The sequence below is a fragment of the Shewanella submarina genome, assembly GCF_042646185.1.
GTDB lineage: Bacteria > Pseudomonadota > Gammaproteobacteria > Enterobacterales > Shewanellaceae > Shewanella > Shewanella corallii.
Genome location: NZ_JBHRTD010000022.1, coordinates 1 through 57671 on the forward strand (window position 1 = coordinate 1; position 57671 = coordinate 57671).

Annotated in this window: 49 protein-coding genes; 14 read left to right on the plus strand and 35 right to left on the minus strand. The window is 50.3% G+C overall.

The window, feature by feature from the left end; translation table 11 throughout:
- Nucleotides 1-308: 308 nt before the first annotated feature.
- The gene (gene ccoG, locus ACFOE0_RS22440; RefSeq protein ID WP_248937760.1) at nt 309-1736 is read right to left on the minus strand and encodes a cytochrome c oxidase accessory protein CcoG; all 1428 of its coding nucleotides are present in this window, start codon (nt 1734-1736) and stop codon (nt 309-311) included.
- Nucleotides 1737-1826: 90 nt separating this feature from the next.
- Between ccoG and ACFOE0_RS22445 the strand changes: the two genes are divergently transcribed.
- The 4 genes from ACFOE0_RS22445 to ACFOE0_RS22460 all read left to right on the plus strand — a co-directional run bounded on the left by ACFOE0_RS22445 (nt 1827) and on the right by ACFOE0_RS22460 (nt 4201).
- Nucleotides 1827-2189, plus strand: a complete 363-nt coding sequence (locus tag ACFOE0_RS22445) for a hypothetical protein (protein WP_248937759.1) — start codon at nt 1827-1829, stop codon at nt 2187-2189.
- 90 nt (nt 2190-2279) lie between these two features.
- The gene (locus tag ACFOE0_RS22450) at nt 2280-3194 is read left to right on the plus strand and encodes a 1,4-dihydroxy-2-naphthoyl-CoA synthase (RefSeq protein WP_248937758.1); all 915 of its coding nucleotides are present in this window, start codon (nt 2280-2282) and stop codon (nt 3192-3194) included.
- Nucleotides 3195-3356: 162 nt separating this feature from the next.
- Complete coding sequence (locus ACFOE0_RS22455; RefSeq protein WP_248937757.1) at nt 3357-3554, plus strand: DUF2061 domain-containing protein; 198 nt, start codon at nt 3357-3359, stop codon at nt 3552-3554.
- A gap of 125 nt (nt 3555-3679) precedes the next feature.
- The gene (locus ACFOE0_RS22460; protein WP_248937756.1) at nt 3680-4201 is read left to right on the plus strand and encodes a protein tyrosine phosphatase family protein; all 522 of its coding nucleotides are present in this window, start codon (nt 3680-3682) and stop codon (nt 4199-4201) included.
- A gap of 72 nt (nt 4202-4273) precedes the next feature.
- Here ACFOE0_RS22460 and glmS read toward each other — a convergent pair whose 3' ends face one another.
- The 18 genes from glmS to mioC form a co-directional block, all read right to left on the minus strand.
- The gene (glmS, locus tag ACFOE0_RS22465) at nt 4274-6103 is read right to left on the minus strand and encodes a glutamine--fructose-6-phosphate transaminase (isomerizing) (protein WP_248937755.1); all 1830 of its coding nucleotides are present in this window, start codon (nt 6101-6103) and stop codon (nt 4274-4276) included.
- Nucleotides 6104-6182: 79 nt separating this feature from the next.
- Nucleotides 6183-6953: a DeoR/GlpR family DNA-binding transcription regulator gene (locus ACFOE0_RS22470; protein ID WP_248937754.1), complete on the minus strand. Its 771-nt coding sequence runs from the start codon at nt 6951-6953 to the stop codon at nt 6183-6185.
- Between the two features lie 190 nt (nt 6954-7143).
- A complete protein-coding gene (locus ACFOE0_RS22475) occupies nt 7144-9258 on the minus strand; it encodes a TonB-dependent receptor (protein WP_248937753.1) in 2115 nt (704 codons plus the stop codon).
- A gap of 208 nt (nt 9259-9466) precedes the next feature.
- Nucleotides 9467-10837: a bifunctional UDP-N-acetylglucosamine diphosphorylase/glucosamine-1-phosphate N-acetyltransferase GlmU gene (gene glmU / locus ACFOE0_RS22480; protein ID WP_248937752.1), complete on the minus strand. Its 1371-nt coding sequence runs from the start codon at nt 10835-10837 to the stop codon at nt 9467-9469.
- Nucleotides 10838-10970: 133 nt separating this feature from the next.
- On the minus strand, nt 10971-11399 hold the full coding sequence (locus ACFOE0_RS22485; RefSeq protein ID WP_115138903.1) for a F0F1 ATP synthase subunit epsilon: 429 nt from the start codon (nt 11397-11399) through the stop codon (nt 10971-10973).
- Between the two features lie 34 nt (nt 11400-11433).
- Complete coding sequence (gene atpD / locus ACFOE0_RS22490; RefSeq protein WP_248937751.1) at nt 11434-12822, minus strand: F0F1 ATP synthase subunit beta; 1389 nt, start codon at nt 12820-12822, stop codon at nt 11434-11436.
- A gap of 35 nt (nt 12823-12857) precedes the next feature.
- A complete protein-coding gene (gene atpG / locus ACFOE0_RS22495; protein WP_115138905.1) occupies nt 12858-13718 on the minus strand; it encodes a F0F1 ATP synthase subunit gamma in 861 nt (286 codons plus the stop codon).
- A gap of 52 nt (nt 13719-13770) precedes the next feature.
- Nucleotides 13771-15312 carry a F0F1 ATP synthase subunit alpha gene (gene atpA, locus ACFOE0_RS22500; protein ID WP_248937750.1) on the minus strand — a complete coding sequence of 514 codons (1542 nt, stop codon included), beginning with the start codon at nt 15310-15312 and terminating at the stop codon, nt 13771-13773.
- A 14-nt stretch (nt 15313-15326) separates the two neighbouring features.
- Complete coding sequence (atpH, locus tag ACFOE0_RS22505) at nt 15327-15860, minus strand: F0F1 ATP synthase subunit delta (protein ID WP_248937749.1); 534 nt, start codon at nt 15858-15860, stop codon at nt 15327-15329.
- Nucleotides 15861-15875: 15 nt separating this feature from the next.
- Nucleotides 15876-16346: a F0F1 ATP synthase subunit B gene (atpF, locus tag ACFOE0_RS22510; protein WP_248937748.1), complete on the minus strand. Its 471-nt coding sequence runs from the start codon at nt 16344-16346 to the stop codon at nt 15876-15878.
- Between the two features lie 33 nt (nt 16347-16379).
- A complete protein-coding gene (gene atpE, locus ACFOE0_RS22515) occupies nt 16380-16637 on the minus strand; it encodes a F0F1 ATP synthase subunit C (protein WP_115138909.1) in 258 nt (85 codons plus the stop codon).
- 48 nt (nt 16638-16685) lie between these two features.
- On the minus strand, nt 16686-17459 hold the full coding sequence (gene atpB / locus ACFOE0_RS22520; protein ID WP_248937747.1) for a F0F1 ATP synthase subunit A: 774 nt from the start codon (nt 17457-17459) through the stop codon (nt 16686-16688).
- A gap of 3 nt (nt 17460-17462) precedes the next feature.
- Nucleotides 17463-17852, minus strand: a complete 390-nt coding sequence (locus tag ACFOE0_RS22525; RefSeq protein ID WP_115138911.1) for an ATP synthase subunit I — start codon at nt 17850-17852, stop codon at nt 17463-17465.
- A 231-nt stretch (nt 17853-18083) separates the two neighbouring features.
- Complete coding sequence (locus ACFOE0_RS22530; protein WP_115138912.1) at nt 18084-18977, minus strand: ParB/RepB/Spo0J family partition protein; 894 nt, start codon at nt 18975-18977, stop codon at nt 18084-18086.
- Between the two features lie 9 nt (nt 18978-18986).
- Complete coding sequence (locus tag ACFOE0_RS22535; RefSeq protein WP_115138913.1) at nt 18987-19775, minus strand: AAA family ATPase; 789 nt, start codon at nt 19773-19775, stop codon at nt 18987-18989.
- Nucleotides 19776-19881: 106 nt separating this feature from the next.
- Complete coding sequence (gene rsmG, locus ACFOE0_RS22540) at nt 19882-20502, minus strand: 16S rRNA (guanine(527)-N(7))-methyltransferase RsmG (RefSeq protein ID WP_248937746.1); 621 nt, start codon at nt 20500-20502, stop codon at nt 19882-19884.
- Nucleotides 20503-20603: 101 nt separating this feature from the next.
- Nucleotides 20604-22493: a tRNA uridine-5-carboxymethylaminomethyl(34) synthesis enzyme MnmG gene (gene mnmG / locus ACFOE0_RS22545; protein WP_248937745.1), complete on the minus strand. Its 1890-nt coding sequence runs from the start codon at nt 22491-22493 to the stop codon at nt 20604-20606.
- Nucleotides 22494-22937: 444 nt separating this feature from the next.
- Nucleotides 22938-23378: an FMN-binding protein MioC gene (mioC, locus tag ACFOE0_RS22550; protein WP_248937744.1), complete on the minus strand. Its 441-nt coding sequence runs from the start codon at nt 23376-23378 to the stop codon at nt 22938-22940.
- Between the two features lie 159 nt (nt 23379-23537).
- Between mioC and ACFOE0_RS22555 the strand changes: the two genes are divergently transcribed.
- Nucleotides 23538-25964: a helicase-related protein gene (locus tag ACFOE0_RS22555; protein ID WP_248937743.1), complete on the plus strand. Its 2427-nt coding sequence runs from the start codon at nt 23538-23540 to the stop codon at nt 25962-25964.
- Between the two features lie 38 nt (nt 25965-26002).
- On the opposite strand, the gene fghA is transcribed toward ACFOE0_RS22555, so the two are convergent.
- Together fghA and ACFOE0_RS22565 are read right to left on the minus strand one after the other, a co-directional pair.
- Complete coding sequence (fghA, locus tag ACFOE0_RS22560) at nt 26003-26848, minus strand: S-formylglutathione hydrolase (protein ID WP_248937742.1); 846 nt, start codon at nt 26846-26848, stop codon at nt 26003-26005.
- Between the two features lie 22 nt (nt 26849-26870).
- Nucleotides 26871-28001 carry an S-(hydroxymethyl)glutathione dehydrogenase/class III alcohol dehydrogenase gene (locus tag ACFOE0_RS22565; RefSeq protein WP_115138919.1) on the minus strand — a complete coding sequence of 377 codons (1131 nt, stop codon included), beginning with the start codon at nt 27999-28001 and terminating at the stop codon, nt 26871-26873.
- 133 nt (nt 28002-28134) lie between these two features.
- On the opposite strand from ACFOE0_RS22565, the gene ACFOE0_RS22570 reads away from it, so the two are divergent.
- On the plus strand, nt 28135-29016 hold the full coding sequence (locus tag ACFOE0_RS22570) for a LysR family transcriptional regulator (RefSeq protein ID WP_248937741.1): 882 nt from the start codon (nt 28135-28137) through the stop codon (nt 29014-29016).
- Between the two features lie 54 nt (nt 29017-29070).
- Here ACFOE0_RS22570 and ACFOE0_RS22575 read toward each other — a convergent pair whose 3' ends face one another.
- The 6 genes from ACFOE0_RS22575 to rpmH all read right to left on the minus strand — a co-directional run bounded on the left by ACFOE0_RS22575 (nt 29071) and on the right by rpmH (nt 34893).
- A complete protein-coding gene (locus ACFOE0_RS22575) occupies nt 29071-30675 on the minus strand; it encodes a methyl-accepting chemotaxis protein (protein ID WP_248937740.1) in 1605 nt (534 codons plus the stop codon).
- A gap of 167 nt (nt 30676-30842) precedes the next feature.
- A complete protein-coding gene (gene mnmE / locus ACFOE0_RS22580) occupies nt 30843-32204 on the minus strand; it encodes a tRNA uridine-5-carboxymethylaminomethyl(34) synthesis GTPase MnmE (RefSeq protein WP_248937739.1) in 1362 nt (453 codons plus the stop codon).
- Between the two features lie 344 nt (nt 32205-32548).
- Complete coding sequence (gene yidC, locus ACFOE0_RS22585; RefSeq protein ID WP_248937737.1) at nt 32549-34156, minus strand: membrane protein insertase YidC; 1608 nt, start codon at nt 34154-34156, stop codon at nt 32549-32551.
- 4 nt (nt 34157-34160) lie between these two features.
- Nucleotides 34161-34415, minus strand: a complete 255-nt coding sequence (yidD, locus tag ACFOE0_RS22590) for a membrane protein insertion efficiency factor YidD (RefSeq protein ID WP_115138924.1) — start codon at nt 34413-34415, stop codon at nt 34161-34163.
- Nucleotides 34382-34738, minus strand: coding sequence for a ribonuclease P protein component (rnpA, locus tag ACFOE0_RS22595; RefSeq protein ID WP_115138925.1), 357 nt, complete (start codon nt 34736-34738; stop codon nt 34382-34384). The genes yidD and rnpA overlap by 34 nt, the downstream gene beginning before the upstream one ends.
- Nucleotides 34739-34755: 17 nt before the next feature.
- Complete coding sequence (rpmH, locus tag ACFOE0_RS22600; protein WP_011758135.1) at nt 34756-34893, minus strand: 50S ribosomal protein L34; 138 nt, start codon at nt 34891-34893, stop codon at nt 34756-34758.
- Nucleotides 34894-35367: 474 nt separating this feature from the next.
- On the opposite strand from rpmH, the gene dnaA reads away from it, so the two are divergent.
- The 5 genes from dnaA (at nt 35368) to ACFOE0_RS22625 (ending at nt 42624) form a co-directional block, all read left to right on the plus strand.
- Nucleotides 35368-36744, plus strand: coding sequence for a chromosomal replication initiator protein DnaA (gene dnaA, locus ACFOE0_RS22605; protein ID WP_248937736.1), 1377 nt, complete (start codon nt 35368-35370; stop codon nt 36742-36744).
- A gap of 18 nt (nt 36745-36762) precedes the next feature.
- The gene (dnaN, locus tag ACFOE0_RS22610) at nt 36763-37863 is read left to right on the plus strand and encodes a DNA polymerase III subunit beta (protein ID WP_248937735.1); all 1101 of its coding nucleotides are present in this window, start codon (nt 36763-36765) and stop codon (nt 37861-37863) included.
- A gap of 45 nt (nt 37864-37908) precedes the next feature.
- Complete coding sequence (gene recF / locus ACFOE0_RS22615; RefSeq protein WP_248937734.1) at nt 37909-38991, plus strand: DNA replication/repair protein RecF; 1083 nt, start codon at nt 37909-37911, stop codon at nt 38989-38991.
- Between the two features lie 16 nt (nt 38992-39007).
- Complete coding sequence (gene gyrB / locus ACFOE0_RS22620) at nt 39008-41425, plus strand: DNA topoisomerase (ATP-hydrolyzing) subunit B (protein ID WP_248937733.1); 2418 nt, start codon at nt 39008-39010, stop codon at nt 41423-41425.
- Between the two features lie 125 nt (nt 41426-41550).
- Complete coding sequence (locus ACFOE0_RS22625; RefSeq protein WP_248937732.1) at nt 41551-42624, plus strand: HDOD domain-containing protein; 1074 nt, start codon at nt 41551-41553, stop codon at nt 42622-42624.
- A gap of 86 nt (nt 42625-42710) precedes the next feature.
- Here the strand turns inward: ACFOE0_RS22625 and glyS are convergent, their stop codons facing one another.
- Entirely contained in the window at nt 42711-44780 is a 2070-nt protein-coding gene (gene glyS / locus ACFOE0_RS22630) for a glycine--tRNA ligase subunit beta (RefSeq protein ID WP_248937731.1), read from the minus strand.
- An 11-nt stretch (nt 44781-44791) separates the two neighbouring features.
- A complete protein-coding gene (gene glyQ, locus ACFOE0_RS22635; RefSeq protein ID WP_115138931.1) occupies nt 44792-45697 on the minus strand; it encodes a glycine--tRNA ligase subunit alpha in 906 nt (301 codons plus the stop codon).
- A 185-nt stretch (nt 45698-45882) separates the two neighbouring features.
- Between glyQ and ACFOE0_RS22640 the strand changes: the two genes are divergently transcribed.
- Entirely contained in the window at nt 45883-46467 is a 585-nt protein-coding gene (locus ACFOE0_RS22640; RefSeq protein WP_248937730.1) for a DNA-3-methyladenine glycosylase I, read from the plus strand.
- Between the two features lie 105 nt (nt 46468-46572).
- Here ACFOE0_RS22640 and ACFOE0_RS22645 read toward each other — a convergent pair whose 3' ends face one another.
- From ACFOE0_RS22645 to fadB, 6 genes are all read right to left on the minus strand, one after another.
- Nucleotides 46573-49758, minus strand: a complete 3186-nt coding sequence (locus tag ACFOE0_RS22645) for an amidohydrolase family protein (protein ID WP_248937729.1) — start codon at nt 49756-49758, stop codon at nt 46573-46575.
- A gap of 237 nt (nt 49759-49995) precedes the next feature.
- The gene (locus tag ACFOE0_RS22650) at nt 49996-50433 is read right to left on the minus strand and encodes an MOSC domain-containing protein (RefSeq protein ID WP_248937728.1); all 438 of its coding nucleotides are present in this window, start codon (nt 50431-50433) and stop codon (nt 49996-49998) included.
- Between the two features lie 10 nt (nt 50434-50443).
- Nucleotides 50444-50692, minus strand: a complete 249-nt coding sequence (gene tusA / locus ACFOE0_RS22655; RefSeq protein WP_115138935.1) for a sulfurtransferase TusA — start codon at nt 50690-50692, stop codon at nt 50444-50446.
- A 147-nt stretch (nt 50693-50839) separates the two neighbouring features.
- Complete coding sequence (locus ACFOE0_RS22660) at nt 50840-51922, minus strand: GGDEF domain-containing protein (RefSeq protein ID WP_248937727.1); 1083 nt, start codon at nt 51920-51922, stop codon at nt 50840-50842.
- 169 nt (nt 51923-52091) lie between these two features.
- Nucleotides 52092-53255: an acetyl-CoA C-acyltransferase FadA gene (gene fadA / locus ACFOE0_RS22665; protein WP_248937726.1), complete on the minus strand. Its 1164-nt coding sequence runs from the start codon at nt 53253-53255 to the stop codon at nt 52092-52094.
- Between the two features lie 18 nt (nt 53256-53273).
- Nucleotides 53274-55427, minus strand: coding sequence for a fatty acid oxidation complex subunit alpha FadB (gene fadB / locus ACFOE0_RS22670; protein WP_248937725.1), 2154 nt, complete (start codon nt 55425-55427; stop codon nt 53274-53276).
- A gap of 268 nt (nt 55428-55695) precedes the next feature.
- Between fadB and pepQ the strand changes: the two genes are divergently transcribed.
- The gene (gene pepQ, locus ACFOE0_RS22675; protein ID WP_248937724.1) at nt 55696-57015 is read left to right on the plus strand and encodes a Xaa-Pro dipeptidase; all 1320 of its coding nucleotides are present in this window, start codon (nt 55696-55698) and stop codon (nt 57013-57015) included.
- Nucleotides 57008-57622, plus strand: a complete 615-nt coding sequence (locus tag ACFOE0_RS22680; RefSeq protein WP_248937723.1) for a YigZ family protein — start codon at nt 57008-57010, stop codon at nt 57620-57622. Before pepQ ends, ACFOE0_RS22680 begins: the two co-directional genes overlap by 8 nt.
- Nucleotides 57623-57671: the final 49 nt, after the last annotated feature.

Below are 57671 nucleotides of genomic sequence, written 5' to 3' on the forward strand. Positions count from 1 at the left end.
AGAGCAACCGATGATTTGTTTTCATCGGGTCAGGGCTGCGTATTCTACGCTTTGAAACCCTTTCGTCAAGCGCTTTTTCGAAGATTTTTTTCAAACTCTTCAGAACTTGTCGAACTGACCGGTTAACCGTCTCCAGAGAGCGCTGTGTGCCGTGTCAGTGAGGGCGCATTATAGGGAGCAGAATTATTTGCGCAAGGGGTTAAATAAAGAAAAGTGTATAAAACCGAGCGTTCGACGAAAAATTAAACCAAACGATGAAAAAAGGGGCATTTTACCCCTTTTTATTAGCATTGATGCGCCTTAAACCTTTATCGGCTGAAGAATCGTGTCTCCTGCGAAACTTCAATTGGCTCTTCACCTGAGTCAGATTTAACCAATATCTGGATATCAGTAATGGGGCGATCAAGATAATAAGGATCCACTGCAATACTGATTGGCAAGGTGTATACCTCACCACCTTTAATGGTCACTGATTCCGGACCTATCCATTTATGGTCTTTTAAACCAGTAGCTGACAGCTGATACTCATGGGCCTGCTCTGTCTTGTTCAGGATCTTCAGAGTAAAGGTGTTCTCAATAAAGCCATCCAGATTTTCCCGGTACAGTTGGTTACGGTCACGAATAACATCGATACGTAACGGTGATACAGCAGATACGGCATATATCAATCCCAGAATCATGGCCACCAGCACTACGCCATAACCCACCAGCTTTGGACGCATTACCTTTTCCTGCTTTCCATCCAGCTTGTTCTCTGTGGTGTAACGGATAAGCCCCTTGTCATAACCCATACGATCCATGGTCTGGTCACAGGCGTCGATACAGGCACCACAGTTGATGCACTCATACTGCAAGCCATTACGGATATCGATACCTGTCGGGCAGACCTGCACGCACAGGTCGCAATCGATACAGTCACCCAGCCCCATGGCTTTGGGGTCAGCTTTACGGGAACGTGGGCCACGGGTTTCACCACGCTTGGCGTCATAACCCACTATATAGGTGTTGCGGTCGAACATGGCTGACTGGAATCTGGCATAGGGGCACATGTGCACACACATAATTTCCCGCATCCAGCCAGCATTGCCGTATGTCGCTAAAGTAAAGAAGAATACCCAGAAGTACACGCCACCACCGGCATTCAGGGTAAAGAAGTCGGTATAGAGCTCTGTCGTGGGAACAAAGTAGGACACAAAGGTCATGGAGGTAACCCAGGCAATCAACAACCAAACCAAATGTTTGGCTGTTTTACGCCAGGTTTTATTGAAGTCCCATGGCATCTGGTCCAGCTTGATGCGCTTATTACGGGCCCCCTCCAGCTTTTCTTCTACCCAGATAAAGATAAAGGTCCATACCGTTTGAGGACAGGTATAGCCACACCAAACCCGGCCTAAATAGGTGGTCACAAAGAACAGGGCAAAAGCGGCAATCATAAATACCGCCGCCAGCAGGGTCAGATCCTGGGGCCAGATAGTCAGACCAAATATATGAAACTTCTGTTCACCCAGATTAAACCAGACCGCTTGTCTGTCGCCCCAGGGCAGCCAGGGCAACACCAGGAAAAACAGCATGGCGACCCAGCCCATACGACGACGAAGAGTGGTCCAGTGGCCTTCTACCGCCCTGACATAAATACTATTGCTGGGGTTGAATTTGTCTGCTTTCCCTGCGTCAGGTTGGTGGATCTTGATACGTTGAGAAGGAGACGGCGTTTTTTTATCTGGCTCTGCGCTCATGAATGACAGCCTTTACCACTTTAATATTGTTCGAAAACTGTCTTATTATAGCCGTCATTGTAAATAGAGTTCACCTGATTGGATCAAAATATGAAGGGATGGCTAATATTAGGATTGCTTATTGGTGCTGTTTATTATTTGTATAACAACACAGACGTTTTCGATGAGCAGAAAGCTGAAGCACAGACTCAGTACAGTCAATTACAAAATAAAGTTAAATCCATGACTGGTACTCAGGCTATCAAGAGCAATGATTGGACTGCCAGCATACGCAATCAATTCAGAGACAGAATGAGTAAGTCTGAATTGGAGGAGCTGGAGTTGATTATCAGTGGTCGCGAAACGGTTTCTGACTTTAAAGACAATTTCTGTGAAGACTCGATACCCACTCATCCGGTATTCAACAGGGAAAATACCCGGCTGCTTTGCGATACATTGCCTGATGAAGCCTGAGTTGATCAAAGCTTTTAACTGCGGCAATTGACCCTGCCATTAAATGAGCCTAGCCTTTGACGATTATCACAGTGCAAGGTTAGGCAAACTATGACTGAGCAATCTTCCCGCCAGGTTTCAGATATTTTTGACCCCTCCCTTTGGGAGCAGGTTCCAGGCTTCAATTTCGAAGACATCACCTACCACAGAGCCAAAGATCAGGGCACAGTTCGTATCGCTATCGACCGTCCTGACTGCTTGAATGCGTTCAGACCCAAGACTGTCGATGAGCTGTATATCGCGCTGGACCACGCCCGCCAATGGTCAGACGTTGGCTGCGTGCTGCTGACGGGTAACGGTCCATCAGCCAAAGGTCAGTGGTCTTTCTCTTCAGGTGGTGATCAGCGTATCCGCGGTAAAGACGGCTATAAGTACGAAGGCGCAGAAGCCGGTACTGCCGATATCGCCCGCATGGGTCGTCTGCATATCCTGGAAGTTCAGCGACTGATCCGCTTTATGCCAAAAGTGGTTATCGCCGTGGTTCCGGGCTGGGCAGTAGGTGGGGGACACAGCCTGCACGTTGTGTGTGACCTGACTCTGGCATCCAAAGAGCATGCTGTGTTTAAGCAAACCGACCCGGATGTCGCCAGCTTTGACTCTGGTTACGGCAGCGCCTATCTGGCCAAAATGATAGGTCAAAAACGTGCCCGCGAAATCTTCTTCTGTGGTTTTAACTACAGCGCCGACGAAGCTTTCGATATGGGTATGGTTAACAAGTCAGTACCACATGCAGAGCTGGAAACTGAAGCGCTGCGCTGGGCCAAAGAGATCAACTCCAAGTCGCCAACGGCGATGCGCATGCTCAAGTACGGCTTTAACCTGCCGGACGATGGCCTGGTTGGACAGCAGCTGTTCGCCGGTGAAGCGACTCGTCTGGCCTATGGAACAGATGAAGCACAGGAAGGTCGTGATGCTTTCCTGGAGAAACGCGACCAGGATTTCTCGAAATTCCCCTGGCATTACTGATACCAGCGACGGGTTGACCGCTAAGCCGCTTCAGTTTCATTACTGAGGCGGCTTTTTTATGCACTGCGACGAAATTCCCGATTATATCTATTGCAAAATTCTGTTGGCATGATTAAATGAGAATAATTATCATTTTCAAATCAAATTAACGAGGACGGCACTATGTTGAAGACTATTACTTTCGCGATTCTGCACTTTACCGTGGCATTCAGCGTCACCTATGCACTGACCGGCAGTATTGTTATCGGCAGTGCCATCGCACTGATTGAACCCGCCATTAATACAGTAGCCTTCTATTTCCACGAACTGGTGTGGAAGCGGGTAGAGCAACGTAAGAGCGACCAGATGCTGACTGCCTAAGTCAGCATTCCACCCTTTGATCAATTACCAACTGTGACCCAGCGCCAAATCCCAGCCTTTGGGTTGAACTTACTTAAGTGCAGTTACATCTTATTGAATAACATTCACCAGATAAGATCCCTGCAATGAAAAAACTCACCTGTGCCATGTTGATGCTGTGCTCCCCTTTGGTATTGGCGGATATCACTCCCTCGCCACAACTGCAGCAGATAAGGGCGTTTAAAACCAACTCGCCGCAACTGGTCACCTCAGGCCTGCCTGCCGCCTCTCAATTTAATGAGTTGAGCCAAGCCGGCGTAGATGTCGTGATAAACCTGATGCCTGACAGCAGCAATAGCGAATACCAAAATGAAGCTGAATTGGTCGAACAGGCCGGGATGCAATACGTCTATATTCCGGTAGATTGGAAAAACCCTACCCAGGCAGATCTGCAAGCCTTCTTCGAGGTGATGGATGCCAACAAAGATAAAGACATTCTGCTGCACTGCCTTGCCAACTACCGCGCTTCGGCATTCGCCTATCTGTATCAGCTTAAGCAAGGCAATGCAGTAGCTATGTCAGAAGTGATGACACCCTGGGGTGATGATCTGGCCAGGCATCCACAGTGGCAAAAACTGATTGAGGATTATCAAGCCACACTGAATTGATTCAGCGCCAGATAGAAAAAACCGCCATTACGATTAATGACGGCGGTTTTGTTTTAACTCTTTATCAGCGACTTACTCTACGGTCACTGACTTGGCCAGGTTACGTGGCTGATCCACGTCGGTACCCTTAATCAGAGCCACATGGTAAGACAGCAGCTGCAGCGGAATGGTGTAGATCAGTGGTGCCATAAACTCATCACAGTGAGGAACCGGAATCACCTTCATGGTGTCGTCTGACTCGAACTCCGCATCCTTATCAGCAAATACGTACATCAGGCCGCCACGGGCGCGCACTTCTTCCACGTTGGACTTCAGCTTCTCAAGCAGCTCGTTGTTTGGGGCCACCACAATAACCGGCATATCGGCATCGATAAGTGCCAGCGGGCCGTGCTTCAATTCACCTGATGCATAGGCTTCTGCGTGGATATAGGAGATCTCTTTCAGCTTCAGCGCACCTTCCATGGCAATCGGGTATTGATCGCCACGGCCAAGGAACAGGGCATGGTTCTTGTCGGCAAAGTCTTCCGCCAGGGCAGCAATAGCATCATCCAGTCCCAGCGCCTGCTCTACTTTGGCCGGCATAGATTGCAGCGACTGAGAAATGGCTTTCTGCATCTCGTCGCTCATGCTGTTGTAACGACCCAGCACAGCAGTCAGCATCAACAGACCCGCCAGCTGAACAGTAAAGGCCTTAGTCGACGCCACGCCAATTTCAGCGCCGGCTTTCATCATGTAAGCCATATCAGACTCACGCACCAGAGAGGAACCAGGGGCGTTACAGATAGTCAGAGTAGACTTATAGCCCATCTCTTTGGCCAGACGCAGCGCTGCCAGGGTGTCAGCGGTTTCACCGGACTGAGAAATGGTCACCAACAGGCTGTTGGGGAACATATGAGATTTGCGGTAGCGGAACTCTGAAGCGATTTCCACGTTACAGGATACGCCTGCCCACTCTTCCAGCCAGTAGCGAGCCGCCATGCCAGCGTGGTAACTGGTACCACAGGCAATAATCTGCACGTGCTTGATATCTTTCAGGAACTCGGCAGCATTATCGCCAAAGGCAGTGTCCAACACCTGTTGATTGGCGATACGACCTTCCAGAGTACGGGCCAGCGCCATTGGCTGCTCGTAGATCTCTTTCAGCATATAGTGGCGGTACTCGCCCTTGTCGCCGGCATCATGGGTGATCTCAGACTCTTTCTTTTCGCGGGCAACTGGATTGCCATCGATATCAAAGATACTCACTTCGCGACGGGTGACTTCGGCAACATCGCCCTCTTCCAGGTAGGCGAAGGTACGGGTAACCGGCAGCAGTGCCAACTGATCAGATGCCACAAAGTGCTCACCCAGACCATAACCGATCACCAGAGGACTGCCACTGCGGGCAACGACCAGACGCTCAGGGTCGCGACGGTCGATAACGACTGTGCCATAGGCGCCTTCCAGCTGCTTCACGGTTGCCTGAACTGCCGCCAGCAGAGTGTCGTGACTCTTCAGCTCGTGGTGAACCAAATGGCAGATCACTTCAGTATCTGTGTCCGAAGCGAACTCATAGCCCAGAGCCGTCAGCTGCTCACGCAGCTTGGCGTGGTTTTCAATAATCCCGTTGTGAACCACAGCGATATCGCCACAGGAGATATGTGGGTGGGCGTTGCGTTCGCTTGGCTCACCATGGGTTGCCCAGCGGGTGTGAGCAATACCGGTTCCACCTAGCAGCGGTGACTCTTCCAGCGCAGTAGCCAGTTCCTGTACCTTACCCAGTCGACGGGTACGCTTAAGCTCACCTTCGTGAATAATCGCCACGCCGGCTGAGTCGTAACCACGGTATTCCAGACGCTTCAGACCTTCCAGCAGGATCTCTGCCACATCACGTTGTGCTACCGCACCAACAATTCCACACATAGTCCATTTCCTGTTTAAATGTTTAATCTGTTTGATGGCCTTGCCATCGGGATCAGGCGTTCGCCCAATCCATTAATTGTTAATCCACATAGGGCGCGATAATCACTTCAACGCCCTGGGCCCTGATGGTCTCTGCCGCCTCAACCGGGATTTTGTCATCGGTCACCAGCACATTGACCTTGCTCCAGGGCAGTTCCAGATTGGGGATGATGCGCCCCAGCTTCTGTGACTCCAACATTACGACTACCTCCCGGGAGACCTCAGCCATCACCTGGCTCAAACCTGTCAGTTCATTAAAGGTGGTAGTGCCACGCTCCAGATCCAGGCCATCGGCCCCGATAAACAGCTGATCGAAGTTATAGGATCTCAGCACCTGTTCGGCGACCCGGCCCTGAAACGACTCTGAATGCGGGTCCCAGGTGCCACCAGTCATCAATAGTGTGGGTTCGTTCTCCAAATCCTGAATGGCATTGGCCAGGTTCAGCGAGTTGGTCATCACCAGCAAACCACGCTTGTCACTCAAATGTGGGATCAGGCCGATAGTAGTACTGCCGGAGTCGATAATGATGCGGTTGTGGTCAGCAATCAGTTTGGCCGCCGCCGCTGCAATACTCTGTTTATTGGGAGACTGTTTACGATATCCGCCCTGACTAATGTCCTGGGGAACCGGAATCGCGCCACCGTGACGGCGGAACAAAAGGCCGTTTTTCTCCAGCGCGGTTAAATCCTTACGAATAGTTACCGCAGAGGTTTCGAGTTTGGCAACCAGTTCATCGACACTGACTTCTCCCTGCTCATTCAACAGGTTAAGTATGGTATGTCGTCGTTGTTGAGTATTGCGTTTGGTCATCTAACTTTCGGCTAAGTTTCGTTTCGAAAGCAAATTATATAGAAATGAAACCAAATTGCCAGCGGGGGATAAAACAGACAAGGGCAACATAGTGACCTAATGCTCAGCAGCTGGAGGATTTCAGACAATAAAAAAGCAGCCCGCAGGCTGCTTTTGATACGCAGATTTGAATTTAGTTTTGCAAGCCAGATTAGAACTTGGCTTCAAATGCCAGGCTAACGTTACGTCCCTGACCTATGGTGACTTCTTTGTAGCTGCCGCCATCAACATAATCGGTGTCGAACAGGTTCTTCACGTTCAGACGCAGGTTCATTTCAGTACCCTGCATATCCCAGGTATAAGCGGCGCCCATATCAACACGAACAAAGGCATCTTTCACCACTGAGTTACCCAGGTTGGCATCGGCAGAGGCGTAACGTTCGCCCACGTACTGAGCACCCAGGTTCAGAGCCAGTTGGTCGGTCACTTCGTAACGTGTCCAGATATTGGCAGACCACTTAGGCGCATCGATTGGCGTCAGACCTTCCAGTTCAGGGTCATTCTCATACTTGGCATCCAGGTACATCATGGAGCCTGTGATAAATACTGAGTCAGTCAGCTGACCCTGAGCACCCATTTCAAAACCTTTGTGGTTCTGTTCACCATCCTGAGTTGTGATCTTATCAACATCGCCAACCGGGTTGAGCAGGTCCTGAGTAACAACACGGTTTTCAACGGTAATGTCGAACACAGCTGCAGTCATCAGCAGGCCACCGTCAAACAGTTCCCACTTGGTTCCAATCTCATACTGAGTGCCGTACTCAGGCTTCAGGTTTACGCCATTATTGGCATCTTCTACATCGTTAACCATTCCTTTAGGCATAAAGCTCTTGGAGTAGTTTACATAGATACTGCCGTAATCAGTCGGCTCATAAATCACACCAAACTTGGGAGACAGGGCATAGGCGTTATTACCGGCGCCATCTTTCTTCTGCTCGTCATAGCGAACACCGGCCAGCGCTTTCCAGTTTTCAGTCAGGGTCACCAGATCCTGTACATAGAAACCATAGTGCTTGTATTCAGAGGCAGGCTTTGGGTCCACATTGTGATAGTTCACATTAGGTGAAATCACCTGGCCCGGCATCACAGTGACCTTATCTCCGTACTCAGCCTGCTGCTGGTAGTAGTAGTCCAGCATGTTGGCACCGAACAGGAACTGGTGTTCAAAATCGCCTGTGCTGAAGTTACCGATAAAATCCATATAGGCGGTTTTGTACTGCCAATCATCATGACGATCGAATGGACGTACTGTGTAACCATCTTCAAATGGGTTTTCATTGTAAGTTGGTGAAGAACCAAAACGCTGACGCTCATACATCTGGTGGTTATAACCGGTTTTCATTTTCCAGTTATCATTGATGTGCCACTGCACATCAGCACCTATGTTCTGCACATTGATATCGATAAAGGCCCAGGGCAATTCCCAGATCTTGTCTTCTTCGCCAATCACCTGACCAATCTTGTCGCCAGTGCTGTACAACCAGGCACCTGAGTCCAGGCCGGCTTTATCGGCCGTGTTGTCATATTTAACAGACAGAGTCACATCGTCGGTCAGGTCGAAGTCCAGCGCCAGGAACGTCAGCAAACGATCACGCTCTTTATTCTCACCATTCTGGTACTCGGTCCAGTAAGTGGTGTCCTGCTTAACCAGCATGGTGCGGTAGCGAACTGTACCCTCTTCGTTAACGGCACCACCCGCATCCATCTGGAAACGCAGTGAGCCATATTCGTCAGTATCGACACCAACATTGAACAATGAGTCATATGTAGGCTTTTTGGTAACCATATTGATCAGACCACCCGGGCCGGACTGGCCATACAGCATGGAAGAAGGGCCTTTCAGTACTTCTACCTGCTCCAGGGTTTCAATCGGCTGCACATAGTGAGACCAGTGCTGATGTCCATTGACCAGGAAACCATTACCTGAATCCAAAGCAAAACCGCGGATAGAGAACTGCTGACGGTTCCACTTTTCACTGCCAGCGGTAACAGAAGAGTCGTTACTCAGAACTTCAGCAAGGTTACGGGCCAACTGCTCATCGGTCACAAAATCAGGAATAACGGTTACAGACTGAGGGGTATCCAACAGGTCGATATCACCGCGCATAGCGCCGGATGCATTACTCACCTTGTAATCGTTGAAGGTGTAGCCCATCACGCTGATGCGTTCGATATTGTCTGCACCGACTGCATCATCTGCCAGTGCGGCATTCGCTGCGATTGAAGAGATTACTGCAAGTCCGATACAGGATAACCTGAAAGCCATTTCCTACCTCTGAATGGTTCAATATGGAAGTTGCGAGCAATATAAATGAGAACGATTTACATTTAAACTAATTTTCATAATTTTAGTTAGATTTGGTGATCTTGATCTTTTATATCCGTTAACTCAGATTAAAAATCTGCAGTTTGATTGTTTTTACCAGAAACAAAAAAGCGGCCAGATGGCCGCTTTTTCTATATAACCTGAGCAGTTATGGTTTCTTTACTTTCACTGGACGCTGCCAGTCTGTGAAGTGCTTCTGCTTCACCCGGGTGATCACCAACTCACCATCACCCACATCACGGGTAACAGTCGCACCGGCGCCCACAGTCGCGCCTTTGCCGATAGTCACAGGTGCCACCAATTGGGTATCACTGCCAATAAAGGCCTCATCCTGGATAACGGTCAGGTGCTTATTGGCACCGTCATAGTTACAGGTAATGGTACCGGCACCGATATTCACCCCTTTACCGATTTGCGCATCGCCCAGGTAGGCCAGATGACCCGCCTTGGAGCCTTCACCCAGTACTGCCTTCTTCATTTCGACAAAGTTGCCTATGTGGGCATCTTTATGCAGCTCTGCACCCGGACGCAGACGGGCAAAAGGACCGGCACTGGCATCTTCTGCCAGTGTGGCACTTTCCACTATGGTATAAGGTTTAATTTCTGCGTTATCAGCAATGCTGCAGTCTTTCAAAATGGCACCCGCACCAATGGTCACATTGTTACCCAGTACCACCTTGCCTTCGAAGATCACGTTAACGTCGATCATCACATCCATTCCCACGGTCACTTCACCACGGATATCGATACGGCCTGGGTCACGCAGATTGGCACCATTGAGCATCAGCTTCTCAGCTTCACGGGCCTGATAGGCACGTTCAAGTGCGGCCAGTTGCACACGGTTGTTGGCGCCTTCCACTTCAATGGCAGACTGCGGCTGAGCCGTGGTGATCTCAACACCTTCTTTGTGCGCCATGGCGATAATGTCAGTCAGATAGTATTCGCCCTGAGCATTGTTATTGGACAGGTTAGCCAGCCAGGTTTTCAGCTGCTTGCCCGGCAGTGCCATAATACCGGTATTGATCTCTTTAATGGCCAGCTGTTCGGCGTTGGCATCTTTCTGCTCAACAATGCCAATCACCTTGCCTTCCCAGTTACGCTCAATACGACCATAACCGGTAGGGTTATCCAGATTCACTGTCAGAATAGCCAGACCATTTTCCGGCTTTGCAGCCAGCAGGGCATCCAGAGTGGATTGCTGGATAAGCGGCACATCGCCGTACAGAACCAGTACGGTATCGTCATCACTGATATTGTCATTGGCCTGAGCCACCGCATGACCAGTTCCCAACTGCTCTGCCTGCAGTACCCAGTTCAGCGGCTGCTCACCGAGCGTCTGCTTTAAGGTGTCGCCACCATAGCCATATACCAGATTAATCTGGGCGGCATCCATGGCGCGAGCGGTATCAATCACATGCTGCACCATGCTCTTGTGAGCAATTTTGTGCAGAACCTTGGGTAGATCTGAGCGCATCCGGGTACCTTTCCCGGCGGCCAAAATGACGACATTCAGTGACATAGCGAAATCCTTTAAACACAACTGGCGAAAGTGTAGCGGAAATTAGCTTTAAAAGCAGTGCATCCATCGACAGGCTCGAATAACAGATACAAAAAAGGCGTCCCGAGGGACGCCTTTTACAGCAACATTCACCTTAGCGGCTGATGTTCTTCTTGATGGTCTCAACGACACGCAGCTGAGCCAAGGCCTGAGCCAGCTCAACAGCAGCTGTTGCATAGTCAAAGTCAGCACCTGCGTTGGCCATATCGGCCTCTGCACGACGCTTGGCTTCAACAGCCGCAGCTTCATCAATGTCTTCGGCACGCACGACCACGTCAGCCAATACAGCTACAGAAGAAGGTTGAACTTCCAGCATACCGCCGGACAGATAAAACAGTTCTTCTTTGCCATGTTGTTTGACGATACGCACCATGCCAGGTTTGATACGGGTCAGCAGCGGAGTGTGACCAGGCAAAATACCCAGCTCACCTTCAGCACCAGTTACCTGCAGGGTTTCCACCAAGCCGGAAAAGATACTTGCTTCTGCACTTACGATATCAAGATGTACTGTCATGGCTGCCATCCTGTTCTCCTTAAAGAATCAAGCTAAAGCCTGATTATTTCTTGTTAGCGCGCTCGATAACTTCATCGATAGAGCCAGCCATGTAGAACGCCTGCTCTGCGATGTGATCGAATTCGCCATCCAGGATGCCCTTGAAGCCACGAATAGTGTCTTTCAGAGAAACATACTTACCTGGAGAACCGGTAAAGACTTCTGCCACGAAGAACGGCTGAGACAGGAAACGCTCGATTTTACGCGCGCGAGACACAGTCATCTTGTCGTCGTCAGACAGTTCGTCCATACCCAGAATCGCAATGATATCTTTCAGCTCTTTGTAGCGCTGCAGTACAGTCTGAACACCGTTTGCCACGTCATAGTGCTCTTGGCCAACAACCTGTGGATCCAGCTGACGAGAGGTGGAATCCAGTGGGTCAACCGCTGGGTAAATACCCAGAGAAGCGATTTGACGAGACAGTACCACGGTCGCATCCAAGTGAGCGAAGGTGGTAGCAGGGGATGGGTCAGTCAAGTCATCCGCTGGTACGTATACTGCCTGAACAGAGGTAATAGACCCTGTCTTGGTAGAAGTAATACGTTCCTGCAGAACACCCATCTCTTCAGCCAGAGTTGGCTGATAACCTACTGCAGAAGGCATACGACCCAGCAGTGCTGATACTTCGGTACCAGCCAGGGTGTAACGGTAGATGTTGTCCACGAACAACAGTACGTCTTTACCTTCGTCACGGAACTTCTCGGCCATAGTCAGACCGGTCAGAGCAACACGCAGACGGTTACCTGGAGGCTCGTTCATCTGACCGTAAACCATGGCTACTTTATCCAGTACGCCAGATTCCTGCATTTCGTAGTAGAAGTCGTTACCTTCACGGGTACGCTCACCTACACCGGCAAATACAGACAGACCAGAGTGGGCTTTTGCGATGTTGTTGATCAGTTCCATCATGTTAACTGTCTTACCAACACCAGCACCACCGAACAGACCTACTTTACCACCCTTGGCGAACGGACATACCAGGTCGATAACCTTGATGCCTGTTTCCAGCAGTTCAGTAGTATTGGACTGATCTTCATAGGAAGGAGCTTCACGGTGAATGATGTAACGCTCTTCTTCACCGATAGGGCCCGCTTCGTCTACTGGCTCACCCAATACGTTCATAATACGGCCCAGAGTTGCAGTGCCTACTGGCACCATAATTCCAGAACCTGTGTTTTCCACTTCGATACCACGACGCAGACCATCAGAAGAACCCATGGCAATGGTACGAACTACACCACCACCCAGCTGCTGCTGAACTTCCAGCACCAAGCCGTTACAGGAACCTTCACCTGTGATCTTCAGAGCGTCATATACCTGAGGTACGGCATCATGTGGAAACTCAACGTCCACAACCGCGCCAATTACTTGGACAACAGTACCTGTGCTCATGATTAATCCTCTAAAACTTGTATTCGTTACCTTGCTTATACCGCAGCGGCACCAGAAACAATTTCCGACAGTTCCTGCGTAATAGCAGCCTGACGAGCTTTGTTGTACACCAGTTGCAGGTTGTCAATCAGGTTACCGGCGTTGTCAGTTGCAGCCTTCATCGCCACCATACGGGCAGCCTGTTCAGATGCAATGTTTTCTACAACACCTTGATAAACCTGAGACTCTACATAACGCACCAACAGAGTATCCAAAAGTTCTTTTGGATCTGGCTCGTATACGTAGTCCCAACGGTGTTCCCGGTCGTACTCTTCGGATTTCGGCAAAGGTAGCAGTTGCTCGATCACGGGAGCCTGAGTCATGGTGTTTACAAACTTGTTGTACACCACGTACAGACGATCCAGCTTGCCTTCGTCGTAAGCCTGCAGCATGACGCGCACAGTACCGATGAGTTCTGCCAACGTAGGGGCATCACCCAGGCCGGAAGCCTGTGCTGCGACTTGTCCGCCATAGCTCTTGAAGAACTGTACACTTCGGGCACCAATGGCACAGAATTCGACTTCCGCACCTTGCTGCTTCCAGTTCTTCACGTCTGCGACAACCTTTTTGAACAGGTTGACGTTCAGACCACCACAAAGACCGCGGTCGGTGGCTACAACAATGTAGCCCACTCGCTTGGCTTCTCTTTCTTCCAAGTAAGGATGCTTGTACTCAAGAGAGCCCTGCGCCACGTGACCGATCACCTTACGCATAATTTCTGCATAGGGGCGGCTGCTGGACATGCGCTCATTAGCTTTGCGCATTTTACTGGCAGCTACCATTTCCATGGCAGAAGTGATCTTCTGAGTGTTCTGAACACTCGCGATCTTGGTTTTAATCTCTTTTGCGCCGGCCATCTCTACTCTCCAATCTGGACCTTGAGGTGCCTAAGTGGCACCTCGACGATTTTTACCAGGTTTGGGTTTCCATGAACTTATCGAGGCCAGCTTTCAGTTCACCTTCGATGTCGGCGTTATAGTCGCCAGTCTCGTTGATGTTCTTCATCAGCTCAGCGTGCTCGCTGTTCATGAAAGAGAGCAGGGATGCTTCGAAGCTACCGATCTTCTTCAGCTCAATGCCCTTCAGGTAGCCTTTTTCAGCAGCGAAGATAACAACGCCCTGGTCAGCTACGCTCATAGGAGCATATTGCTTCTGCTTCATCAGTTCGGTAACACGCTCACCGTGCTCCAGCTGGGCACGAGTTGCATCGTCAAGATCAGATGCAAACTGTGAGAACGCAGCAAGCTCTCGATACTGTGCCAGTGCGGTACGGATACCACCGGACAGTTTCTTGATAATCTTGGTCTGGGCTGCACCACCTACACGGGATACCGAGATACCTGGGTTAACAGCTGGACGCAGGCCAGAGTTAAACAGGTCGGTTTCCAGGAAGATCTGACCGTCAGTAATAGAAATTACGTTGGTTGGTACGAACGCAGATACGTCACCCGCCTGGGTTTCAATGATAGGCAGAGCGGTCAAAGAACCAGTCTTACCTTTCACTTCGCCGTTGGTGAACTTCTCTACATACTCCTCGTTTACACGAGAAGCGCGCTCCAGCAGACGGGAGTGCAGATAGAAAACGTCACCTGGGTATGCTTCACGACCTGGTGGACGACGCAGCAACAGAGAGATTTGACGGTATGCAACAGCCTGCTTAGACAGGTCATCGTATACGATCAGGGCATCTTCACCGCGGTCACGGAAGTATTCACCCATGGCACAACCAGAGTATGGTGCCAGGTACTGCAGGGCAGCTGCTTCAGAAGCAGAGGCTACAACCACGATGGTGTTAGCCAGAGCGCCGTGCTCTTCCAGTTTGCGAACCACGTTAGCGATAGTAGAAGCTTTCTGACCAACAGCTACATACACACACTTAATGCCGGAATCTTTCTGGTTAATGATCGCGTCGATCGCCATAGCTGTTTTACCAGTCTGACGGTCACCAATGATCAATTCACGCTGACCACGACCGATTGGGATCATGGAGTCAACGGCTTTATAACCAGTTTGTACTGGCTGGGATACCGATTTACGGTCAATAACGCCTGGCGCGATCATCTCAACAGGAGAGAACCCATCGTTGTCGATAGGACCTTTACCGTCGATTGCTTCACCCAGTGTGTTAACCACACGGCCCAACAGACCACGGCCTACTGGAACTTCCAGAATACGACCAGTGGTTTTAACTTTGGCGCCTTCTGCCAGATCGGCATAAGGGCCCATAACTACGGCACCGACACTATCACGTTCAAGGTTCAACGCGATGGCATAACGGTTGCCAGGCAGTTCGATCATTTCACCCTGCATTACATCGGCCAGGCCGTGTACGCGGATGATGCCGTCGCTAACTGCAACGATAGTACCTTCGTTGCGTGCTTCGCTGACAACTTCGAACTGCTCGATCCGCTGCTTAATCAGATCGCTGATTTCAGTGGAATTCAGTTGCATGCTCAAACTCCCAATTACGACTGCAGCTTATCAGACAGGCGGTTTAGTTTTCCGCGGACCGAGCCATCAATGACCAGGTCTCCTGCCGTGATAATCACACCGGCGATCAGGCCGGCATCTATGCTGCAGTTCAGCTTAACTTTGCGTGCGAGACGTTTCTCAAGGGAAACACTAATCTGCTGCTGTTGCTCTGCGGTGAGCTCAGCGGCTGAAACCACATTGGCTTCAATCTCTTTTGCCCACTCATTGCGGAAATCCGCATAGAGTTTTGCAACAGCGGGTAGTACACCCAAACGTCCGTTTTCAGCCATCACCTTCAGCAGGTTTTGACCGTGCGTATCGACTTGCTCACCACAAACACTGATAAACAGTGAAGCGAGCTGGTTGCTGGCCATAGAGCCAGTCAACAGTGGTTGCATGGATTCGTTTTCACTCACCAATGCAGCGAAGCCAAGCATTTCTGCCCACTTCTCCACCGCCTGTTGTTCGACAGCAAAGTCAAAAGCGGCCTTAGCGTAAGGGCGAGCAATGGTGGTTAACTCAGCCATAACTCCACTCCCTTATCAAATTTCAGCGACGAGTTTATTAACGATATCGCTGTGGGCGGCTTCATCAATCGAACGCTCGAGGATCTTCTCAGCACCGGTTAGGGCGAGAGCAGCAACCTGCTTACGCAGTTCCTCTTTCACGCGATTACGCTCAGCTTCAATTTCTGCTTTACCCTGAGCGATGATTTTCGCACGCTCAGCGTCTGCCTCTGCTTTGGCTTCTTCAACGATTTGATTTTTGCGCTTGTTAGCAGCTTCGATAATTTCGTTGGCAGCGGCCTTGGCATCTTTGAGTTGCTCGGTCGCTTTAGACTGAGCCAGCTCCAGGTCTTTAGCAGCGCGGTCAGCGTCCGCCAGACCGTCAGCGATCTTCTTTTGGCGCGCTTCGATAGCGTTAATGAGCGGTGGCCACACGAACTTCATGCAGAACCACACAAACAACATAAACGATATCAACTGGCCTAATAAGGTAGCGTTAATGCTCATAACGACACACCTCCTCTATTCGGGAAAACCGGATTAGCCTACCAACTGACCAACGAATGGGTTCGCGAATACGAAGAACAGTGCCACACCAACTGCGATCATAGAAATCGCATCGAGCAGACCAGCAACGATGAACATTTTAGTTTGCAGAGCAGGAGCCAGTTCAGGCTGACGAGCAGAAGCTTCCAGGAACTTACCACCCAGGATAGCAAAGCCGATAGCAGTACCCAGAGCAGCCAGGCCAATCATCAAAGCAACAGCAATAGCGGTAAAGCTGATTACAGTTTCCATTATTCTCTCCGTAAAAAATAAGCTAACAAATTTAAAGCTGAAAAATTATTAGTGATCTTCATGTGCCATGCTGAGGTAAACCACAGTCAGCATCATGAAAATAAACGCCTGCAATACGATGACCAGGATGTGGAAAATAGCCCAAGGCACGGACAGTGCAAATTGGCTCCACCAAGGCATCAATGCAATCAGAATAAAGATCAACTCCCCTGCATACAGGTTACCAAACAGACGCAGTGCCAAAGAGATTGGCTTTGCAATCAAAGTCACAGTTTCCAGAACCAGGTTCACAGGAATCAGTGCCCAATGATTGAACGGCTGCAATGTCAGTTCCTTAACGAAACCAGACACGCCCTTGACCTTAATGCTGTAGTAAACAATCAACAGGAACACGCCGATGGATAGACCAAAGGTAATGTTCAAATCGGTTGTAGGTACAATCTTGAGGTAAGGAACGCCCATGAGGTAGGCGGCATGAGGAATAAAGTCAACAGGAACCAAGTCCATCAAGTTCATCAGGAAAACCCAGACGAAGATGGTCAGGGCAAGCGGTGCGATAACAGGGTTGCGACCGTGGAATGAGTCACGAACGATGCCATCAATAAATTCCACCATCATTTCAACGAAACATTGAAACTTAGTTGGAACGCCTGCTGTTGCCTTTTTGCCTGCTCTGTAGAACAACCACAGGAACAAGCCTCCCAAGCCAACTGAGAACAGGAGTGAGTCGACGTGCCAAGTCCAGAATCCTTCACCCACTGCCAAGTTGGTCAGGTGATGCTGGATATAACTGGAAGCAGTTAATTCACCTTCAGCAGCCATTTTTCATCCCGTTTTTTTGTTGAAAAGGAAAGGTGCTATCCAATGCACTGCTAAGGCCAAAGTGTAGGTGGTAAACAAAGGCGCGAAATCTACCTTGAAGCCCGCGAACACGATACAAAACAATGCTATTGTTAACAGCAACTTAATCGCCTCCCCCCAGTAGAAAGTTTTTATAACCTTCCCTGATTGACTCGCTCCCATATGGGAAAAAGCGAGGGTGGCGAACACGAAATTGGGAAGCACTGCAATAACCATCCCGGCTAAAGCAGAAAGACCATGCTGTACTCCCCAAAGCACGAAGAAGAGAACCGAAGCCCCCCCGGCTACCGCCGCCTGCATCAACACCAATTTGTATGCTGACCACCGGCCACGACGCGCCAAAATCTTACTCAACTTCTCATCTCCGCAATTTGCCTTTTGTTTATTGGTTTAGATGACCGGATGTCGAAAATCCGGTCAAAGTCAAGGTACAAAAAGCTTGCGAAAGTATACCGTTTCAAGCCTTAGATGCAACTTCGACATAAGTAAAAACGGCACTTTAAACGTGATGGAGCGCCAAACTTTAGAAAATCCAACCTTAACAAAGGTCACAAAATTACATAAAGGTGTTTTAACCTATGAAATTTAATGAATTTTGCTAAGAATTCCGTCCAGTTCAGCGAGATTTTGGAAGTTAATTACGACTTTTCCACGACCTTTTTGGTTGTGATTGATGGAAACTTTTGCACCCAGTCGCTCAATTAACTGGGTCTCCAAACGGCTTACATCGGGATCTTTAACTGTTTTTTCGGCGACTTCAGCAGGATTTAGTGTCTTATTCACTAATCGTTCGGTATCACGAACTGTAAGTTCTTTGGAAGCAACCAATCTTGCCAGCTCAGTTTGCTGATCACCGTCGATTCCGAGCAGGGCACGGGCGTGTCCCATATCGATATCGCCATTTTCCAACATACGTTTCACCGGTTCGTTGAGACTGTTCAAACGCAGCAGGTTAGTGACCGTGGTACGGGATTTTCCCACAGCGGCTGCCACTTGTTGGTGAGTAAGTTCAAACTCTTCGATTAAACGATTCAGGGCGATAGCTTCTTCCATGGCATTGAGATCTTCACGCTGGATGTTTTCAATCAGCGCTATGGCCACAGCAGACTCATCAGGTACGTCTTTTATCAGACATGGCACCTTGTCCAGGCCAGCCAGCTGAGAAGCTCGCCAGCGACGCTCACCGGCAATGATTTCAAATTCGGTGGCAGATACAGGGCGTACCACGATAGGCTGGATAATCCCCTGCACCCGAATAGATTCAGCCAGCTCTTCCAGTGCCTCTGGAGACATATCTTTACGGGGCTGGTATTTACCCGGACGCAAAAGATCCAGATCCAACTGTCGCAGCTCACCGTTTTCATCCGACCCGGGCTTTACATCGGCCTGAGTCTGGGTTTCCAGCTTCTTGCTGGCCGCATGACTGGTACTCAGCAGAGCATCCAGGCCCTTACCCAGTCCACGTTTTTTCATTGTCATGGTTATTCCTTAAGCCTGCATTGCCTGCTGTTGCTGCTCTGAACGACGAATAATTTCCCCGGCAAGAGCCAGATAGGCCTTGGCTCCGGCGCTGGACTTGTCGTAATACATGGCCGGCGCACCAAAGCTTGGCGCCTCAGCAAGACGAATATTGCGGGGGATAACAGTGCGGTATACCTTGTCGCCAAAGTGCTGCTTGAGCTGCTCGGAAACATCGTTGGCCAGACGGTTACGGGGATCGTACATGGTGCGCAGAATCCCTTCGATCGCCAGCGTCGGATTAACCATGGCAGCCAGCTTGCCTATGGTATCAAGCAGGGCTGTCAGGCCCTCCAGCGCGTAGTATTCGCACTGCATAGGTACCAAAACAGAGTCAGCTGCAGACATGGCGTTCACTGTCAGCATATTCAGTGAAGGCGGGCAGTCGATAAAGATAAAATCATACTCGTCCCTGACAGCCGCCAGTGCATTGCGCAGGCGGACTTCCCGGGCGAAAAATTCCATCAGTTTGATTTCGGCAGCGGTCACATCGCCATTACCGGCGATCAGATCATATTTGCCTGAAGTGTTGCGGATGACTACGTCATCGAAAGGTTTTTCCTCTACCAACAACTCATAAGCTGTGTTTTCAACTTCATATTTGTCGACGCCACTGCCCATGGTCGCGTTGCCCTGAGGATCCAGGTCAATCAGCAATACCTTGCGCTTGGTCGCCGCCAATGATGCGGCCAAATTTACACATGTAGTTGTTTTTCCGACGCCTCCCTTCTGGTTGGCTACGGCAATTACCTTACCCACAATGTCACCCTGTCAGTCATTGCTTGCCCGAATAGTCCCTTGGGTACAAGTTGCTTGATGTGTGCACAGATTGCAACTTGTACAGGCTTGTTTGGCAAACAAGTTATTATTCTTTCACTATTTTCAGCAGATGCCGCTGTTCATCCAGCGCGGGAACCTGCAAAGCGATTGTGTCTTTTAATTCAAAGCCGGCGGGTATGCTGGCCATCTCGTCATCCGCCAACTGACCTTTGAGAGCATAGAATACTCCATTTTCAGCTGGCAAATGGTGACACCAGTTGAGCATATCGTCGACGGAGGCAAAAGCCCGGCTCAATACACCATCAAATCTCAGCTCCGGCTGATAGGCTTCAACCCGGCTTTCAGTTGGCACTATGTTGTCCAGACCCAGCTCAAACTGTACCTGTTTCTGAAAGCGGATACGCTTTCCCAGGCTGTCCAGTAGCACAAAAGTTTTATCCGGGTTCAAAATCGCCAATGGGATCCCAGGCAAGCCAGGTCCGGTGCCAACATCAATAAATCGATCGCCCTGAAGATGAGGCGATACCACCAGAGAATCTAAAATGTGCCGAACCAGCATCTGCTCTGGATCCCGCACTGAGGTCAGGTTATAGGCTTTATTCCATTTGTTAAGCAGGGCAACAAAGTCCAGAAGTTGCTGTTTTTGCTTGTCCGTGGCCTGGATATTGGCTTCGGCCAGATAAGCATCGAGTTGAGCTGCTAGCACAGGGAGTCCCCTTTAAAAATCGCGACAAATATTATGTATCTGGAGATAAACAAAGGGAAGCGTATCGCTTCCCTTGTAAGGTATCAGCTGCAGTCTACAGCTCAGGCGCTTTTACGCAGCAGACCACGCTTTTTCAAATGCACCAGCAAAATGGAGATAGCAGCTGGCGTAACGCCTGAAATCCGGGAAGCCTGACCTATGGTTTCTGGCTTGTGAGAGTTCAGCTTGGCAGTCACTTCGTTGGACAGTCCAGGCACTTCAGCATAATCAAGATCCATCGGCAAACGGGTATTCTCATTGCGCTGATGTTTGTTGATCTCATCCTGCTGACGCTGGATATAGCCCGCGTATTTCACCTGGATTTGAACCTGCTCAGCAGCATAAGGATCTTCCAGGCCTGGACCAAAACCTTCAATGCCAACCAGTTTCTGGTAATCCATTTCCGGACGACGCAGCAGATCTTCAAATGAAGCTTCGCGGGAAATTGGTGTATTCAGATGCGGATTCAGATGCTCAACCAAAGGTGAATTCACATGTACCCACTGACTGCGCAAGCGCTGAAGTTCCTGTTCAATGGAATCACGCTTCTCATTGAACTTCGCCCAACGGTGATCATCAATCAGACCCAATTCACGACCTTTTTCGGTCAAACGCAGATCAGCATTGTCTTCACGCAGCAACAAACGGTATTCGGCGCGGCTGGTGAACATACGGTAGGGCTCTTTGGTACCCAGAGTAGACAGATCGTCAACCAGTACGCCCAGGTACGCTTCATCACGGCGAGGGGCCCAGGATTCTTTGCCCTGAACCTGAAGTGCCGCGTTGGTACCGGCCAGCAGCCCCTGAGCACCGGCTTCTTCATAACCTGTGGTGCCGTTGATCTGACCAGCGAAGAACAAGCCATCAATGGTCTTGGTTTCCAGAGAGTTTTTCAGATCTCTTGGATCGAAGTAATCATATTCGATCGCGTAACCCGGACGGATGATCTCAGCATTTTCCATCCCTTTGATGGAGCGAACCAGATTCAGCTGTACGTCAAATGGCAGACTGGTGGAGATGCCATTTGGATAGATTTCTGTGGTTGTCAGGCCTTCAGGTTCGATAAAGATCTGGTGTGAACTCTTATCGGCAAAACGGTGGATCTTGTCTTCAATACTTGGGCAGTAACGTGGACCAATTCCCTCAATCACACCTGAGTACATAGGACTTCTGTCCAAACCACCCCGAATAATATCGTGAGTGCGCTCATTGGTATGGGTGATAAAACAGGAGATCTGTTGTGGATGCTGGTTAACATCACCGATGAAAGACATTACCGGCAGGGGATCATCACCTTTCTGCTCAATCATCTGAGAGAAATCAATAGTTCTGGCATCGATACGTGGAGGAGTACCAGTCTTAAGGCGACCAACACGAATAGGCAGCTCACGCAGACGCTGTGCCAGTGCCATAGCAGGTTGATCACCGGCGCGACCACCACCATAGTTTTCCAGACCAATATGAATACGGCCACCCAGGAAAGTACCAGTTGTCAGTACCACTGCAGGAGCTTCAAATGCCAGTCCCATCTGAGTGACAGCACCGATCACCTTGCCATTTTCAACCACAAGATCATCAACTGCTTGCTGGAAGATCTTCAGGTTTGGCTGGTTCTGCAGGATCGTCAGGATCGCCTGTTTATACAGAGCGCGATCTGCCTGAGCACGGGTAGCGCGCACAGCAGGGCCTTTGGATGAGTTCAGAGTACGGAACTGGATACCTGACAAGTCTGTTGCGGTAGCCATAGCACCACCCAGAGCATCAATCTCTTTAACCAGATGGCCTTTGCCGATCCCACCAATAGCCGGATTACAGGACATCTGTCCCAGCGTATCTACGTTGTGAGTCAACAGCAGGGTTTTACAACCCATTCGAGCAGAGGCCAATGCGGCTTCAGTTCCGGCATGACCACCACCTACAACAATTACATCAAACCGTTCATGAAAATGCATGACACTGCCTTCGATTACATAAGAGGAAATTCACAGAGCCGAATATTTTACCACCTGGCTGAGCCAAGGTGAATGATCTATTTAGATTGAACGGATCGTCATGGATCGGCTTTATAGATCTTAAGATCTTTATATAGATCTTCTTACTATGTTTACTATTAGGATCGACAAGATCTGTGTAAAACGCTAAAAATCCTTTTAAACCAATAGGTAGCGGATTTCTGATCCTGTGATCTGTGGGCGATCTAACGCAAAATAAGGTGGGGATAGATCGCATGGTTATCCACAGGGTGGATCTTTGGTCAGTTGAGGTGTTAATTAGTTCAACGGTAGATCAGATCTAAATAATACCTTATCCACAAATTTATTATTTTGGATCGTAATCTGTGGATAAGGATGATCTATTCTGTGTGCAATACAGGCTTTAGTCTGAATGACAGGATCTCACACCTGGTTCTGCCAATCAGATAACCAAGACAGGGCGGGCTCTTCAGGGACAGGATCCTGTTGAACATCGATCTGGATCTTATTCACAATGGCTTTGGCGCCAAGCTGTTCCATCTGCTCCACCAGCTGCTCAGGGCCCTGACAAAAAGTGTCATAGCTTGAGTCGCCGATTGCACATAAAGCGTACTTCACGTCTGTCAGATCCGGTTTTTGAGATTGGATCTGTGCCAGTAAAGGTTGAATATTATCTGGTAGATCTCCAGCCCCATGGGTTGAAGATACCAGCAGCCAAATAGCCTTTGGATCCAACTGGTCCAGATCCGGTGACAGATGAATTCTGGTTTCATGTCCTGCCTGTTCCAGTTGGGCCTCAAGTTCATCTGCAACATACTCACTGCCACCCAGAGTGGTGCCAACTAAAATCTCAAACGCGCTCATTTTGTTTCCTGTGTTACCTGGATTAATGGTCAACATCTTAGCCGAACTGCCCCGCCAGCCATAATGGGGAATTCTGGTCGGGGTTATCCCTGAGGGCGGATGCACCTGAACCTGAGTCGGGGTACACTTTGGCGATATGCTGGCTGTTTATTTAAATCAATGACTTCCGATTTTCATCTACCTATAGATGCCATCAAAGCTGAGTTTGAAACTCAGATAGAAGAACACCATATGGTGATTCAATCAGACACAGGTTCAGGGAAATCTACCCGATTACCTGTATGGGCGGCTGATGGTGGCAATCGTCGTGTGCTGGTGGTTGAACCCCGGCGGGTGGCCTGCGTGGCATTGGCTGACTTTCTTGGCAGTGATGAGATATGTCACCAACACGGGCTGAATGTCGGCTATGCCATCAGGTTTGAAAATCAGGTTACTCAGGACACTCAACTGGCATTTGTGACTCCCGGAATCGCGCTGAACTGGTTCGCTAATAACGGATTGGAAGACTTTGATCTGGTGATCATTGATGAGTTTCATGAACGGCGCTGGGACACAGATCTTTTGTTGGCGCTGCTGAGGCAACAGAGCCAGCACAGGTTATTGCTGACCTCAGCCACTATAGATGGCGAACGATTGGCGCAATACCTTGGTCAGAGCACCTGCTTGCTTAAGGCCCAGGGGAAAAGGTTCCATGTGGAACTTCGCTATTTGGCCAACGACAGTCAGCAACTGCCTGACGCCAGAGACTTGCCACTGAAGGTGCGCAGCGCGGTAGAGTCTGTGATCCCACACCTGGATGGGGATATTTTAGTGTTTCTGCCGGGTAAGGGGGAAATCAGCAAATGTGCGCAGCTACTCGGTGATCTGCCGCTGACCTGTATGCAGCTCCATGGTGGCTCAGATATAGATACCCAGCGGCAGGTACTGGCCAGAGGCCAGGGTTCCAGAGTTATCCTGGCGACCAATGTTGCGGAAACCTCGTTGACTATTCCTGGTGTCACTGTGGTGATCGACTCAGGTCTGGAGCGCAGAACCCACCAGCGAAATGGTAGAACAGTGTTGTCTCTGGCCCGTATTTCCCGGGCCTCAGCTGATCAACGTCTGGGACGAGCCGGTCGTGTCAGAGAGGGAGTATGCATTCGGTTGTGGGGGCAGCATGCGCCACTGGAAGCAAGAACGCCAGCTGAACTGCTGCGCGAAGAGTTGACTGAACCTATGTTGGCCGCAGCTGCTTGCGGTAAACTGCTGCAGCAACTTGAGTTTGTTGATGGGCTGAAAGAAAAAGCGCTGGCTGAAGCGCGCAGCAGACTGGAGACAATTGCTGCCATAGATGCTGGTGGAAAGATTACCGATCACGGCCGGGCCCTGTTTCCACTGCCTATTGATACTCAATTTGCTCACCTTATCAGTGCTATGGACGATGATGTCAGCAAAGGCATTATGGTGGACCTGTGCGCCGCCATGAGCCTGGGCAGAAGGTTGTGGCAGACGCCGTCATCAGTGGATGGCCTCAGAGAGTTGGCATTATGGGAACCTCTGGGGTGTGACGCTATGGCGATGATCAAATTGCTTCGCCGATCACCGCCTGAATTTCTCAATATTGATCTTCAGTTGCGCCGGGAGATCCGTCAGCTGGCCAATCAGATCCGCACGGTTGTTAATCTGCCACCTATGGAAACAGGGATCCCTGATGAAAAAGCCAGACAGACCTGGCTCTTTCAGGTGATAAAAGCTCTGCCGGAATTGACCTATGTGCAGCGCCAAACCCGGGATAACGCTTATGGAAATGGTCGTAATGAAGTTCAGGTGAGTCGGGAAGGCCGCTTTGCCGTGCTGGATGACAACCGTAAGGTTTATCCCGAAGCTGCAGTTGTGTTGGATCAGTTCTCACTGCCAGGCAGAGGTGTCAGACAAACCCTGAATATGGGGACCTGTATGGTGCCTGTCAGCTGGAGGCTGATAGCCGGGATGGAGCTTGGCAGTGAGCGTGTGGCACAGGAGCAACCTCATCCTGATAAAGGCTGCTTAATGGAGCGTATTTATGGCGGACGGGTTATCGCCAGCTACTATGCGCGGGTATCGGGTGCTCTGGCTGTTAAAGCGGCAGCACAGGCTATTATAAAAGGAGAGGTGATGCCCGGGCTGGCGGAAAAGCTGGCAGATGATCTCCAGGCCAGCGCTATCTGGCTGGCTTTACCCAGTGCCACGAGGAGCGAACTGTTGGCGGGTATGCCAGATCAGCAGAGTGATACATTGCCTGCATCTGATGTTGAAACTTACCTGGTATATAAGCTTCAGGATCTCGGCGTTGCCGAATTGGACGACCTTGGTTTGCTTGAATGGGAAGATCTGGAATTTGAGTGTATCCCGGACTGGTGCAGACAGAAATTTGATGAACTGTATCCCAGAGCTTTGGTGCTGCCCGAATTGAAGCTCAGAGTTGAATATGATGTCCGGTCAAAAAAGGTGGAAATTATTTATCAGGATGGCGCACGCAAGACCGACCCCAAACGCTGGGAACTCCCCAGATGGCAGGGGTGGAGAGTTCAGTATCGCAAAGCCAGCCGGGTAGTTGATATCAGGTAAGCCAATAAAAAAGGCCTGACAATGTCAGGCCTTTTTCGTTATTGCTCGCTGAGATGCCGGGCGTGGAATCTCAGGTGGTCCTCAATAAAGCTGGCGATAAAGTAATAGCTGTGGTCATAGCCGGGCTGCATACGGATAGTGACCGGATACTTGGTGTCGGCGGCCACCTTTGCCAGACTTTCTGTCTTGAGTTGTTCTGAGAGGAAGTTATCTTCCAGTCCCTGATCAACCAGAACAGGCATAGGTAATCTGCTTTCTTTCATCAGTTCAACGGCATCATATTGACGCCACAGACCTCTGTCTTCACCCAGATAGTGACTGAATGCCTTCTGTCCCCATGGCGCGTTAACCGGGTTACAGATAGGACTGAAAGCTGATGCCGAACAATAGCGCTCCGGTTCACGCAGCGCTATTGTCAGCGCGCCGTGGCCACCCATGGAGTGTCCTGCAATACTGCGCAGATCAGACACTGGAAAGTGAGTTTCCACAATTGCCGGCAGTTCATTTACCACATAGTCATACATGCGATAATGGCGATTCCAGGGCGCCTGTGTGGCGTTCACATAAAATCCTGCTCCCAGGCCCAGGTCATATTCACCATTGGGATCATCAGCCACACCTTCTCCCCTTGGACTGGTGTCCGGTGCAACGATAGCGATACCCAATTTGGCGGCCAGTCTCTGTGCTCCGGCTTTCTGCATAAAGTTTTCATCTGTGCAGGTCAGGCCTGACAGCCAGTAAAGAACCGGAACCTTATGACTGGCAGCCTGAGGAGGCAGGTAGATTGCGAACCTCATGCTACAGTTCAGTACTTTCGATTCGTGGGTGTACTGTTTATGCCAGCCATCGAAGCTCTTATTGGCACTTACCAGAAATAACGACATGCAAATCTCCCGGCCTACTCTGTTACTTATCCATATGAATCACGGTACGGATGCTTTCACCCTTGTGCATGAGTTCAAATGATTCGTTAATACCTTCCAGGCCCATAGTGTGGGTAATAAAGTCATCCAGCTTGAATTCGCCCGCCATGTAACGGTCAACGATTTCAGGCAGTTCTGAACGTCCCTTAACACCACCGAAAGCACTACCACGCCATACACGTCCGGTTACCAGTTGGAATGGACGGGTAGAGATCTCCTGGCCTGCACCAGCAACACCAATGATCACTGACTCACCCCAACCCTTATGACAACACTCAAGGGCGCTTCGCATCACGTTGACATTACCGATGCATTCGAAAGAGAAGTCCACGCCACCGTCAGTCATCTCAACGATCACTTCCTGGATTGGCTTGTCAAACTTGCTTGGGTTGATCAGATCAGTAGCACCCAGCTTCCTGGCCAGTTCAAATTTGGACTCATTGATATCTACGCCGATAATACGGCTGGCACCTGCCATGGTGGCACCGATAATGGCTGACAGACCAATGCCACCCAGACCGAAAATAGCAACGGTATCACCTGGCTGTACTTTGGCGGTTTTCAGCACGGCACCCATACCTGTGGTGACACCACAACCCAGCAAACACACCTCTTCAAGTGGTGCTTCAGGGTTAACCTTGGCCAGAGATATCTCAGGCAGGACTGTGTATTCAGAGAAAGTGGAACAACCCATGTAGTGGAAGATAGGTTCGCCATCTTTGTAGAAGCGGGAAGTACCATCCGGCATCAAGCCCTTACCCTGGGTTTCACGGATCTTCTGGCACAGGTTGGTTTTACCTGACTTACAGAACTTACACTCACCACATTCAGGGGTATAAAGCGGAATAACATGGTCACCAACGGCAACACTGGTTACGCCTTCACCGACCATTTCTACAATACCGCCGCCTTCATGGCCGAGAATGGCAGGAAATACACCCTCAGGGTCATCGCCTGACAGTGTGAAGGCATCGGTATGACAAACACCGGTAGCAACGATTCGAACCAGTACTTCCCCGGCTTTTGGCAGCATTACATCAACCTCTTCTACTGACAGAGGTTGGCCTGGGCCCCAAGCAATGGCGGCTTTGGATTTGATAAATTGGGCTGACATAGAAACTCCAGAAAGTGATTGCATAGACACACCAATCATTTGGTGGACGCAATAAGCAGAACAGACATTGTAATTACCATTTGCGAAGAGATAATCTACTTAGAACGCAAATAACTTTTACCCGGTAGCAACAATGATGAAGTGGGAAGGTGTCACTGAGTTTGTTTATGTAGTGGACGCTGGAAGTTTTACCTCTGCAGCCAAACAGTTGGGAATATCTACAGCTCAGGTGAGCAGGCAGGTTAATGAGTTGGAGAACCGCCTGAATACGAAATTGCTGTATCGAACAACCCGAAAAATCTCACTTACTGAAGAGGGACGTATCTTCTATCAGCACTGTCGTCAGGTGCTGGATGGGCTGGAAGATGCGGAGCGCGCCATCTCCAATTTACATATGTCACCCCAGGGCATTCTTAAGATGACAGCCCCAGTGATTTTTGGTGATCAATATGTCATGCCTGTGGTGCTGGATTATATGGAGCAGTACCCGGAAGTGGAGATCATTTGCGAGTTGACCAACCAGCCGCTGGATCTGGTTCATGGTGGCTATGATTTGGCTATCCGCCTTGGCCACCTTAAAGACTCTTCTATGATGGCCCGGCTGCTGACCAACCGAACTTTGCATGTATGTGCATCTCCTGAATATCTCAGCCGCCACGGTGCGCCCCATACGCCTAATGAACTGGCACAACACAATTGCCTGGTGGGTAATAACAGCCACTGGCGTTTTATGGAGGAGGGCAAACAAAGGGGGTTACGGGTTAAAGGGACCCTGAACTGTGGCAGTGGCAGTGTGCTGGTTGAAGCAGCAATAAGAGGGCTGGGGATTGTCCAGCTACCAGGATATTACGTGGATGCGGCGATAGCGGATGGTCGTCTGATTCCTTTGCTACAGGCGTATCAGGAGCCGAAAGAGGGGATTTGGGCTCTGTATCCCCATAACCGACATCAGTCCCTCAAAGTGAAGTTGCTGGTGGATATGCTGGCAGCACAACTGCTGAGTATCAGCCAATAGCGGAAATAAAAAACGGCCACAACAAGTGGCCGTTTTGATTTTTGATGACCGAGCTCAAGCCTGGAACTGACCCATCTGCTGTTGCAGTTCGGTGGCGCTGCCCGCCAGTTGCTTACTCTGGTTGGCCAGGGTAGATGCGGTGTTATTCAGGCTGGTGGCACTACTATGGACAGTATCCACATTCTGGTTAATCTCTCCCGCGACCACTCCTTGCTCTTCCGCCGCTGTTGCGATTTGGGCAACATTCTCATTGGCCTGTACCAACTGAACCGCCATTTCTGCCAGTAGTTTTTGAATTCTGCTGGTGGCCTCTGCACTCTCGGCGGCCTGATTTTGACAAGAGGTCATTGCCTGAGTTGTACTCTGGGAAGCGCCAATCAGACGGTTAATGGTTTCACTGATCTCTGTGGTGGACTCTTGAGTACGACTGGCCAGGGTACGAACTTCATCTGCAACTACTGCAAACCCTCTGCCCTGTTCGCCAGCCCGGGCGGCCTCAATGGCGGCGTTCAACGCCAACAGATTGGTTTGTTCAGAGATAGATTGAATGATGTTGACCACATCCTGAATGCCGGATACCCCACTTTGCAGTTCGCCAACCTGCTCATTGGTACTGGTCACCTTATGCACCAGATCTTCCATTTTCTGTTGGGTTCTATCCATTTCCGACTGGCACTGTGTGGCGTGACTGGCCGCTTCGTTAGTGCTGGCACTGGTGGTTTCGGCGTTCTCAGCAATATTGTTGATGGTAGAGCTCATCTGACTCATGGCGGATACCACCTGATCCAATTGCGTCAACTGTTTTTGAGCATCATGGGCCGTGTTATTACTGATAGTGGATATCTGACTGGCCAACTCATTGGATTGGGTAGAAGATTGTTTTGCTGATCCGACCGCTGACTGCAGCGCTGACAGCGTGCTGTTCAGAGTCGCACTCAGGGAAGCTATTTCGTCTTTTCCCTTATCGTCGAATCTTACCGTGAGATCGCCCTGGGAAACCTTCTTCAGCTTCTCACTCATCTCGTTGACCGGTTTGGTGATACTGCGTCCAACGGCGTTACTGATCAGCAACAGGACTGTGGCTGCGATAATGGTTTCTATAAGAGAGATAAAAGCATCCTGATAGAAGGCATTATCAATGTCCTGCAGCAGAGTGCCGGTACCGATAACCCAATCCCATTGAGGAAAGCTGGTGACGTAGGAGAGTTTGTGGGAGGAGTCGCCATTACTCTTTTCCCAGTAGTACTCGACAAAGCCTTTACCCTGATTACGGGCGACATTGGTCATGTCCAGAAACAGGGCATTGCCTTCGATATCTTTCTGGCCAGACACCAGAGTGCCGTTTAAGTTTGTTTGTTCAGGATGCATCAACATCCGGGTGTCTTTTGATAACACCCAGAAGTAGTTCTCACCACTGAACCTGAGTTCAGAGAGGGTTTGCAGGGCCTTTTGTTGGGCCTGTTCACCGTCTTCCTGGGCGTATTTCTCGACCAGTTTGTAGACAGTGTCTATTTGCGCCGACAACTGATTCCGACGTTCTTCATACGCCATGGAACGTTTGTCCAGTACCGCGTAAACTGAGACTGCTATCAGAATCAATACTGAAGTCACTTCCACCAACAACTGCTTCTGGCGGATATTCAATTGCCTTAGGTTCATTACTCACACTCCCTTTAACACTGTCTCAATAGCTTAGTAGACTGGTCGGGTATTTTTTGAATATTTAACTGAACCTGGTCGAAAGTTTGGGAAGTGGCGGGAAAATCCAGCCTAAAGCATGATAATCAGGCCATATCCCAATGATATGGCCTTGGTTTTTATAAGGATTACTTGCCTATACAGAAGGAGCTGAAGATTTTGCCCAGCAGGTCATCTGAGGTAAAGGTGCCGGTAATTTCAGACAGCGCCTGTTGAGTCATACGCAGCTCTTCAGCCAGCAGTTCTCCAGCCTGGAACACTTCAAGCTGCTCCTTACCTATTTGCAGGTGGTCGGCAGCCAGTTCCAGCGCTTCCAGATGGCGGCGACGGGCAATAAAGCCACCCTCCAGATTACTCTGATAACCCATCAGGGATTTCAGGTGCTGTTTGAGGCTCTCCACTCCCAGACCTGTTTTAGCTGAAATGCGGTAAACACTGTAGCCCTGTTCTTCGGTAGTCTCCAGTGACTCACCTGTCAGATCTGCCTTGTTACGCACCACAGTCACCCCTAGGTTGGCTGGCAGGCGATCAATAAAATCAGGCCAGATATCATGGGGATCTATGGCATCTGTGGTGGTGCCATCCACCATAAACAATACCCGAACAGCAGAATTGATTTCGCTCCAGGCGCGTTCAATACCAATTTGTTCAACAGTGTCTTCGGTATCACGCAGACCCGCTGTATCGATAATATGCAGTGGCATGCCATCCAGATGAATATGCTCACGCAGTACATCACGGGTGGTGCCAGCGATTTCAGTCACGATGGCTGACTCTTTACCTGCCAGGGCGTTCAGCAGGCTGGATTTACCGGCATTGGGACGACCGGCGATAACCACTTTCATCCCTTCACGAATAATTGAACCCTGTTTGGCACTGGCCTGCACTTCATCCAGCTTGTCGATAATGCGATACAGGGCGGCGGCAATCTTACCGTCAGACAGGAAATCCACCTCTTCATCCGGGAAGTCGATGGCGGCTTCTACATACAGACGCAGGTTGGTGACCTGATCCACCAGTTCATGGACCTCTTTGGAGAATTCGCCCTGAAGGGATTGCAGCGCGCTTTTGGCTGCCTGCTCGCTGGTGGCGTCAATCAGATCGGCAATCGCTTCCGCCTGCGTCAGATCCAGCTTGTCATTCATAAAGGCCTGTTCACTGAACTCTCCCGGGCGGGCGATACGGATACCGGTGACTTCCAATACCCGCTTAATCAGCATATCCAGTACGATTTGACCACCGTGTCCCTGAAGTTCCAGTACATCTTCGCCGGTAAAGGAGTTGGGGCCTTTGAAGTACAGGGCTATGCCCTGATCCAGCACTGTGCCGTCGGCGGCTTTAAAGTCGCAGTAATCAGCATAACGAGGTTTGGGCAGATGACCCAACAGTGCCTCTGCGGCGTCCGTCGCCTTTGGGCCTGAGATACGAATAATACCGACACCGCCGCGTCCGGGAGCGGTAGCCTGTGCCACGATAGTCTCTGTTGTCACGCTCAATTACCTGTATTGCTAAGGGTCTGTTGACCTTTAATGGTTGAGTTTTGCTCGCTCTAGACGCGCTTTAATCGCGACGCAAGGTGTGTCGCCTAGTGGGCCTAAGCAAATACCTTGCAACAAAGAGTAAAGCGCGTATAGCCGAGCCCTTCGGGCAGCGTTTGTCGTCGCTTTCTACTGCATTAACGCTCATTTATGTAGAGCAACTACACCTCAATCGCGTTGCTTTGTATAAAACAACGACAAAAAGCTGCAAAAACCATCTTCAAAGGTGAACAGACCCTACTAAAAGAAAAGGCGGCCATTGGGGCCGCCTTGTGTTCAAGCTTTAGCCTGGAGGCTTATTTTAAGCCTTTTTTCTCCAGCTGGGCATAAATAATCTTCTGCTGGATAATGGCAACCAGGTTACCTACCAACCAGTACAGAACCAGACCAGCTGGGAACCACAGGAAGAATACGGTAAATACCACTGGCATCCACTGCATCATCTTCACCTGCATAGGGTCCATGGTCGGAGCCATAGGCTGCATCTTCTGCATAACATACATTGATACACCCATCAGGATAGGCAGTACATAGTATGGATCCTGTACCGACAGGTCGTTAATCCACAGCATAAACGGCGCGTGGCGCAGTTCAACAGATTCCAGCAGTACCCAGTACAGAGCGATGAAGATTGGCATCTGCAACAAGATAGGCAGACAGCCACCCATAGGGTTAACTTTCTCTTTCTTGTACAGCTCCATCATTGCCTGACCCATCTTCTGACGGTCATCACCATAACGCTCTTTCATCTCCTGCAGCTTAGGTTGCAGGTTACGCATCTTGGCCATGGAGGTGTACTGAGCTTTGGTCAGCGGGTACAGAGCACCTCGTACAGTCAGGGTGATCAGGATAATCGCCACACCCCAGTTGCCAACGATGCTCTGGAAGAACATCAGCAGCTTGTAGATAGGTACAGCCAACCACCACAGGAAGCCGTAGTCCACTACCAGGTTCAGGGTTGGAGACAGTGCAGACAGAGCAGCCTGATCTTTAGGACCAACGTAGAACTTAGCTGCAACATTGTCAGTGGCACCTGGAGCAACTGTGAATACAGGCGTGCGGAAGCCAATGTTGGCTACACCATTGCTTTCACGGGTAAACAGGATGTTTTGCTCATTGGCCTGAGGCACCCAGGCTGACACAAAATAGTGTTGCAGCATGGCAACCCAACCGCCCTGGGTTTTTTCATCCAGATTGGCTTTGGCCATCTCATCAAAGTCATACTTTTCGTAGCGTTCTTTTTCAGTAGAGAAAGCGCCACCGCGATAAGTTGGCATCATCATGCTGGAGTCACTTGCACGCACGGTCTGCTTGATTTGACCATACATCTGAACACTCAGAGGTTCAGCAGAAGTGTTGTGAATACGGTAATCAACACCAACGTCGAACTCACCCTTACGGAAAGAGAAGATTTTGGTGAAGGTTGCGCCATTCTCAGCTGTGTAAGTCAGTGGCACGTCCAGGGTGTCGCCTGTCATTACATACTCAGTCTTGGCTGCGGTGAAGTGAGCACGACCGTTAACAGAGTCGATACCATTGGCACCAATCAGACCACTTTGGGCGATATAGGTGAAACCAGGGGTTTGCTCAAGCAGAACGAAAGGCTCATCTTTGCCCAGTTCCAGCTTATGGGACAGCAGAGCTGCATAAACGATGTCACCACCTACAGGATTGATTTTCACATCCAGCTGGTCGGTTTTAACCGTGATCAGGTCCTTTGAGGCAGTTACCGTTGCCGGTACTGATGCGTCCGATTCAGGAACATCGGTACTGTGTTGAACAGTTTGAGTGGCCACATTGGTCTGAGCCTGAGCTTGTGGCGCTTTATCTGCCTGCCACTGTTGCCACAGCAGAAAGCTGACAAACAGCAGACCGATCAGCAATATATTGCGTTGAGATTCCATAACCTTATTTATTACACCTGTCGTTTTTAGGGGGGACGGGATCACTACCGCCGGGATGTAAAGGGTGACATTTTAATATGCGTTTGATGGCAAACCAACTACCTTTCACAGTTCCGTGAATTCGGATGGCTTCAATAGCATAATTGGAGCATGTCGGAGTGAAACGACATCGAGGTCCCAGGAGGGGACTGATGAAAATTTGATAGCCGCGGATAACCGCGGTCGTCAGCCATTGTAGCGGCGAGAGAGTTTTCGCCATAGCTTTTCTATCAACTTGTTGAGCTCGGCATTTTCCATAGCCAAAACACCACCTCTGACCAGTACAACAATGTCAATCGGCGGCAACTCATGCTGATTCAAACGGAAACTTTCGCGGACCAGGCGTTTTACCCGGTTACGTTGGTTAGCACGTCGAACGTGTTTCTTTGCAACAGTCAGACCCAAGCGCGGATGGTTCTCCGAATTCGGAATGGCAAGCAAAGTTATTTCAGCAGAAGAGGCTTTGATAGGGTTGGAAAATACAGATTTGAATTGCGCGGGAGTTAACAGACGTAACTCCCGCGAAAAGGTGTAGCCAGTCACCTGAAGCTATGCTCCGATTAGGCAGACAGGCGAGCACGACCTTTGGCGCGGCGACGAGCCAGCACCTTACGGCCGTTGGCAGTAGCCATGCGAGCGCGGAAGCCGTGAGAACGCTTGCGCTTCAGGTTGCTTGGTTGAAAAGTACGTTTACTCATGATTTGGCAATCCGTCTTTATAGGTTAACGTTACCTTATCTCTATCGCCTTTAGCTTACAGCTAATAAACAGGCCAGAGGTAAGGACAAAAAAGAGGCCGAATTGTAATCACTTTAGGAAATGGCGTCAACACACATTACCCAGTCTTTGATTAATTCGCTCTGTGCCCACTTCGACCTTATTCAGATCAAAACACCACAAAGTGTGGATAACTCTGTGAAGAGCCACTACATCTGGTAGATCTCACCTCAAACGGTGTGATCGCGGGCCGGTGATTATAGATCAATAGCGATCGCTTTATAAAGCGGCTTTTATGGGGCTTGCAGCGATAAAAAGATCGCAGAAGATCTTGACTCCGGGCAGTGGATTTGTTTCTGCGATCTTGCTGTTGATAAATCGCTTTTAAGGATAGCGATCCTTTGGATCTCACTATAGAATAACCCCCTTTCGGTTGATCTTTTGGGGATAAGTTCAGTGGCTGTTTCGCTTTGGCAACAATGTATCGGTAGACTGCAGGATGAGCTTTCTGCACAACAATTCAGTATGTGGATTAGACCGTTACAGGCTGAAATGGAAGGCGATACTCTGGTGTTGTATGCACCAAACCGCTTTGTACTGGACTGGGTCAGAGACAAATACCTGAACATGATCGCTCAGTTTTTCACTGAGCAAATGGGTAACGATGCCCCAAAACTGCGCTTCGATATCGGCAGTCGCCCCTCTGCCCGACCAGCCACGCCTGCACCTGCTGCGGCGCGTCCAGCGACTGCTGCAGCCAAACCAACCACCTCATTTAACAGTGTTGAGCCTGTAGCGGCACCTGCCGGTCACCGCAGCAATATTAACCCCACCTATCAGTTCGATAACTTTGTTGAAGGTAAATCGAACCAATTGGGTAAGGCTGCTGCACTGCAGGTTGCCGAGAATCCGGGTGGTGCCTATAACCCCTTGTTTCTTTATGGCGGTACAGGTTTGGGTAAAACCCACCTGCTGCACGCAGTGGGTAACGGCATTATTAAGAACAACCCAAATGCCAAAGTGGTTTACATGCATTCTGAACGATTTGTTCAGGACATGGTTAAAGCACTGCAAAACAATGCCATCGAAGAGTTCAAACGCTACTACCGCAGTGTTGATGCGCTGTTTATCGATGACATTCAGTTTTTTGCCAATAAAGACAGATCCCAGGAAGAGTTCTTCCACACCTTTAACGCTTTGTTGGAAGGTAACCACCAGATCATTCTGACCTCTGATCGCTATCCAAAGGAGATCGACGGGGTAGAAGATCGTCTTAAGTCCCGCTTCGGCTGGGGCCTGACCGTTGCCATTGAACCGCCGGAACTGGAAACCCGGGTGGCGATTCTGATGCGCAAGGCTCAGGAGAGTGGTATTAACCTGCCCGATGAAGTGGCTTTCTTTATCGCCAAGCGACTGAGATCCAACGTCCGTGAACTGGAAGGCGCCCTGAACCGGGTTATTGCCAACGCCAACTTCACCGGTCGACCTATTACCATTGATTTTGTTAGAGAAGCGCTTCGCGACCTCTTGGCTCTGCAGGAAAAATTGGTCACTATAGACAATATCCAAAAGACAGTAGCTGAGTACTACAAGATCAAGATGGCAGATATGCTGTCCAAGCGTCGCTCCCGCAGTGTTGCTCGTCCACGCCAAATGGCGATGGCGCTGGCCAAGGAGTTGACCAACCAGAGCTTGCCGGAAATTGGCGACGCCTTTGGTGGACGTGACCATACAACGGTATTGCATGCCTGTCGCAAGATTGCTCAGCTGCGTGAAGAAAGCCACGACATTAAAGAAGATTACGCGAACCTGATCCGCACCTTGTCTTCCTAACATCGGGAACTGAAGATAATGAAATTTTCAATCGATAGGGATGCCCTGTTAAAGCCGCTTCAACTGGTGAGCGGTGCCGTAGAACGCCGTCACAACCTGCCTATTCTGTCTAACCTGCTGGTGGAAGTGAGTGCTAACTCGCTTAAGATGACCGGTACTGATCTGGAAGTGGAGCTGGTGGGCCAGGCTCAAGTCCATGGCGACATTCAGGAAGGCCGTACCACAGTGCCAGCCAAGAAGTTGCTGGATATTGTGAAGTCTTTGCCTGAGCAAACAGAACTCAAGATCGAGCAGCAGGATAACAAGTGGTTATTACGCTGTGGCCGCAGCCGTTTCTCTCTGGCCACTTTGCCTGCTGAAGAGTATCCAAACGTCGATGCTTTCCAGAGTGATATCGAATTTACCCTCAAGCAGGGCACTATCAAGTCTCTGATCGATGCCACTCAATTCTCCATGGCCAATCAGGATGTGCGTTATTACCTGAATGGTCTGCTGATTGAAACCGAGGGCAGTGTAGTTCGTGCTGTGGCGACCGATGGTCACCGTCTGGCGCTGAGCCACAGAGCCCTGGAAGTGAACCTGCCGGAAAAACAGGTAATCGTGCCACGTAAAGGTGTCACTGAACTGTCCCGTCTGCTGGACAGCGAAGATCAGGATATCCATATCGCCATTGGCGAGAACGCTATCCGCGCTACCACTGCGACCGCAGTATTCACCAGTAAGCTGGTTGATGGACGCTTCCCTGACTATCGTCGCGTGTTGCCAAAGGGCGGTGATAAGGTTGTGATTGCGACCCGCCAGTCGCTGAAACAAGCGCTGACCCGTGCATCTATCCTCTCCAACGAGAAGTTCCGCGGTGTGCGTATTCAGTTGGAACCTGATCTGCTGAAAATTACTGCCAACAACCCTGAACAGGAAGAGGCGGAAGAGATCATTGATGTTGAATATCAGTCCCAGCCACTGGAGATTGGGTTTAACGTTTCCTACCTGCTGGATGTGCTCAACAATCTGCGCAGCGAAGATGTCCGCATTACTTTGCTGGACGGCAACTCAAGTGCATTGATTGAAAACCACGTGGAAGAAGATTCCATGTACGTGGTGATGCCAATGCGTCTCTAGTTTAGGTAAACCGCCGGCCTGTGCCGGCGGTACTGTTTTCAGCACATGAGTCTTATTCGCCTCAAAATCGATACCTTTCGCAATATTGATTCAGCCCAATTGCTTCCCGGCGATGGGCTGAATTTGATCTATGGCCTGAACGGCAGTGGCAAAACCAGTATTCTGGAAGCCATCTACTTTCTGGGTATGGGTCGTTCCTTTCGTAGTCACCTTTCCCAAAGGGTGATAAACACTGATGCTGATCAGCTGACCGTGTTTGCCGTGATGCAGCACACCAGAGGTGAAGATAAAGTGGGTTTCCGCCGCAGTCGTAATGGCGATACTGAAGTCCGCATTAATGGCGACAAAGTTAAACGTCTGTCAGTGCTGGCTGAGACCCTGCCTATTCAGGTGATCACGCCTGAGAGCTTTTCTTTGCTGTTTGAAGGCCCTAAATCCCGTCGTCAGTTTATCGATTGGGGAGCATTTCATTCAGATCCCCATTTTTATCAGGCATGGACCAATACCCGCCGTATTCTCAAGCAGAGAAACCAGTTGCTCAGGGACGGATCTTCTTATTCCAATATCCAATTCTGGGACAGGGAATTGGTTCGCTATGCCGAGCAGGTAACATCCATCCGAAACGCTTATGTAGACTCGTTAAATGAGCTGTTAAAGGGTATAATCGGAGAGTTTTTACCACGGGTTTCTGTTAAGGTGTCTTTTACCCGTGGCTGGGACAGTAAAACGGACTTGGCTCAGTTACTTGAGACCCAATATCAACGTGATCTGTCACTGGGACACACAGTCAGTGGCCCCCATAAAGCAGACCTTCGTCTGCGGGTGGGAAATCTACCGGCACAGGACGCTCTTTCACGGGGGCAATTAAAGTTGCTGGTATGCGCGCTGCGCATTGCCCAGGGCAAATTGCTTAAACAGCAATCGGACAAAAACAGCATATATCTGGTGGACGATTTGCCATCAGAGTTGGACGCCGACCACAGGCGGCTGTTGTTGAAGCAATTAACCGATACCGGTGCTCAGGTGTTTGTTACCGCTATTGAACCTTCAGCCATAGTCGACTCGCTCCACCGGGCTCCAAGCAGGATGTTCCATGTGGAACACGGGCGTGTAACGCAAGTTGAATAAACGACGAGAGAATAATATGTCAGAGAATAGTTACGATTCTTCGAGTATTAAGGTTCTTAAAGGCCTTGATGCAGTACGTAAAAGACCTGGGATGTATATTGGTGACACCGATGATGGCACAGGCCTGCATCACATGGTATTCGAAGTAGTCGATAACTCTATCGATGAAGCTTTGGCTGGCCACTGTAGTGATATCACCATCACTATCCATACCGATGGCTCAGTGTCCGTACAGGATGATGGTCGTGGTATTCCGGTAGCCATTCACCCTGAAGAGGGCGTGTCTGCTGCCGAAGTGATCATGACTGTACTGCACGCCGGCGGTAAGTTCGATGACAACTCCTATAAGGTATCCGGTGGTCTGCACGGTGTGGGTGTTTCTGTAGTAAACGCCCTGTCTGAAAAACTGCAGCTGACTATTCGCCGTGAAGGTAAGGTTCACGAGCAGTTTTATACCCATGGTGTGCCTGATGCGCCAATCGCCGTAGTGGGCGAAGCGACTAAAACCGGTACCATGATCCGCTTCTGGCCAAGTCATGAGACCTTCTCTGACACACTGTTCCACTATGAGATTCTGGCCAAGCGTGTACGCGAGCTGTCATTCCTGAACTCAGGTGTGGGCATTCGTCTGGTCGACGAGCGCGACAACAAAGATGATTTCTTCAAATATGAAGGTGGTATCAGCGCCTTCGTTGAATACCTGAACCGCAACAAGACTCCGGTTAACAAAGACGTATTCCACTTCACCGCTGAGCGCGAAGAAGATGGTATTACCGTTGAAGTTGCCATGCAGTGGAATGACGGTTTCCAGGAAAACATTTACTGTTTTACCAACAACATCCCTCAGCGTGATGGTGGTACTCACCTGGCAGGTTTCCGTGGCGCTTTGACCCGTAACCTGAACAACTATATGGAGCGTGAAGGCTTCAATAAGAAGGGTAAGACCAACGCTACAGGTGATGATGCCCGTGAAGGTTTGACTGCCGTAATCTCAGTTAAAGTGCCTGATCCAAAGTTCAGCTCCCAGACCAAAGACAAGCTGGTATCCAGTGAAGTTAAAGGTGCAGTTGAGCAGACCATGGGTGAGCGTCTGAATGATTACCTGCTGGAAAACCCTGCTGACGCCAAGATGATTGTTGGCAAGATTATCGACGCAGCCCGTGCCCGTGAAGCTGCCCGTAAAGCCCGTGAGATGACCCGTCGTAAAGGCGCTCTGGATCTGGGCGGTCTGCCGGGTAAGCTGGCCGACTGTCAGGAGAAAGACCCTGGTCTTTCCGAAATCTACATAGTGGAGGGTGACTCGGCCGGCGGATCCGCCAAACAGGGCCGAAACCGTAAGAATCAGGCGATTCTGCCACTGAAAGGTAAGATCCTTAACGTAGAAAAAGCGCGCTTCGATAAGATGCTGTCTTCTCAGGAAGTGGCGACGCTGATCACTGCACTTGGCTGTGGTATCGGCCGCGATGAGTACGATCCGGACAAAACCCGTTACCACAACATCATCATCATGACGGATGCTGACGTCGACGGCTCCCACATTCGTACGCTGCTGTTGACCTTCTTCTTCCGTCAGATGCCTGAACTGATTGAGCGCGGTTATGTGTATATCGCCCAGCCACCTCTGTACAAAGTGAAAAAAGGTAAGCAGGAGCAGTATCTGAAAGATGAAGCTGCCCGTATCGAGTATCTGACTACTCAGGCACTGGATAACGCCAGCCTGTACTCTTCACCTGGTACCCCGGGTATGAGCGGTGAGCCACTGGAGCGTCTGGTAAACCAGTATCGCGAAGTGGAAAACACCATTGATCGCCTGTCTCAGCGCTACCCTGAAGTGGTTACTGACCGCATGATCTATCATCCTGCAGTGACTGTTGAGATGCTGAATGATGAAGCGACTATTGCTGCCTGGTGTCAGGCTCTGGTTGACGATCTGACCGAGCGTGAAAGCTCTGGTGTGTTGTACAGCGCAATGCCTGTGCTGGATCCTGAGCGCAATGTGTACCTGCCTCAGGTAACCATTCGTAAGCATGGTATCGATACTCACTATCTGTTCAGCTATGACTTTATCCAATCTGCTGATTACCAGCGTATTGTGAAGATGGGTCAGTCGTTGGATGGCTTGGTTGAAGATGGTGGCTATGTGCAACGTGGTGAGCGTACCAAAGAAGTAGACAACTTTGTTGATGCTCTGGACTGGTTGATGTCTGAATCCAAGCGTGGCCTGTATATCCAGCGCTATAAGGGTCTGGGTGAGATGAACCCTGAGCAGTTGTGGGAAACCACCATGGATCCTGAGCAGCGTCGTATGCTGCAGGTGACCATTGAAGATGCTATTGGTGCTGATCAGCTGTTCAATACCCTGATGGGTGACCAGGTTGAACCTCGTCGTGACTTCATTGAAGCCAACGCACTGAACGCGACTCTGGACGTCTAATACGCCCTCTTAAAGAAACCGGCCCAGTGCCGGTTTTTTTGTGTCTGCAATTTCTGAATGGCATCAAAAGTCTGACTTATACTTAAAACAAAGCCTGGATATATAACTAATCAGGAAGCCGAGCTTTGTTTAAAAAAATAATAAAATCCGTATTTAACCTACGGGATGAGCACGAGCTCAAAAATGAGAATGTGTTTAAAAGCAGCGAGCGAAAGGTGGTCGAGCAGCAAGCTAAAGAGGCGGTAAGGTCTCAGCCCCAGCAGGCACCTTCAACCAGCCAGACTCATGCTCAGACCAACCATATCGATGTCACCGCCCTGTTCTACAGCCTGTTGTTTCAGGCGGGTAGTGAGGACTCAGGAGGTGTGGCCAATACCCTCGAAAAACAGGTGATTGAAGCGGTAACCGAAGCACTGGCGTCGCCGCAGCAGATCGCCGACAACGTCTTGTCTCTGCCCAGTCGGCTGGTGGAGCTGGATAATCAACTAAAACACCCTGACACGGATATCGAGGGGATCCTTGCTTTGCTCCAGCAGGATCCCGTATTGAGTGTAGAGGTGCTTAAGTTGTGTAACTCTCCGGCATTTCGTCTCAGTCAAAAGGAGATCTCCGGGCTGCAGCAGGCAGTAGTTCAGCTGGGCCGGGAACAGATCCGCCAGATGGTAGCATCCTGCATGGTCAAGGAGATGATGGATATCAAGCCCATCTATTTTCGCCGCTTTGGGGCGCAAATCTGGCGCCACTCTCAGCAGGTTGCCTGGTTGGCGGGGCAGTTTGCCGACCGGGAACAGGCGGATGATGCCTTTATGATTGCGTTGGTGCACGACGTTGGCAAGATAGCGATATTTAAGATGCTGCTTGATGCATTTGCCCAATCAGAGCAGGGGGAACAACCCTGTTCGTCTCTGTTCCGTCAGGTGATGACGGCCCGCAGTCTGACGCTCAGCGCTGTTTTGGCCAATTGCTGGCACCTGCCTGAGACTATTACCGAAACATTGTCGCAGTTGGCTGCTGTTGATGGTCAGCCAGAAGAGGGGATATCTCTGGTTATCTGGCGTGCCAACCTGGTGAGTGAGCTCTACATGCTTAATGAGTCCGGCAAGTTGGAACCCAATGTGCTGACGGCATTGCAACAAAGGGCCGGGGTGACCCCCGAGGAATTTGATGCGCTCAGTGTTCACTTGAAACAGATACAGTAAATAAAAAAACGCGCCCTTGGGCGCGTTTTTCTTTAGTGGATAACCAGTTATCGCTAATCGGTCATCAATAATCTCATTGATAGCGATTATTGCAGCAGAGAGATATCGGCTACGTGCAGGAACTGCTCACGCAACTGATTCAGTAGCGCCAGACGGTTGTTACGCAGAGCCATATCATCAGCCATTACCATCACGTCTTCGAAGAAGGCGTCAACGGCATCGCGCAGGCTGGCCAGCAGAGTCAGCGCCTGCTGGTACTCACCGGCAGCAAACAGTGGTGCCAGCTGTGGCTGCAGTTCTGTCAGCTTGGCAGCCAGAGCTTGCTCAGCTGCTTCGGTCAACAGTTCAGATTTAATCTCAGTTGGCAGTTCGCCTTCCACCTTGGCCAGAATGTTGGAAACACGCTTGTTAGCTGCTGCCAGTGCCAGAGCCTCATCCATGGTACGGAAGTGAGCTACGGCCAGGATACGGGCATCAAAGTCAGCCGGGCGGGTTGGACGACGTGCCAGTACAGCCAGGATAACGTCAGTGCTGATACCTTTGTCCTGATACCAAGCGCGGAAACGGGCCATCAGGAACTCCAGCACCTCTTCAGCGGCATTGGCGTTGGTGAGGCTGTCACCGTGCAGCTCAATACCTTTGGAGATCAGGTCAACCAGATCCAGTGGCAGCTTGTTGTCTACGATAATACGCAGCACACCAATGGCGGCACGACGCAGGGCAAATGGGTCGGCAGCGCCTTTAGGTGCCTGGCCAATACCAAAGATACCTGTCAGGGTATCCAGCTTCTCAGCCAGGGCTACTGCGCAGGAAACGCCGGCGGTCGGTACGGTATCACCGGAGAACTTAGGCTTGTACTGCTCTTCCAGTGCCACTGCTACGGCTTCAGTTTCACCGTCCAGACGGGCATAGTGCATACCCATGGTGCCCTGGGTGTCGGTAAACTCCATCACCATATTGGTCATCAGGTCTGCTTTGGACAGCAGGCCTGCGCGCTCAGCGTCTGCCTGGTTGGCATCAATACCAGCGGCAATAAAGCCAGCCAGTTTGGAGATACGTTCAACACGGGCTTTCAGGGTACCCAGCTTCTGCTGGAATACCACGGTTTCCAGGCTGGCCAGACGGGATTCCAGAGTCTGCTTCTTGTCGGTGTTGAAGAAGAACTCAGCATCGGCCAGACGTGGACGAACAACCTTCTCGTTACCAGAGATAACCTGCTGAGGATCTTTGGAAATGATGTTGGATACGAAGATAAAGTTAGGCAGCAGCTTGCCTTCCTTGTCGAACACAGGGAAGTACTTCTGGTCACCCTTCATGGTATAAACCAGGGCTTCGGCAGGAACCGCCAGGAACTTGTCTTCAAAAGAGGCGGTCAGTACCACTGGCCATTCAACCAAAGAGGTCACCTCTTCCAGCAGATCTTCTTCGATATTCGGGATACCGCCAATCTGCTGTGCCGCTTTCTCGGCGTCTGCTTTGATAATGGCTTTACGGGCTTCGTAGTCAGCCATGACCTTGCCACGCTCCAACAGGGCTGCCAGATAGTTATCAGCATGATCCAGTTCGAAGCTGGACTCGCCCATAAAGCGGTGACCGCGTACGGTACGAGCTGACTCAATACCCAGCAGTTCGCCAGCGATCAGCTCATCACCCATCAGCATAGTGACAGTGTGAACAGGGCGGATAAATTGGGTCTTGTTGGAACCCCAACGCATAGGCTTGGGGATTGGCAGTTTGTCCAAGGCACGCTGCGCCATGGCTGGAACCAGAGTCTTGGTTTCTGCACCTTCAACTTTGGCGCGATATACCAGCCATTCACCTTTATCTGTCGCCAGGCGCTCAGCCTGATCAACACTGATGCCGTTACCACGGGCCCAGCCCTGAGCGGCCTTGGTTGGGTTACCTTCAGCGTCAAACGCGGAGCTGACAGCCGGGCCGCGTTTTTCAACAATCTTGTCTTCCTGAGCCAGTGCCAGACCGTCGATTTTCAGTGCCAGGCGACGGGGAGCGGCAAACCACTGGCTGTTTTCAAACGCCAGATCAGCCTTGTTCAGCTCTTCGGTGAAGTTGGCCAGGAAAGATTCAGCCAGTGTACGCAGAGCTTTTGGTGGCAGTTCTTCAGTGCCGAGTTCAATCAGCAGGTTTTGATATTTCATTGATATTACCTCTACTTACACATTGGGAAGCCCAGTGCCTCACGGGACTGGTAATAAGCTTCTGCCACGGCTTTTGCCAAGGTACGTACGCGCAGGATATAGCGCTGACGCTCAGTCACAGAGATTGCGTGACGGGCATCCAGCAGGTTGAAAGCGTGAGAGGCTTTCATCACTTGCTCGTAGGCTGGCAGAGGTAATGGAGTTTCCAGAGACAGCAGGTGCTGACACATCTTTTCGCACTCGTCGAATACCTGGAACAGGAAGTCCACGTTGGCGTGCTCGAAGTTGTAAGTAGACTGTTCTACTTCGTTCTGGTGGAACACATCACCATAGGTAATGCGACCCATGGGACCGTCGGTCCATACCAGATCATAAACACTGTCTACGCCTTGAATATACATAGCCAGGCGTTCCAGACCATAGGTGATTTCGCCGGTTACCGGAGAGCATTCCAGACCACCTACTTGCTGGAAGTAAGTGAACTGAGTCACTTCCATACCGTTCAGCCAAACTTCCCAGCCCAGACCCCAGGCTCCCAGAGTAGGGGATTCCCAGTTGTCTTCCACGAAGCGAATATCGTGTACCTGAGTGTCGATACCCAAAGCTTCAAGAGAGCCCAGGTACAGTTCCTGAATATTGTCAGGAGAAGGCTTAAGGACTACCTGGAACTGGTAGTAATGCTGCAGACGGTTAGGGTTGTCACCATAACGACCATCGGTAGGACGACGGGAAGGCTGCACATAAGCGCTGCTCATTGGCTCAGGGCCCAGAGAACGCAGGAAGGTTTGCGGATGGAATGTACCAGCACCCACTTCCATGTCTAAAGGTTGGACAATGGCACAGCCCTGCTGCGCCCAATATTCCTGCAGGGTCAGGATGAAACCCTGGAATGTTTTCACGTCGTGTTTGCTAGTCATATTACTGCTGTCAGGCTGAATATAGAAAATGGTTCAGATTATACCTTGTGGACGGAGTCTTATGTAGGTTAATTTTTAACGGATTAGCCCACAAATCCTGTGTTGGGCAGAGGGAGTTCTCTCAACTTTTGTTTGTCACAGAGTTGCTCCCCTTAATGGTCTGGAAAGTTTCACAAGGAGCCGGAATGTCAGAGTTGAAGCGTTGCACCTGGGTAAGCAGTGATCCTCAATATCTGGAATATCACGACATAGTTTGGGGTCGACCTGTTTATGATGACCGGGAGCTGTTCGCCAAGCTCTGTCTTGATGGTCAACAAGCTGGGTTATCATGGTTAACCATACTAAAGAAACAAAAGAACTATGAGCAGGCTTTTGCTGATTTTGATCCGTACAAAATAGCTCAATTCGACCAGAATAAGGTGGAGGAGTTACTCCAGAATCCGGGAATAGTACGTAACCGTCTAAAGGTTAATTCCATTATTAAGAATGCCAGAGCTTATGTTGCCTTTGTGGATGGTGGCAATGACTTCGGTAAATTCCTGTGGGATTTTGTCGGCGGTAAGCCTATTCAAAATAGTTTCAGCCGAGATGATGCGCTGCCAGCACAAACACCAGAGTCTGAGGCAATGTCAAAAGCACTGAAGAAGCTTGGGTTTAATTTTGTTGGCCCCACTATTGTTTATGCTTTTATGCAGGCAGTCGGGATGGTGAACGATCATCTGATTGATTGCCACTGCTACCAGGAGTGCAAGGCCTTGGGTAAAGATTGAGAATTTGGGTCTGCTGAGGTCAGCTGAATCTGAGTCCGGTTTACAAAATAAAAGGAGTGTTCCACGTGGAACACTCCTTTTTTGTTTACAGTGTTTCAGGCGACACTATTTTTCTTCAAAGAAGAAAGGCTGGCGTTCGCGCTTGTCGCCATTCAGCTCATTCATGGTTTCGGCATCATAGAGTTTACCGTTTACCATGGTGTAGCTGACCTTGTCTGTGACCCGGATATCTTCCAGCGGGTTACCATCGATCACTATTATGTCGGCCAGCTTACCCGGCGTGAGTGAGCCAATCTGATGGTCCATGGCAAAGTGCTTGGCCGGGTTGATGGTAGCCGTTTTCAGAGCTTCAAGGTTACTCATACCGCCCTGGGCAAACATCCATATCTCCCAATGAGCCCCCAGTCCTTCACGTTGACCATGTGCACCAATGTTGGATTTAATGCCCAACTTATTTATCTCATTGGCGATACGCACCACGTTGAAGTGGTTGTAGTGCTCATCCGGTGCGGTTGGGCGACGCATAGAGCGAGCATCCAACAGGTCGCCAGGAACATACTTGGACAGGCGAGGGTGCGCCCACACTTCTGTCTTATCGTACCAATAGTTCTCACCCGCAATACCACCATAGGCCACATTCAAAGTCGGAGTGTAGCCAACCTCGGTCTGACTCCAGAACTGCTTGATGTCGTTATAGATGGCTGCCGCAGGCAATGAATGCTCGATACCAGTATGGCCATCGGTAATCATGGTCAGGTTATGCTGCATCAAACTACCGCCCTCAGGTACCACCATCATTTCCAGTTCACGGGCGGCGGCTATAACTTGCTGGCGCTGGTTACGGCGTGGCTGGTTATAACTCTTCACACTGAATGCGCCGACCTTCTTGAGACGCTCAAGGTGGAATTTGGCGTCATCCAATGAGTCTACATGTGAGGTGTATCCCGGCAGGTTGGCACCATACAGAATAGTGCCCGTGCTGAATATACGTGGGCCTGCAATCTTGCCAGCTTTCTGAAGTTCAGATGCAGAGAAGATCTCAGTGGTGTCGTTGGATGGGTCATGGATAGAGGTCACACCAAAGGTGAGGCCGGCATACAGCTCCCAATTTTGCTGAGGGATAATTTCGTTCTCACCCTGAGCGCCATGGGCATGGGCATCAAACAGTCCCGGCATAATAGTTTTGCCGGCAATGTCATAAACCTTTGCTCCATCAGGAATACTGGTGGTGCTGTCTCCTACTGCGACTATCTTATTGTCTTTAACTACAACAACGCCATTTTGAATGACTTTATTGTTATCTGGACCATCCATAGTGACAACGTGGCCGCCAATAAATGCGATTGTTCCACGTGGAACATCTGCCTCCTGATCGAATCCTATTGCGGTGACTGTTGGTTTGACCTCATCTTCTGATTGGTAACCAGTATCGACCTTGGCTTGGTATAAGTCAGGCCCCAGGGTCCAATACAAGGAGTTGTTATCGCCACCCCAGCTGATGCTTTCACCGGCACGGACACTGAGTTGAGCTACCGGCAGGTTACTGGCCTTAGGGCCTATCTCAACCGTCTCACCATGTTTGGCAAACGGAGTGACAAACACCTTGAAGCGCTCAGCGAATGCCAGGTGCTCACCGTCAGGGCTGATGCGGAACTCAGTAGCATGCTTGCTGGTGTAGTGGGTACGCTTCTCATGACCATTTATATTGATGGATGAGAACTGAGGAGTCTTGCCGGACTCCATAAAATAGACGCGTTCATTATCTTCACCAAACTGAGGCTGGAAGCCTGAGGCGGTGATTTTGGTCAGACCATTACCTTTCAGGTCTACCCAGTAGATACCTGGGTTGGTAGACCAGGTTCTAGGGGTGATATAGCCGCCTTTAGCTTTGCGGAATACCACGGCTTTACCATCAGGGCTAAAGGTTGGCTCAACGTATTTACCGGGTTCTTCAGTCAGCGTGGTGACTCGCTTACGGCGAACATCTATCACTTTTACGCTTCCCTGTTCCTGATCATTCCAGGTGGTAAACACTATGCGTTTGCCATCACGTGACCACTGAGGGAAGAGTTCATTTTGGTTATCATCCAGCTTGGTGAGGCGCTTCACATCACCATCAGGTAACGATTTCACCCAGAGCTTACCCAAGGCTTCATACACCACACGTTTGCCATCTGGAGACACTTGAGCCATACGCAGCATTTTTACTGGGAATTCTGATTCATCCAGATTCTGGGTATAACGCACGGCAGGCTGAACATCCATTTGGGTTTCTACCGCAAATGGGATCTGCTCAACCTGTTTGTTGTCGATATCCAGCCTGTTGATTTTACCTTTGGCCCAAAACAGGATCTCATCACTGTCAGGTGTCCATGACATGGTTGGGTAAACGCCATGGATAGCCCAGGTTTCCTGCATATCCCGGTCGAGGTCTCCAAACAGCTTCTGGGTTTGGCCCGACTTAAGGTCGAGCAAGTAGAGAGAAGACTGGAAACCATCACGCTTGATGTAGGCCAGCTTGTTACCATCAGGACTTGGGGTTGGACGAATGGCCCCACCTGTGCCTTCAATCAGCACTTCGATATCACCTGTCTGAGTATCGTAACGCTTAATTTTGTAGATGCCTTTCACAGAATCCTTGGAGTAGTGGAAGGTCTTGCCTGGCGTTGCATCCTGACTGAAGTAGATATAACGACCATCAGGAGAGTAGGCGGGTTCACCCAGATCCTTCTGCTCATTTGGACGCTCAGTCAGTTTTACGCCTGTTCCGCCTGCAACGTGGTAGAGCCATACTTCACCGGCACCCAGGCTGCGGCTGGCGGTGAAGTGTTTGCGGGCGACCAGGTACTGGGAGTCAGGACTCCATGCTGGGCTGTTAAGCAGACGAAAGGTTTCTGAGGTAACCGCTCTTGGGTTTTTTCCATCGGCATCCATAACCCAGATATTGTCTCCGCCATCTTCATCGGAAGTGAAGGCGATATATTTACCGTCAGGGCTGTATACGGGTTGCATCTGCCAGGCGATGCCGCTGGCCAGCACTTCGGCTTTGCCACCTTTGGCCGGTATGCGATAGATGTCTCCCAACAGGTCGAAGACGATATATTTGCCATCAGGCGACATGGACACGTTCATCCATGTCCCTTCATTCACATTAATTGTGACCTGCTCAAGTGGAGCATTCGCGGGGGCGTTAACTTGCCAGGCTTCCGAAGATTCGCTGGCAGCCACTGCGGCACTGCCGAATGTCATCGCCAGTGCCAGACTGATAGGCTTGAATTTTGAAGGGATCATATAAGCTTTCCTGCTCTTTATTTTCGTTATTTCCGGTGTGTCGAAAGACCGGCTTTGCAAAGGTTCTTGAGGAACTGTGCGGAATATTCCCTGCCGCGATGAAGTTATCTCATAATTTAAGGGCCATGAGTACCTATAGTTTGCAACAAGTGGTTGTCAAAAATGTAAAGTCGCAGGCAATAAAAAAGGACCCCTGTACAGGAGTCCTTAATTAAATAAAGGGGTGTTTGGTCGTGGTTATGCGGCAGAAATATTATCCATTACGGTAATCTGGCCAGACTCAATAACCCGACAGGTAACGCCACCACGCCAATCAACAGCGAGAGCCGCTTCAAGCCCTGGGCAAGCTATTTCCATTTTCTTACACGGGTCGGTTTCACCAGTCACTTCCAGTACCAGATCACCAATAATGAGTTGTTTGCCAACAAAGCTGGCATTGAACTCTACGCCATCTACCATGATATTGGCCCGGCGGGTCGTCCAGGGAAGATCCTGTTCTACTGTTTCACAGGCGGCTTGCCATTGTTGACGGGACATTACAGTGACCTGGCGCTTTCCGGGTCTGCCGTAAATATCCTGTCCAACACCTGATTCCTTGGTGACCAGTGCGGTGGAGACTTCCTGCATGGCCCCGCGTTTTTGGGTTTTATAGGCTATAGCAACGACCTGTGGCATAACATTTTCCTTATGAAAGACCTTTCTTGATCAGGTAACGATAGGGCAGTTCGTCCGTATTACTGGCTATCAGGGTATGGTCCATAAACTGACAGAAACTTGGAATGTCTCTGGTAGTGGCCGGGTCATCGGCAATAATCAGCAGGGTTTCACCCTCTGCCATATGGCGAACTGTTTTACGAACCATCATCACGGGTTCTGGGCATCTTAACCCCAATGCATCCAATTGATGTTGGGCCGACTCAAATACGTCGCTCATATTTCCTCTGTTGAACGGACTAACTGAAGTTGCACAATATTACTGCACCATAGGTGATAAACCAAGGCAAGGGGAGAGATGTTCCACGTGGAACATCTCTATCTGTGATGAGCTGGTATTTGGTAAATAATGGCGGGGAACCCAGAACTATTTTATGCGGGCTACCTTACTCTTTTTGGAAGACTTGGCCTTATACATCAACTTATCCGCTTCGCTAATCAGGTGGTCTATAGAAGAGATGTCTTTAGGTCGCTGAGTGACCAAACCAAAGCTGATATCAAGTCCTTCGGTTTGGGATACCAGCTGTTGAAATTTATCTGTGAAAATGGTGTCCAGCGTTGGATGGTCACAGTCAGGGCAAAGGATAAGGAATTCATCTCCGCCAATCCTGAAACACAGATGCTCAGGATACGCTATGGTGCGAATGATATCGGCGAGCTGGCATAAGATCTCATCGCCTCTGTCATGACCCTCAATATCGTTAATCTCTTTGAAGTTATCTATATCTATGTAGACAGCTGAAATCAGATGTCCCCTGCGCTTACAGGAGGCAATTAACTTTGGTGCCTGTTGGTTGAGGAAGTGTCGATTGTGGAGTTGAGTCAGGGTGTCGGTATTGGTTAACCTGGTCAGCTCATTGTTGAGCCCTTCCACCTTTTCTGCATACCTGAGTGAACGGTTTCGTTCGTTTTCTACCTCTGCCATTAACGCATTTTGATAGGTCTCGATAATCAGGCTGGTGTCGAAGGAGATCAATCTGTCCAGTGCCAAACAAGTATGTTGAGTTCGCTCAGCGGACATTGGGGAATCGATAAAGAGTCTGGCGAGACGACCCTTCAGAAAGGACACTCCTGCAAGGAACATTCTGACATTCACGCCAATGCGCTTATGCACGACGCCAATCCTGAGCCGGAAATTGACATAGTCCATATCGTAATCACCAAGAAACAGGGTCTCTATATACTCTTCCAGCGAGGCTTTAAGTCTGGACAGGGTCTCTGCGTCTCCAATCAACAAGGCGGCATCATTGTCATTGAGTTGCTCGTTATAAAAGGCGCTGGCGAGGTTTTCCAGGTTTTCCATTACTAAAGAGTGTGCGTGCATTAGATGCTGACAATCGGAGTCGGTTATCCCGAAATCTTCCTTCATGTTTTGCAGTCTTATCTCGTTGAGTCGAACCTGCTCCGACAACATCTTGGTGGCCCGTTCCTTGGGGGGGATTCTATGCATCCTGAATTCTGCCAGTTGGTTTACCGTTACTTAATTAAAGACCTCTCTGCCAAAATTGCCATGATTGAGCGACATCCGATATCAATCGCATCGGTTAATGGAGCATAGAAAAAACCGACCTGTGAAGGTCGGTTTTTGCGAACTGAATATCCGGGAAATCTGCCAGGTATTACACCCTTTCAAACACAGTGGCGATGCCCTGACCCAAACCGATACACATGGTTGCCAGACCCAACTGAGCATCCTTGTGTTCCATCAGATTGATCAGTGTTGTGGAGATACGCGCTCCTGAACAGCCAAGTGGGTGACCCAAGGCGATAGCGCCGCCATTAAGGTTAATCTTGTCATCCACTACATCAAGCAGCCCCAGATCTTTAACGCATGGCAGCGACTGAGCCGCAAAGGCTTCGTTCAGCTCAATCACATCCATATCTGCGACAGTGAGGCCAGCACGGGCCAATGCTTTCTGAGTGGCTGGTACAGGACCATAACCCATAATCGCCGGGTCACATCCGGCCACAGCCATGGACTTCACCCGGGCACGGATTTTCAGACCCAGTGCTTTTGCCTTTTCCTCTTCCATAACCAGCATAGCGGACGCGCCGTCTGACAGCGCCGAAGAGGTACCTGCTGTTACTGTGCCACTTACCGGATCAAATACCGGACGCAGACCAGACAGAGATTCAATAGAGGTTTCAGGGCGAATCACTTCGTCATAGTCCACTTTAATCAACGCACCATCGGCATCGTGACCTTCAATGGCGACAATCTCATTGGCGAAGCGTCCTTCAACACTGGCGGCATGAGCACGCTGGTGTGAACGTACGGCAAACTCATCCTGCATTTCACGGCTGATGTTGTGCATACGCCCCAGCATTTCAGCGGTCAACCCCATCATGGCGGACGCCTTGGCCACATTGTTGGCCAGTGCCGGGTGGAAGTCGACACCATGGTTCATGGGCACGTGTCCCATGTGCTCAACACCACCAATAATGAAGGTGTCGCCCATGCCGGTCATGATGGCTCTGGATGCCTGATGCAATGCTTCCATAGAGGAGCCGCACAGGCGGTTTACCGTTACGGCACCTGCTTGCTTGGGAATGCCTGCCAGCAGGGAAGCGTTACGGGCGATATTGAATCCCTGTTCCAGAGTTTGCTGTACACAACCCCAGATAACATCTTCAATCTCATTGGGGTCTACCTGGGGATTACGTACCAGCAATGCCTTCATCAGCTCTGCAGACAGAGTCTCTGCACGAACATTGCGGAAAACACCACCCTTGGAGCGGCCCATGGGAGTACGGATACAATCGACGATTACTGCTTGTTTCATTTTAAATTCCTCTCCCTGTTAACCGGCCTGGTAGTAGCTGCCGTTATTGGCGGCCAGTTCACGCATCTTGTCTGTGACCTGGTACAGACCACCAAGGTGTGCATACTTGTCTGCCAGCTCAACAAAGTTGGCCACACCCATGGTATCCAGATAGCGGAAGACGCCGCCGCGGAACATAGGGAAGCCCAGACCATATATCAGGCCCATATCAGCTTCAGCAGGAGAGGCGATAATGCCTTCTTCCAGACAACGCACGGTTTCGATAATCATAGGGATCATGGTGCGGGCGATAATCTCATCGCTGCTGAACTCTTTGGTATCGCCATATTCGGCGCTCAGCAGGCTGACAGCCTCTGCATCCATTTCCTTCTTGGGTTTGCCACGCTTGTCAGTGGTATAGCTGTAGAAGCCTTTACCATTTTTCTGACCCAGGCGCTGGTTTTCAAACATGATGTCGATAGCATCACGACCCGTCTTACCCATGCGGTCAGGGAAGCCTTCAGCCATAACAGCCTGTGCATGATGACCGGTATCCAGGCCCACTACGTCCAGCAGGTAAGCCGGACCCATAGGCCAACCGAACTGCTTTTCCATCACCTTGTCGATAGCGGAGAAATCACCGCCGTCCGCCAGCAGACCGTTAAAGCCGGCGAAGTAGGGGAAGAGTACGCGGTTTACAAAGAAGCCCGGGCAGTCATTAACCACAATCGGGGTTTTGCCCATCTTGCTGGCATAAGCCACTACTGAGGCGATGGTTTCATCTGAGGTCTTTTCACCACGAATCACTTCCACCAGCGGCATACGGTGAACCGGGTTAAAGAAGTGCATGCCGCAGAAGCGCTCAGGCTTACTCATGCTCTTGGCCAGCAGGTCAATGGAGATAGTTGAGGTATTGGACGCTATGATGGTGTTATCACCCACCTGGCCTTCAACTTCAGCCAACACCATGGACTTAACTTTTGGGTTCTCGACCACGGCTTCAACCACCACATCGGCATGGGCTACCGGTGCATAGTCCAGTGATGGGGTGATGCTGTTCAGCACTTTTGCCATCTTGGCTGGGGTTGAACGGCCACGTTCGACCTGCTTGGACAGCAACTTGGCCGCTTCATTCAGACCCAGGTCCAGTGCGCCCTGAGCGATGTCTTTCATCACGATAGGCGTGCCTTTGCTGGCGCTCTGGTAGGCGATACCGCCGCCCATAATACCTGCACCCAGTACAGCGGCCTGGTTAATTGGATTGGCTTGCTTGGCAGCTTTCTTGGCTTTGCCTTTAACCAGTTGGTCATTGAGGAACAAGCCGATAAGCGCGGTTGCAACATCCGTTTTTGCCAACTGTGCAAAGGCTTTGTGCTCAACCTGCAGCGCTTCAGTGCGTCCAAATCCGGCGGCAGCTTCTACCACATTAACCGCAGCCATTGGGGCTGGGTAATGCTTGCCTGCCAGCTTGAACACCATGCCTTTGGCAGTGGTAAAGCTCATCATGGCTTCCAGCTTGGGCAGTGTCAGTGGCGATTGCTTACGCTCACGACGCCCTTGCCAGTCCAGCTTGCCACTGATGGCATCATTCAGCATATTCAGCGCGGCCTGCTCCAGCTTGTCCGGGGCGACTACAGCGTCTACTGCGCCAACCGCCAATGCGGCATCCGGGCGCTGCTCTTTACCTGAAGTGATCCACTCCAGCGCGTTGTCGGCGCCAATTACACGCGGCAGGCGCACTGTGCCGCCAAAGCCCGGGATAATACCCAGTTTGGTTTCAGGCAGGCCGATGCGGGCAGTGGTGTCTGCAACTCGCAAGTCGGTAGCCAGAATAGTTTCACAGCCGCCACCCAGGGCGAAGCCTTTGATTGCAGACAGGGTTGGGAAGGGCAGATCTTCCAGCTTGTTGAACACGGCATTAGCCTGCTCCAGCCAGCCCAGCAGGACGTCATCACTTTGGGCAAACAGCCCCAGAAATTCGGTAATGTCGGCACCAACAATAAAGGTATCTTTGCCACTGGTCAGCAGCAAACCTTTGATGTCACTTTGAGCCTGAATGGCATCAAGCGCCTGGTTGAGGGAGTCCAGGGTTTCCCGGTCAAACTTGTTTACCGAGCCCTGAGAATCAAAGCACAGACGTGCCACCTGATTGTCCAGTAACTCGACCTGAATCGTGGGACTTTGGTAGATCATTTGCTTGCATCCTTATTGCTGTGGCGGGCTTACCATTGAGTTGCGTTACCCAATCCATCTTTTCTGCAGCCTGGTCATGGTTTGACCAGTTTGCAGCTCAGTTTGCTTCCAATTAACACAAATTTCAACACCCAATTTAAACGATCGTTTAACTTTAATCACCTGGCTGAAATATATTACCCCTGTGATACACTGCTGATATCCTCGATTTGAGGGACTGGGACAGCAAATACTTAATATTTTTAACTCATTACACTAGGTGAAGAGAATGGAACACTTGTCTGAACTTTATCGGGACCACCTGAATATTTTAAACGCCAGAGCCAAAGAGATTCTCACCAGAGAGAAAATGGCGGGTTTGGTGATCCATTCAGGACAGTTACACCGTCAGTTTCTCGATGATATGGACTATCCGTTCAAAGTGAATCCTCACTTCAAAGCCTGGGTGCCTGTGGTTGATAACCCCAACTCCTGGCTGGTGATTAATGGTGAAGATAAACCCAAACTGCTGTTCTACAAACCTCAGGACTTCTGGCATAAGGTTGCCGATATTCCCGATGATTACTGGACGCCCCATGTGGACATTCAGATCCTGACCAAAGCGGATCAGGTGGCTGAGTATCTGCCGTCCAATCTCAATGACTGGGCCTATATTGGCGAACATTTGGACGTCGCTGAAGTGTTGGGGCTGAGCGCGCGCAATCCTGACGCCGTGATGCACTATCTGCATTTTCATCGTGCCAGCAAAACCCCCTACGAACTGGCTTGCATGCGTGAAGCCAATCGCATTGCCGTACTGGGCCACACCGCGGCCAAAGAGGCTTTCTTCGGTGGTGGCAGTGAGTACGATATCCTGCTCGCCTATCTGGCCGCCACGGGTCAGGGGGAGAATGATCTTCCCTATGGCAATATTATTGGTCTTAATGAAAACGCAGCGATTCTTCATTACATGGTGCAGGAGCGAAAGGCTCCCGCTCAGCGGCACTCATTCTTAATTGATGCGGGGGCTTCCTGTGTAGGATATGCCGCCGACATTACCCGCACTTATGCGTTTGAGAAAAACCCTTTCTATGACCTGATTAAGGCGATGGATCAGCTGCAGCTGGCAGTCATTGATATGATGGCGCCCGGCGTCAAATACGCAGACCTGCATCAGGCTACACATGACAAGCTGGCTTCGGTGCTGCTTGATGCGGGGCTGGCGACAGGAACGGCGGAGGACTTGTTGACTTCCGGTGTTACCCGTGCCTTCTTCCCCCACGGGCTGGGCCATATGATAGGTCTGCAGGTGCATGATGTGGGTGGGTTTGCCCAGGATGACAGAGGTACTCACCTGGCTGCTCCTGAATCTCACCCATTCCTGCGCTGTACCCGAACCCTTGAAGCGGGACAGGTGCTGACCATTGAGCCAGGTCTGTATATCATTGACTCCCTGTTGGCTGATCTGCAGCCCGCCGCCAAAGCTTTGGTTAATTGGCAGGCGGTTGACCAATTCCGTCCATTCGGTGGTATCCGCATTGAAGATAATGTGGTGGTGCATGCAGACAGCATTGAGAATATGACCCGAGAGTGTGGATTAGTTGACTGAGTCTTACCCGGTACCGGCCGCTGAGCTGGTATTTGAAGAGGAGATAAAACACAGCCGTTTTATCTCCCTTTTGTTTCGTTGTGAAAGTCCGGAGCAGTTCCGGCAGGCACTCGGCGATATTCGAGTGCGCTATCCAGGTGCGACCCATTACTGTCAGGCTTTTGTATCCGGTAAGCCCGGTTGCACTATGACTGCTGGCTTCAGTGATGATGGTGAACCTGCTGGCAGTGCAGGTCGTCCTATGCTGGCTGTGCTTCAAGGCTCTGGCATCGGCGAGATTGGCGCCGTTGTGGTGCGTTACTACGGCGGTATTAAATTGGGTGTCGGTGGCCTGGTGCGAGCCTATGCATCCGGCGTGAAGCAGGCATTGCCTGAATTGCAGACCGAGTTAAAGTTGCTCAGGTACCCTGCAGCGCTTGAGTGCGACTATGGGCTGTTGCGGGATGTTGAGTATGTGATTGAACGTCATCAGGGGGTTATCACCCACAGGGATTTTGGTGGCGCGGTTGCACTTGAGTTTGAGTTGCCTAAAAGTGAGCAAGAGGCACTTAATCTTCAGTTGGCAACTGTGAGTCAGGGGGCGGTTCAAGCCCGTTTTGACCAGTGAATGACCTGTGTCTTTATGCGAAAATGCAGGTTTTATTTTGACGTTGTGG

Excerpts from the sequence above, each read along its gene's own strand:
- ccoG (WP_248937760.1), bottom strand. The coding sequence starts at position 1,736 with ATGAGCGCAGAGCCAGATAAAAAAACGCCGTCTCCTTCTCAACGTATC.
- ACFOE0_RS22445 (WP_248937759.1), top strand. The coding sequence starts at position 1,827 with ATGAAGGGATGGCTAATATTAGGATTGCTTATTGGTGCTGTTTATTAT.
- ACFOE0_RS22450 (WP_248937758.1), top strand. The coding sequence starts at position 2,280 with ATGACTGAGCAATCTTCCCGCCAGGTTTCAGATATTTTTGACCCCTCC.
- ACFOE0_RS22455 (WP_248937757.1), top strand. The coding sequence starts at position 3,357 with ATGTTGAAGACTATTACTTTCGCGATTCTGCACTTTACCGTGGCATTC.
- ACFOE0_RS22460 (WP_248937756.1), top strand. The coding sequence starts at position 3,680 with ATGAAAAAACTCACCTGTGCCATGTTGATGCTGTGCTCCCCTTTGGTA.
- glmS (WP_248937755.1), bottom strand. The coding sequence starts at position 6,103 with ATGTGTGGAATTGTTGGTGCGGTAGCACAACGTGATGTGGCAGAGATC.
- ACFOE0_RS22470 (WP_248937754.1), bottom strand. The coding sequence starts at position 6,953 with ATGACCAAACGCAATACTCAACAACGACGACATACCATACTTAACCTG.
- ACFOE0_RS22475 (WP_248937753.1), bottom strand. The coding sequence starts at position 9,258 with ATGGCTTTCAGGTTATCCTGTATCGGACTTGCAGTAATCTCTTCAATC.
- glmU (WP_248937752.1), bottom strand. The coding sequence starts at position 10,837 with ATGTCACTGAATGTCGTCATTTTGGCCGCCGGGAAAGGTACCCGGATG.
- ACFOE0_RS22485 (WP_115138903.1), bottom strand. The coding sequence starts at position 11,399 with ATGGCAGCCATGACAGTACATCTTGATATCGTAAGTGCAGAAGCAAGT.
- atpD (WP_248937751.1), bottom strand. The coding sequence starts at position 12,822 with ATGAGCACAGGTACTGTTGTCCAAGTAATTGGCGCGGTTGTGGACGTT.
- atpG (WP_115138905.1), bottom strand. The coding sequence starts at position 13,718 with ATGGCCGGCGCAAAAGAGATTAAAACCAAGATCGCGAGTGTTCAGAAC.
- atpA (WP_248937750.1), bottom strand. The coding sequence starts at position 15,312 with ATGCAACTGAATTCCACTGAAATCAGCGATCTGATTAAGCAGCGGATC.
- atpH (WP_248937749.1), bottom strand. The coding sequence starts at position 15,860 with ATGGCTGAGTTAACCACCATTGCTCGCCCTTACGCTAAGGCCGCTTTT.
- atpF (WP_248937748.1), bottom strand. The coding sequence starts at position 16,346 with ATGAGCATTAACGCTACCTTATTAGGCCAGTTGATATCGTTTATGTTG.
- atpE (WP_115138909.1), bottom strand. The coding sequence starts at position 16,637 with ATGGAAACTGTAATCAGCTTTACCGCTATTGCTGTTGCTTTGATGATT.
- atpB (WP_248937747.1), bottom strand. The coding sequence starts at position 17,459 with ATGGCTGCTGAAGGTGAATTAACTGCTTCCAGTTATATCCAGCATCAC.
- ACFOE0_RS22530 (WP_115138912.1), bottom strand. The coding sequence starts at position 18,977 with ATGACAATGAAAAAACGTGGACTGGGTAAGGGCCTGGATGCTCTGCTG.
- mnmG (WP_248937745.1), bottom strand. The coding sequence starts at position 22,493 with ATGCATTTTCATGAACGGTTTGATGTAATTGTTGTAGGTGGTGGTCAT.
- mioC (WP_248937744.1), bottom strand. The coding sequence starts at position 23,378 with ATGAGCGCGTTTGAGATTTTAGTTGGCACCACTCTGGGTGGCAGTGAG.
- ACFOE0_RS22555 (WP_248937743.1), top strand. The coding sequence starts at position 23,538 with ATGACTTCCGATTTTCATCTACCTATAGATGCCATCAAAGCTGAGTTT.
- fghA (WP_248937742.1), bottom strand. The coding sequence starts at position 26,848 with ATGTCGTTATTTCTGGTAAGTGCCAATAAGAGCTTCGATGGCTGGCAT.
- ACFOE0_RS22565 (WP_115138919.1), bottom strand. The coding sequence starts at position 28,001 with ATGTCAGCCCAATTTATCAAATCCAAAGCCGCCATTGCTTGGGGCCCA.
- ACFOE0_RS22570 (WP_248937741.1), top strand. The coding sequence starts at position 28,135 with ATGATGAAGTGGGAAGGTGTCACTGAGTTTGTTTATGTAGTGGACGCT.
- ACFOE0_RS22575 (WP_248937740.1), bottom strand. The coding sequence starts at position 30,675 with ATGAACCTAAGGCAATTGAATATCCGCCAGAAGCAGTTGTTGGTGGAA.
- yidC (WP_248937737.1), bottom strand. The coding sequence starts at position 34,156 with ATGGAATCTCAACGCAATATATTGCTGATCGGTCTGCTGTTTGTCAGC.
- yidD (WP_115138924.1), bottom strand. The coding sequence starts at position 34,415 with ATGGCGAAAACTCTCTCGCCGCTACAATGGCTGACGACCGCGGTTATC.
- rpmH (WP_011758135.1), bottom strand. The coding sequence starts at position 34,893 with ATGAGTAAACGTACTTTTCAACCAAGCAACCTGAAGCGCAAGCGTTCT.
- dnaN (WP_248937735.1), top strand. The coding sequence starts at position 36,763 with ATGAAATTTTCAATCGATAGGGATGCCCTGTTAAAGCCGCTTCAACTG.
- recF (WP_248937734.1), top strand. The coding sequence starts at position 37,909 with ATGAGTCTTATTCGCCTCAAAATCGATACCTTTCGCAATATTGATTCA.
- gyrB (WP_248937733.1), top strand. The coding sequence starts at position 39,008 with ATGTCAGAGAATAGTTACGATTCTTCGAGTATTAAGGTTCTTAAAGGC.
- glyS (WP_248937731.1), bottom strand. The coding sequence starts at position 44,780 with ATGAAATATCAAAACCTGCTGATTGAACTCGGCACTGAAGAACTGCCA.
- glyQ (WP_115138931.1), bottom strand. The coding sequence starts at position 45,697 with ATGACTAGCAAACACGACGTGAAAACATTCCAGGGTTTCATCCTGACC.
- ACFOE0_RS22640 (WP_248937730.1), top strand. The coding sequence starts at position 45,883 with ATGTCAGAGTTGAAGCGTTGCACCTGGGTAAGCAGTGATCCTCAATAT.
- ACFOE0_RS22645 (WP_248937729.1), bottom strand. The coding sequence starts at position 49,758 with ATGATCCCTTCAAAATTCAAGCCTATCAGTCTGGCACTGGCGATGACA.
- ACFOE0_RS22650 (WP_248937728.1), bottom strand. The coding sequence starts at position 50,433 with ATGCCACAGGTCGTTGCTATAGCCTATAAAACCCAAAAACGCGGGGCC.
- tusA (WP_115138935.1), bottom strand. The coding sequence starts at position 50,692 with ATGAGCGACGTATTTGAGTCGGCCCAACATCAATTGGATGCATTGGGG.
- ACFOE0_RS22660 (WP_248937727.1), bottom strand. The coding sequence starts at position 51,922 with ATGCATAGAATCCCCCCCAAGGAACGGGCCACCAAGATGTTGTCGGAG.
- fadA (WP_248937726.1), bottom strand. The coding sequence starts at position 53,255 with ATGAAACAAGCAGTAATCGTCGATTGTATCCGTACTCCCATGGGCCGC.
- fadB (WP_248937725.1), bottom strand. The coding sequence starts at position 55,427 with ATGATCTACCAAAGTCCCACGATTCAGGTCGAGTTACTGGACAATCAG.
- pepQ (WP_248937724.1), top strand. The coding sequence starts at position 55,696 with ATGGAACACTTGTCTGAACTTTATCGGGACCACCTGAATATTTTAAAC.